Source organism: Helicobacter sp. T3_23-1059 (assembly GCF_053654515.1).
On the sequence record NZ_JBSIUV010000001.1, the window covers coordinates 1 to 57,671 of the forward strand.

At 39.2% G+C, this 57,671-nt stretch carries 53 protein-coding genes and 5 pseudogenes (1 of these 58 running past the window's edge); 35 read left to right on the forward strand and 23 right to left on the reverse strand.

The genetic code is table 11. The annotated features are described in order from the left end of the window. Positions 1 to 458: pseudogene (locus ACWIX0_RS00005) on the reverse strand (hypothetical protein); the annotation flags it as partial. 133 nt (positions 459 to 591) lie between these two features. On the opposite strand from ACWIX0_RS00005, the gene ACWIX0_RS00010 reads away from it, so the two are divergent. Both ACWIX0_RS00010 and ACWIX0_RS00015 read left to right on the forward strand, forming a co-directional pair. Further along, entirely contained in the window at positions 592 to 921 is a 330-nt protein-coding gene (locus ACWIX0_RS00010; protein ID WP_454171060.1) for a GmrSD restriction endonuclease domain-containing protein, read from the forward strand. Between the two features lie 25 nt (positions 922 to 946). Continuing rightward, on the forward strand, positions 947 to 2,368 hold the full coding sequence (locus ACWIX0_RS00015; RefSeq protein WP_454170842.1) for an HNH endonuclease family protein: 1,422 nt from the start codon (positions 947 to 949) through the stop codon (positions 2,366 to 2,368). Between the two features lie 276 nt (positions 2,369 to 2,644). Here ACWIX0_RS00015 and ACWIX0_RS00020 read toward each other — a convergent pair whose 3' ends face one another. The 9 genes and pseudogenes from ACWIX0_RS00020 to rplU form a co-directional block, all read right to left on the reverse strand. Continuing rightward, complete coding sequence (locus tag ACWIX0_RS00020; protein ID WP_454170844.1) at positions 2,645 to 3,484, reverse strand: acyloxyacyl hydrolase; 840 nt, start codon at positions 3,482 to 3,484, stop codon at positions 2,645 to 2,647. Positions 3,485 to 3,815: 331 nt separating this feature from the next. Then, on the reverse strand, positions 3,816 to 4,238 hold the full coding sequence (locus ACWIX0_RS00025; RefSeq protein ID WP_454170845.1) for a tetratricopeptide repeat protein: 423 nt from the start codon (positions 4,236 to 4,238) through the stop codon (positions 3,816 to 3,818). 27 nt (positions 4,239 to 4,265) lie between these two features. Continuing rightward, a complete protein-coding gene (locus tag ACWIX0_RS00030; RefSeq protein WP_454170847.1) occupies positions 4,266 to 4,502 on the reverse strand; it encodes a hypothetical protein in 237 nt (78 codons plus the stop codon). Between the two features lie 25 nt (positions 4,503 to 4,527). Then, the gene (locus tag ACWIX0_RS00035) at positions 4,528 to 5,124 is read right to left on the reverse strand and encodes a hypothetical protein (RefSeq protein WP_454170849.1); all 597 of its coding nucleotides are present in this window, start codon (positions 5,122 to 5,124) and stop codon (positions 4,528 to 4,530) included. Continuing rightward, the gene (locus ACWIX0_RS00040) at positions 5,121 to 5,507 is read right to left on the reverse strand and encodes a hypothetical protein (protein WP_454170851.1); all 387 of its coding nucleotides are present in this window, start codon (positions 5,505 to 5,507) and stop codon (positions 5,121 to 5,123) included. The genes ACWIX0_RS00035 and ACWIX0_RS00040 overlap by 4 nt, the downstream gene beginning before the upstream one ends. Positions 5,508 to 5,683: 176 nt before the next feature. Beyond that, the gene (gene obgE, locus ACWIX0_RS00045) at positions 5,684 to 7,060 is read right to left on the reverse strand and encodes a GTPase ObgE (RefSeq protein WP_454170853.1); all 1,377 of its coding nucleotides are present in this window, start codon (positions 7,058 to 7,060) and stop codon (positions 5,684 to 5,686) included. 89 nt (positions 7,061 to 7,149) lie between these two features. Next, positions 7,150 to 7,647 (reverse strand): DUF2059 domain-containing protein, encoded by a 498-nt coding sequence (locus tag ACWIX0_RS00050; RefSeq protein ID WP_454170855.1) that lies wholly within the window; start codon positions 7,645 to 7,647, stop codon positions 7,150 to 7,152. 141 nt (positions 7,648 to 7,788) lie between these two features. Then, a pseudogene (gene rpmA, locus ACWIX0_RS00055) lies at positions 7,789 to 8,043 on the reverse strand (50S ribosomal protein L27); the annotation flags it as partial. 283 nt (positions 8,044 to 8,326) lie between these two features. After that, positions 8,327 to 8,647, reverse strand: coding sequence for a 50S ribosomal protein L21 (gene rplU, locus ACWIX0_RS00060; protein ID WP_454170856.1), 321 nt, complete (start codon positions 8,645 to 8,647; stop codon positions 8,327 to 8,329). Between the two features lie 276 nt (positions 8,648 to 8,923). Here rplU and ACWIX0_RS00065 point away from each other — a divergent pair, with 276 nt between their 5' ends. From ACWIX0_RS00065 to ACWIX0_RS00080, 4 genes and pseudogenes are all read left to right on the forward strand, one after another. Further along, positions 8,924 to 10,021 carry an NAD(P)-dependent alcohol dehydrogenase gene (locus tag ACWIX0_RS00065; RefSeq protein ID WP_454170858.1) on the forward strand — a complete coding sequence of 366 codons (1,098 nt, stop codon included), beginning with the start codon at positions 8,924 to 8,926 and terminating at the stop codon, positions 10,019 to 10,021. 61 nt (positions 10,022 to 10,082) lie between these two features. Continuing rightward, the gene (locus tag ACWIX0_RS00070) at positions 10,083 to 10,343 is read left to right on the forward strand and encodes a hypothetical protein (RefSeq protein WP_454170860.1); all 261 of its coding nucleotides are present in this window, start codon (positions 10,083 to 10,085) and stop codon (positions 10,341 to 10,343) included. A 294-nt stretch (positions 10,344 to 10,637) separates the two neighbouring features. Beyond that, positions 10,638 to 10,685: pseudogene (locus tag ACWIX0_RS00075) on the forward strand (hypothetical protein); the annotation flags it as partial. A gap of 22 nt (positions 10,686 to 10,707) precedes the next feature. Beyond that, positions 10,708 to 11,820: a beta-1,4-N-acetylgalactosamyltransferase gene (locus tag ACWIX0_RS00080; protein ID WP_454170861.1), complete on the forward strand. Its 1,113-nt coding sequence runs from the start codon at positions 10,708 to 10,710 to the stop codon at positions 11,818 to 11,820. A gap of 206 nt (positions 11,821 to 12,026) precedes the next feature. Here ACWIX0_RS00080 and gltS read toward each other — a convergent pair whose 3' ends face one another. After that, positions 12,027 to 13,268, reverse strand: coding sequence for a sodium/glutamate symporter (gltS, locus tag ACWIX0_RS00085; protein WP_454170863.1), 1,242 nt, complete (start codon positions 13,266 to 13,268; stop codon positions 12,027 to 12,029). Between the two features lie 216 nt (positions 13,269 to 13,484). Between gltS and ACWIX0_RS00090 the strand changes: the two genes are divergently transcribed. From ACWIX0_RS00090 to ACWIX0_RS00105, 4 genes are all read left to right on the forward strand, one after another. After that, positions 13,485 to 14,750: an agmatine deiminase family protein gene (locus ACWIX0_RS00090; protein ID WP_454170865.1), complete on the forward strand. Its 1,266-nt coding sequence runs from the start codon at positions 13,485 to 13,487 to the stop codon at positions 14,748 to 14,750. 44 nt (positions 14,751 to 14,794) lie between these two features. Further along, positions 14,795 to 17,701: a Kae1-like domain-containing protein gene (locus tag ACWIX0_RS00095; protein ID WP_454170866.1), complete on the forward strand. Its 2,907-nt coding sequence runs from the start codon at positions 14,795 to 14,797 to the stop codon at positions 17,699 to 17,701. Between the two features lie 730 nt (positions 17,702 to 18,431). Continuing rightward, positions 18,432 to 19,601 carry a hydrogenase expression/formation protein HypE gene (gene hypE / locus ACWIX0_RS00100; RefSeq protein ID WP_454170868.1) on the forward strand — a complete coding sequence of 390 codons (1,170 nt, stop codon included), beginning with the start codon at positions 18,432 to 18,434 and terminating at the stop codon, positions 19,599 to 19,601. Between the two features lie 132 nt (positions 19,602 to 19,733). Further along, positions 19,734 to 19,883 (forward strand): hypothetical protein, encoded by a 150-nt coding sequence (locus tag ACWIX0_RS00105; protein WP_454170870.1) that lies wholly within the window; start codon positions 19,734 to 19,736, stop codon positions 19,881 to 19,883. A gap of 343 nt (positions 19,884 to 20,226) precedes the next feature. Here ACWIX0_RS00105 and ubiE read toward each other — a convergent pair whose 3' ends face one another. The 6 genes from ubiE to ACWIX0_RS00135 form a co-directional block, all read right to left on the reverse strand. After that, complete coding sequence (gene ubiE, locus ACWIX0_RS00110; protein ID WP_454170871.1) at positions 20,227 to 21,411, reverse strand: bifunctional demethylmenaquinone methyltransferase/2-methoxy-6-polyprenyl-1,4-benzoquinol methylase UbiE; 1,185 nt, start codon at positions 21,409 to 21,411, stop codon at positions 20,227 to 20,229. After that, entirely contained in the window at positions 21,408 to 22,841 is a 1,434-nt protein-coding gene (gene argH / locus ACWIX0_RS00115) for an argininosuccinate lyase (RefSeq protein WP_454170873.1), read from the reverse strand. The genes ubiE and argH overlap by 4 nt, the downstream gene beginning before the upstream one ends. 44 nt (positions 22,842 to 22,885) lie before the next feature. After that, positions 22,886 to 23,341, reverse strand: coding sequence for a protoporphyrinogen oxidase HemJ (hemJ, locus tag ACWIX0_RS00120; RefSeq protein ID WP_454170874.1), 456 nt, complete (start codon positions 23,339 to 23,341; stop codon positions 22,886 to 22,888). 166 nt (positions 23,342 to 23,507) lie between these two features. Next, positions 23,508 to 23,711, reverse strand: coding sequence for a hypothetical protein (locus tag ACWIX0_RS00125; RefSeq protein WP_454170876.1), 204 nt, complete (start codon positions 23,709 to 23,711; stop codon positions 23,508 to 23,510). 9 nt (positions 23,712 to 23,720) lie between these two features. Further along, positions 23,721 to 24,968: a DUF7488 domain-containing protein gene (locus tag ACWIX0_RS00130; RefSeq protein ID WP_454170878.1), complete on the reverse strand. Its 1,248-nt coding sequence runs from the start codon at positions 24,966 to 24,968 to the stop codon at positions 23,721 to 23,723. Continuing rightward, positions 24,965 to 26,242, reverse strand: coding sequence for a tetratricopeptide repeat protein (locus ACWIX0_RS00135; protein ID WP_454170879.1), 1,278 nt, complete (start codon positions 26,240 to 26,242; stop codon positions 24,965 to 24,967). The genes ACWIX0_RS00130 and ACWIX0_RS00135 overlap by 4 nt, the downstream gene beginning before the upstream one ends. Positions 26,243 to 26,720: 478 nt before the next feature. On the opposite strand from ACWIX0_RS00135, the gene ACWIX0_RS00140 reads away from it, so the two are divergent. From ACWIX0_RS00140 to ACWIX0_RS00160, 5 genes are all read left to right on the forward strand, one after another. After that, positions 26,721 to 28,091, forward strand: a complete 1,371-nt coding sequence (locus ACWIX0_RS00140) for a hypothetical protein (RefSeq protein ID WP_454170881.1) — start codon at positions 26,721 to 26,723, stop codon at positions 28,089 to 28,091. Position 28,092: 1 nt separating this feature from the next. Continuing rightward, entirely contained in the window at positions 28,093 to 31,323 is a 3,231-nt protein-coding gene (locus tag ACWIX0_RS00145; RefSeq protein WP_454170883.1) for a hypothetical protein, read from the forward strand. Next, positions 31,313 to 31,543 carry a hypothetical protein gene (locus ACWIX0_RS00150; RefSeq protein ID WP_454170885.1) on the forward strand — a complete coding sequence of 77 codons (231 nt, stop codon included), beginning with the start codon at positions 31,313 to 31,315 and terminating at the stop codon, positions 31,541 to 31,543. The genes ACWIX0_RS00145 and ACWIX0_RS00150 overlap by 11 nt, the downstream gene beginning before the upstream one ends. 129 nt (positions 31,544 to 31,672) lie before the next feature. Then, positions 31,673 to 32,026: a hypothetical protein gene (locus tag ACWIX0_RS00155; RefSeq protein WP_454170886.1), complete on the forward strand. Its 354-nt coding sequence runs from the start codon at positions 31,673 to 31,675 to the stop codon at positions 32,024 to 32,026. Continuing rightward, positions 32,004 to 32,135 carry a hypothetical protein gene (locus ACWIX0_RS00160; protein ID WP_454170888.1) on the forward strand — a complete coding sequence of 44 codons (132 nt, stop codon included), beginning with the start codon at positions 32,004 to 32,006 and terminating at the stop codon, positions 32,133 to 32,135. Before ACWIX0_RS00155 ends, ACWIX0_RS00160 begins: the two co-directional genes overlap by 23 nt. Before the next feature lie 622 nt (positions 32,136 to 32,757). Here ACWIX0_RS00160 and ACWIX0_RS00165 read toward each other — a convergent pair. Continuing rightward, on the reverse strand, positions 32,758 to 32,928 hold the full coding sequence (locus ACWIX0_RS00165; protein WP_454170890.1) for a hypothetical protein: 171 nt from the start codon (positions 32,926 to 32,928) through the stop codon (positions 32,758 to 32,760). Positions 32,929 to 33,037: 109 nt separating this feature from the next. Between ACWIX0_RS00165 and ACWIX0_RS00170 the strand changes: the two genes are divergently transcribed. Beyond that, positions 33,038 to 33,313 carry a hypothetical protein gene (locus ACWIX0_RS00170; protein ID WP_454170892.1) on the forward strand — a complete coding sequence of 92 codons (276 nt, stop codon included), beginning with the start codon at positions 33,038 to 33,040 and terminating at the stop codon, positions 33,311 to 33,313. A 15-nt stretch (positions 33,314 to 33,328) separates the two neighbouring features. On the opposite strand, the gene ACWIX0_RS00175 is transcribed toward ACWIX0_RS00170, so the two are convergent. Next, positions 33,329 to 34,615 carry a hypothetical protein gene (locus ACWIX0_RS00175; RefSeq protein WP_454170894.1) on the reverse strand — a complete coding sequence of 429 codons (1,287 nt, stop codon included), beginning with the start codon at positions 34,613 to 34,615 and terminating at the stop codon, positions 33,329 to 33,331. Continuing rightward, positions 34,616 to 35,656, reverse strand: coding sequence for a tRNA dihydrouridine synthase (locus tag ACWIX0_RS00180; RefSeq protein WP_454171062.1), 1,041 nt, complete (start codon positions 35,654 to 35,656; stop codon positions 34,616 to 34,618). 353 nt (positions 35,657 to 36,009) lie between these two features. Here ACWIX0_RS00180 and ACWIX0_RS00185 point away from each other — a divergent pair, with 353 nt between their 5' ends. The 7 genes from ACWIX0_RS00185 (at position 36,010) to ACWIX0_RS00215 (ending at position 44,209) form a co-directional block, all read left to right on the forward strand. Beyond that, a complete protein-coding gene (locus ACWIX0_RS00185) occupies positions 36,010 to 36,858 on the forward strand; it encodes a cysteine ABC transporter substrate-binding protein (RefSeq protein ID WP_454170896.1) in 849 nt (282 codons plus the stop codon). 61 nt (positions 36,859 to 36,919) lie between these two features. Then, positions 36,920 to 38,101 (forward strand): trans-sulfuration enzyme family protein, encoded by a 1,182-nt coding sequence (locus tag ACWIX0_RS00190; RefSeq protein WP_454170898.1) that lies wholly within the window; start codon positions 36,920 to 36,922, stop codon positions 38,099 to 38,101. A 120-nt stretch (positions 38,102 to 38,221) separates the two neighbouring features. Beyond that, a complete protein-coding gene (locus ACWIX0_RS00195) occupies positions 38,222 to 39,142 on the forward strand; it encodes a PLP-dependent cysteine synthase family protein (protein ID WP_454170900.1) in 921 nt (306 codons plus the stop codon). Positions 39,143 to 39,336: 194 nt separating this feature from the next. Continuing rightward, positions 39,337 to 40,515, forward strand: a complete 1,179-nt coding sequence (locus ACWIX0_RS00200) for a metallophosphoesterase (RefSeq protein WP_454170902.1) — start codon at positions 39,337 to 39,339, stop codon at positions 40,513 to 40,515. A 202-nt stretch (positions 40,516 to 40,717) separates the two neighbouring features. After that, positions 40,718 to 41,725 carry an alpha/beta fold hydrolase gene (locus tag ACWIX0_RS00205; RefSeq protein WP_454170903.1) on the forward strand — a complete coding sequence of 336 codons (1,008 nt, stop codon included), beginning with the start codon at positions 40,718 to 40,720 and terminating at the stop codon, positions 41,723 to 41,725. 146 nt (positions 41,726 to 41,871) lie between these two features. After that, positions 41,872 to 43,083, forward strand: coding sequence for a glucosyltransferase domain-containing protein (locus ACWIX0_RS00210; RefSeq protein WP_454170905.1), 1,212 nt, complete (start codon positions 41,872 to 41,874; stop codon positions 43,081 to 43,083). Between the two features lie 31 nt (positions 43,084 to 43,114). Next, positions 43,115 to 44,209: a hypothetical protein gene (locus ACWIX0_RS00215; RefSeq protein WP_454170907.1), complete on the forward strand. Its 1,095-nt coding sequence runs from the start codon at positions 43,115 to 43,117 to the stop codon at positions 44,207 to 44,209. Positions 44,210 to 44,283: 74 nt separating this feature from the next. Here the strand turns inward: ACWIX0_RS00215 and ACWIX0_RS00220 are convergent, their stop codons facing one another. Both ACWIX0_RS00220 and rpmB read right to left on the reverse strand, forming a co-directional pair. Beyond that, a complete protein-coding gene (locus tag ACWIX0_RS00220) occupies positions 44,284 to 45,411 on the reverse strand; it encodes a potassium channel family protein (RefSeq protein ID WP_454170909.1) in 1,128 nt (375 codons plus the stop codon). Positions 45,412 to 45,709: 298 nt separating this feature from the next. Continuing rightward, complete coding sequence (gene rpmB / locus ACWIX0_RS00225; protein WP_454170911.1) at positions 45,710 to 45,901, reverse strand: 50S ribosomal protein L28; 192 nt, start codon at positions 45,899 to 45,901, stop codon at positions 45,710 to 45,712. 329 nt (positions 45,902 to 46,230) lie between these two features. Between rpmB and hemW the strand changes: the two genes are divergently transcribed. The 5 genes and pseudogenes from hemW to bioD form a co-directional block, all read left to right on the forward strand. Continuing rightward, positions 46,231 to 47,697, forward strand: coding sequence for a radical SAM family heme chaperone HemW (gene hemW / locus ACWIX0_RS00230; RefSeq protein WP_454170913.1), 1,467 nt, complete (start codon positions 46,231 to 46,233; stop codon positions 47,695 to 47,697). A gap of 164 nt (positions 47,698 to 47,861) precedes the next feature. Then, positions 47,862 to 48,743, forward strand: coding sequence for an ABC transporter substrate-binding protein (locus ACWIX0_RS00235; protein WP_454170915.1), 882 nt, complete (start codon positions 47,862 to 47,864; stop codon positions 48,741 to 48,743). 155 nt (positions 48,744 to 48,898) lie between these two features. Then, entirely contained in the window at positions 48,899 to 49,591 is a 693-nt protein-coding gene (locus ACWIX0_RS00240; protein ID WP_454170917.1) for a uroporphyrinogen-III synthase, read from the forward strand. A 159-nt stretch (positions 49,592 to 49,750) separates the two neighbouring features. After that, positions 49,751 to 49,939, forward strand: a pseudogene (locus ACWIX0_RS00245) (AAA family ATPase); the annotation flags it as partial. Positions 49,940 to 50,065: 126 nt separating this feature from the next. Continuing rightward, a pseudogene (gene bioD / locus ACWIX0_RS00250) lies at positions 50,066 to 50,689 on the forward strand (ATP-dependent dethiobiotin synthetase BioD); the annotation flags it as partial. A 69-nt stretch (positions 50,690 to 50,758) separates the two neighbouring features. On the opposite strand, the gene ACWIX0_RS00255 reads toward bioD, so the two are convergent. Next, entirely contained in the window at positions 50,759 to 52,285 is a 1,527-nt protein-coding gene (locus ACWIX0_RS00255; RefSeq protein WP_454170919.1) for a hypothetical protein, read from the reverse strand. A gap of 262 nt (positions 52,286 to 52,547) precedes the next feature. On the opposite strand from ACWIX0_RS00255, the gene ACWIX0_RS00260 reads away from it, so the two are divergent. From ACWIX0_RS00260 to pyrC, 7 genes are all read left to right on the forward strand, one after another. Beyond that, on the forward strand, positions 52,548 to 52,829 hold the full coding sequence (locus tag ACWIX0_RS00260) for a FeoA family protein (protein ID WP_454170921.1): 282 nt from the start codon (positions 52,548 to 52,550) through the stop codon (positions 52,827 to 52,829). Positions 52,830 to 52,900: 71 nt separating this feature from the next. After that, on the forward strand, positions 52,901 to 53,605 hold the full coding sequence (nth, locus tag ACWIX0_RS00265; protein WP_454170923.1) for an endonuclease III: 705 nt from the start codon (positions 52,901 to 52,903) through the stop codon (positions 53,603 to 53,605). Between the two features lie 215 nt (positions 53,606 to 53,820). Beyond that, entirely contained in the window at positions 53,821 to 54,234 is a 414-nt protein-coding gene (locus ACWIX0_RS00270) for a chemotaxis protein CheX (RefSeq protein WP_454170925.1), read from the forward strand. 37 nt (positions 54,235 to 54,271) lie between these two features. Next, on the forward strand, positions 54,272 to 54,637 hold the full coding sequence (gene fliN, locus ACWIX0_RS00275) for a flagellar motor switch protein FliN (protein WP_454170927.1): 366 nt from the start codon (positions 54,272 to 54,274) through the stop codon (positions 54,635 to 54,637). Between the two features lie 66 nt (positions 54,638 to 54,703). Beyond that, positions 54,704 to 55,975, forward strand: a complete 1,272-nt coding sequence (locus ACWIX0_RS00280) for a hypothetical protein (RefSeq protein WP_454170929.1) — start codon at positions 54,704 to 54,706, stop codon at positions 55,973 to 55,975. Positions 55,976 to 56,053: 78 nt separating this feature from the next. Next, positions 56,054 to 56,821 (forward strand): energy transducer TonB, encoded by a 768-nt coding sequence (locus ACWIX0_RS00285; protein ID WP_454170931.1) that lies wholly within the window; start codon positions 56,054 to 56,056, stop codon positions 56,819 to 56,821. A gap of 68 nt (positions 56,822 to 56,889) precedes the next feature. Continuing rightward, positions 56,890 to 57,671: the 5' portion of a dihydroorotase gene (gene pyrC, locus ACWIX0_RS00290; RefSeq protein WP_454170932.1), read on the forward strand. 409 nt of this gene lie beyond the right edge of the window; the window shows 782 of its 1,191 coding nt (coding positions 1–782); it begins with the start codon at positions 56,890 to 56,892; the stop codon falls past the right edge of the window.

Consider the following 57,671-nt stretch of genomic DNA (forward strand, 5'->3'; position numbering starts at 1 on the left):
CTCGTATTATAGGCAAAAGATCATCTGCAGAGCAATGCTTTACAATTTGAGTATCAACACAATTATTTCGTTTTAACATACCTTTTGCTTGCAGTTGTAAGCAAAATAAAGCAAAAACACAGGCTTTTTCTTACCTGCCACACACCATCTTTTTCCTCTCACTCTTTTAGCACCCAAAATCCATATTAAAAGGTTGCTTTCATCAACTTCAATTTCACCATTTAATTTGGATTTTTTCTCACATTCTTTTGCGATTAAAATGCGGATTTGATTGATGATTTTATTGACACTTTGACGAGAAATGTTGCTTAATTTTGCAATTTTAATAGCTCCAATATCAAGACTTCTTGCAAAGCTACGAGTGTAAGCGAAGTAGAAATATATTTAATAATCTCTCTTGTTTTTGCCTCTGAAATTCTTGAACGAATGATATACTTGTTTTTCATCGCTGACATCATAACTTAAGACTCCTTTGTTTGAGATTAAGTTGGATTGAGCCAATACAATAGAAAATTACATAAAATTTGGTGCAAATAATTTTGGCAATTTATCTGCGGACAATAAACGCAATCAAAACTTCGATTAAAACCAATCAAAAAAGACAAAGAGGCATTAGAATTTGTAATGAATGATAAGTGGAATGAGTTTAATGGCAAATCAAAAATCATAGATAATTATCAATTTTTTTTAAGAGAAGTGGAGCGATTAACTAAAGAGGGGATTTTGCCCGAGCAAATTTGCGCTGCTTTTAATTATTTGAATGTGGTAGCTATAGAGCTAGAGTCAGATAAAGGCGATGATGACCCACAAGCTGTGTTTGAGAGCATAAATGCTACGGGATTGCATTTGGAGGGCGTTGATTTAATACGCAATTTTTTGATGATGAATCAAAATTCTAGCAATCAAGAAAAAGCTGTTTGATAACTATTGGGCAAAGATTGAAAATATGCTAGAAGAAGAAAAAATCATATCAGATTTTGTTGAAGTGTATTTGAGGCTTTATTTTGAGCGCGCACCACTAAAAGAGAGCGGTAAGGTGTATGAATATTTTAAACTACTTGCAAATAGAGAGGCAATGGGCAATAAAATCGGCTTTCATAAAGATAAAGAAGCCTTGATGAGCGACCTTGTCAAATATGCCAAAATCTACAAAATAATAATCGATGAGCAAGGTGGATATTTATTGCACGACCCATATCAAAACGCAAAAGAAAAAAGCAAGATTCTTTCAAAAATCGCATTTATGCGCAAGCTGGATTTAGCCGTTGCATATCCATTTGTAATGAGGCTCATTGATGATTTTCAAAATAGCAAATTAGATTTTGTAAATTTGTATGAAATGCTAAATGTGGTTACAAGCTATATTGTGCGTAGGAGAATTTGCGGTGTGGATAAAAGCACAAATTATACTCTAGAGGAGTTATATCGTAGGCTAAGTGAGACTTTTTCGCAGGATTTAAAAAACAAAGAACAAGATTTTGTCCAAACTTATTTTTTAAGCGCGGAATTATTGAAGCAGAATTTAGGGGCTAGAAATGATAAAAATCTATTCCCAAATAATGAATTTTTAAAAACGCGTTTTTTACAATGTAACGCATATAAAAAAGTGTTTTTGATTATATTTTTGGAAATAGAAAAACTAACAAACAAAGAAGCACCTAATGAGTGTGATTTGACACTAGAGCATTTTTATCCAAAATCGCCCACAAAACATTGGAGAGAGCTAGTAGGCGAGGAGGCAAATGAGATAGAAAAAGACTATATCCACACTTTTGGGAATCTAACTCTTATCAATAAAAAAACAAACTCTAAAATGGGTAATAAAAAGTTTGAGGACAAAATCCGCATATTAGAGGAAGATAGTGGGCTGCATATCAATAGGCAATTTAATAGCTTTGACTCGTGGGGGATAAAAGAGATTTTAGAGCGTGCGGAGTGGCTATATGAGAGGTTTATACAACTAGAATCTTTTAAAGACTTAGACGCCTCATATCGAAGCCTTGCAAAAGAGGTTATCACGCTTAATTCAGATTGGAATTTTTTGCAACCTTTTGGGATAACTTTCCCTGATGAGAGTAGTAAAAAAATTTCAAGCATAAGGGAGATTGCACACTGCGTGATTGAGTGGATACTTGCAAATTATGCAAGCGAATTTGTGGAATTTATCTCAAGGGATTGTCCAAAATGTATTTCTGCTGAAGCAAAGGATTTTGCAGAGAGTGCAAATATAGTGGAGTATAATTTTGGAGATTTTATGTTTTATTCGCACGCAAGTGGGATAGGCATACAAGCAAATATCCAAAAAATAGTCGAGGGTGTAGGGCTAGATTTAGATGATTTTGAGATTGATGGGATATATCGCAGATGACAAAACTTTGGTTTAAGTTGTCTTAAATCGCACAAATCGCAAAAAGGATAAAAATGATTAAAAAAATGCAACTATATCTAGGATTTTTTATGCAGAATGCTTTATAGATAATCTAAAAAATAGCACTATGATATTTTCCAATAGATTTTAGTTTTTTGAAATGCAAAAAATCTGTTTATGGTTTTGAAAAAGAAGTAAGGTTTATTTTAGATTTTCGACATAAAAAAACAAAACTAAAATTAGCCCCCCAAATATCCGCGCTTACATTTTTTGCAACTAAAACACATATCCGCTTGTGATTCCAAAGAAATTATGCCCGCTGTTTGGGAGGCTTAAAGTGCCATTGCTAAAATGTTTGACAAAGATTTCAATGCTAAAATGTTGCCACAGATAACCCACAAATACGCGCTCCCCAAATGTGAAATTTGAGCCTACGCGTGATTCGCCTTTGTTTTTGATATATGCGCCGATGCCAAGCCCTGTGTAAAGATTGCCATTTTTACTTACAAAAAGCGGGAGCAAAATATCCTCGCTAATCCCTGCAAATGCAAGATTTAGCGCATTTAAACTTGTTTTATCAAAGCCATTTCCAAAGCCAAAAAATCCGCCTAATTCGAGATTTAGTCGCCCGTGAATGCGAAAAAAGCGATTTGGTTGAGAGTAGATAAATTCGACTTGATAGAGATTTTCAAAGCCCTTGCTTCGCACACTTGCGCCAAACTCTAACCGAATCGCATTTTGTTTGTCGCCAAATGCTGGATTTGTGGCAAAAAATTGCGCTAATGTTTTTTGTGGTGTAGAATCTAAACTTGCCAAACTTGCTGTTGAATCTAATTTAGATTCTGCGGAATGCGCTAGATTGTGAGGGGGGGGGATAATAGAATCTTTTGTGCTATCTATGATATTTTGCGTGGATTTTTTGCTAGATTCTGCGATTTGTAGATTAGATTCTAGTGTAGATTTTGGTATAGATTGTGCGCTTAGCGTGCTTATAAAAAATGGTGCAAAAATCGTTCTAATGAGTGTTTGCCACCCTTTGTGCTTTTTTGCGGATAATAAAAAATAAAATAAGCGAGATTTTGCGCACAAAAGGGAGCGTAAGGAATATGTCTGCATAGGTTGCCTTTGCTGTGAAATCAAAAAATTTAATGCTAAAAAATGCTAAATCCAAAGAATTATTCTTTGTAAAAACTTTGCAAAAATGTTTTGTGAATCGTGCAAAAAAAATGAAATTGTAGCAAAAATTTGAGTAATTTTGCGTGAATCATAAGTGTTTAAATCTAACTTAAGTGAATTGTTTTTTAGCTTTTTTGCCAAGATTTTATGCAAAATTTGCTTTTGCAATTTTTTGCATTATGTATAGATTCCATTTTTTTTTAAGTGAGGTATAAAAACTCTTTTTTGATTATTTTTTTTGCAAGCAACTTCAAAATATTTTTTTCATTTCTTAGAAATTATTGTATATATCACAACCTGCTTGATTCCCTAAATCACAGGCTTTGTCAAAATATGATTTTGCACTTTGAATATCTTGTCTCACACCATCGCCATAGCGTAACAAAATCCCAACTTTATTGCACGCATATTGAGAATCATCTAGTCCTATCTCACAAGCCTTTTTAGAATAATCAAAAGCTTTTTTGTGATTTTGCTCTACACCTTTGCCCGCACCAAAAATACCTATTCCTTTAAGATAAATTTCATCTAATATACTGCAAGCAAAGACTTGCCATTCTTTGTTTTTGGTTTGGTTGCATTTTGTATCTAATATTGCAAGAGCCTCCATATTACCGCCACGATAATGCAAATATTCAAAATAGTTGTATGGATTCTCATTTCCTAAGCTAATGGATTTTTTACAATATTCCATTGCTTGATTATACTCACCCGCTTGTGCTTAGACAATCCCTACGGAATTGCACGATTTAGGACACCAGCCATCAATCCCTATACTTTGGCAGGACTCTACACATTCTTGCAGGCTAGAGATGTTGCTGCTTGTGATGAGTGTTTGGCATACTTCTTTATTTGCATTTTCTACGCACTCGTGTGTAAGTTTAGAGTCATTTGCATAGCTTAGACTTGCTAACATTGTGCTTAGTAGCATTATGGTAAGTATTTTTGATATATTCATTGTCTATCCTTTTTGTTTGAATTTTTTAATCGCAAAGATAAAATGAAGCCCCTCTACGTAAAACTTTTCCAGCACTTGTGGTGGTAGTGATTGTGCCTGTTTGGGCTCTGCCCATTCCACCTTGAGCGGCGACTTTAGTATCTGCACCACTTATGGTTGTTGTAGTTGGGTCGGTATGCTCAATATAAGTGATATAGTAGTTTGCACCCACTTTTTGTGCGAGCCTTTCAGGGTCTTTTACATCATCTGTTTTGAAATATTCATATTCATCGTGCGAAATCCCATACGCATCGATACTTGTGCTAGATTTATATGTAAATCCATCTTCCCCTATAAAATGGCTTTGTCCTATGAGAATACAACCATAAAAATTTACAAGTTCAGAGTGAAATTTCTCCGCTAGATTTCTGCTTAAGCCCGATTTTGCAATTATTTCTTTAGGAAAATCCCCTTTAGATTTTAAGGCTTTGACTTCTTGTTCTTTCATAGCGGGAGTATAAAACTTATTGTATAAATTAAGGTGATGAGGTCTCTCATAAGTAGTATAACAACCACACAACATAATACCCGCTAATAGCACTCCACAATACAGACTTGATTTTTTTATAAGTTGTCGTTTCATTTTTGCTCCTTATTGGCTAATATTTGAGAGTTAAACTTTTTATATTGCTCTATGGCACTATGGCAGTCGCTAATAAAACTTGATTTGTCTTCAAAAAATCTTTTACCATACTCAAAGATTTTGTCTATATCCTCATTTGCACCATAAAAGCAAAATAAATCAAAATCTTTTGTATTGGATTTTTCAGTTATTTTTTTGCTAAATCTCTCAAGGTTAGAAATATAGCTACTTACGGAGTGTTCTTTATCTTTAGTATTTTTACGAAACTCTATCCCATCAGCACTACGCAAAAATTCCTTAAAAGATTCTTTTTGGTTTTCTACTTTTTCGTAGTCAATGGTATGTGGTATCAGTATATCAATACTCGCGTTGTGCTTTGCCATTGCGATTTTTCATTTGTTTTTGGGTAACGCAAAATCGCAATTCCACCCCCCCCACAACTTAAAGTTTGCTTAAAAATCAGTAATTAAAAATCAAAAAATATGTCTTGGCAAGGTTTTAAAATTAGTATTAAGGCTTGTTAAGTTTTTGTAAGATTTGAGAGAGATTTTGCGGAGTTTTAATTTTTGTGCGTGTTTGATTGTGGATTTTGCAATGCGCTACAAAGCGCGCTAACAAGCGCATTGAGATTGTGCCTTGTAACCGCAGAAATGGGCAAAATAAACGCAGGTTTGGCAAAATCTGCATTAGTAAAATCCGCGTTGCTAAAAGCTAGCCCAAAATTGTTCGCGCTAGATTTTGTGTTTTGCGCTTGCTTTTGCGACTTATTTTGCGGATTTTGTGTTTCATTTCGCGCTAGATTTTGTGGGTTTGGCAGAGCGTCAATTTTGCTAAGCACGATTCCATAGGGGCGCGTGGCGAGCGTGCTTGAGTAGGATTCTAGCTCGCGCCTTAAGTTTGCAAACTGCGCCTCCACGCTTAATCCTCCATCAAATTCCGCCCGTGTGCAATCAAGCACAAAAAGCAAAAATTTCGTGCGCTCAATGTGTCGCAAAAACTGCAAGCCCAGCCCCTTGCCCTCGCTCGCCCCATCGATAATACCCGGAATGTCAGCCATTACAAAAGAATCTAACTCTGTCGCGTTGTCTTTTTTCTCGCGTTGTCTTTGTGGCAAAAATTGTGGATTGCTTCTGGCGTTTCGCTCTATAGACTTTAGTGTCTTATCCACGCTCACGCCCTCGCAAAACCCCAATTTTTCCTCACAAATACTTCCGCGACTTGCGTTGAAATCTACTCTATTTGCGTGTGGTGTGAAATCCGTATCTACAAAATCTACGCTCCTACGCGAACATTCAAAAAATTCACCAACCTCCACCACGCCCAAATGTGGCGTAATCGTGGTAAATTCATAATTTGCCACTTCGGGTTTAGCGTTTGAAAGCACCGATATGAGCGTAGATTTACCGACATTTGGGTAGCCCACCAGCCCCACATCAGCGATAAGTTTTAGTTCTAGCTTTATGTGGCGTGATTGCCCTGCTATGCCTTTTTGAGCGTAGGTTGGGGCTTGGTTTGTCGCGGTTTTAAAATGTGCATTGCCTAAGCCTCCTTTGCCACCTTTGAGCGCGACAAATTGCGCGTTTTCGCCTTTAGTCGCATTGCTAAAATCCTTGTCAAAATCACACAAAACCTCCCCGCTCTCAAAATCGCTAATCTGCGTGCCAAGCGGGACTTTGATGATACAATGCGCCCCACTTTTTCCCGCGCACCGCTTAGGCTTGCCAGCCTCACCATTGTGTGCTTTATGGTGCTTTTTACCTCGAAAGTTTGCCAGCGTATGGGCGTTATTATCCACTTCAAAGATGACATTACCACCCCTGCCACCATCGCCACCATCAGGTCCGCCTTGTATGACAAATTTTTCGCGCCGAAAGCTCACGCACCCAGCCCCGCCATTGCCCGAAGTGATAAAAATATCTACGCTATCAACAAACATTTAAAATCCTGTGCCGTGATAAAGATTTTGCATTGTGCTTTTTGATTTTGCTCGTTTTTTCGCTTGCTTGCGCGTCTAGATTCTAAAATCTATTGTTGCAAAATCGCTTGAAATTTTTGTTGGAAGATTGGGAGGTGCTTTTGGAGGATTTGTATCATTAGCGGGGTTAAGTCTTCATTTACCGTTGCGACTTGCATTTTGGCGAGCTTACGCCCAAGCGGTGTTTGGTAAAATTTGATAAGCTCTTCTAAGTCGCTAAGAGAGAGATATTTTTTGTAAATGTTTGGGAGGACGGCGAGCATATCATTATATGCGCCACTCATATATTCGTTGTAGGCTTGGGCGATTTGGGTTTTTTGTGCCTTGCTAAGTTTGTTGCCATACTCCGCATAGAGCGCGTTTAGGGCTTGTTTGTCGTTAAGCATTTGGTTTAGCGCGGCATTAGCCTGCGAGACATTGAGAAATCGCATTAGCGCGTCTTGGTATTCATCGGCTACAAGCGCGTTTGCGCTAAGCCCCGCAAACAACACAGCACATACAAATGCGCGAAAGAGACAAATAACACTTAAGATTTTACGCTTTTTCATTATGCGTTGGCGCGAGTTTTACGCCTTTGTCGCTTTTGCGCTTGATTTTGCCACACTCTTTGTCGCTGGCTTTTTGGCTGGAGTGGCTTTTGTGCCTTGTGCTGTCTTGGTGGTCTGCGTGCTTTGGGCTAGCTTTGCTTGGCTTTGGGCTATCACAGAGACTTTTTTGCGAAGTTTTGATTTTTGGCTAAATTTCACCACGCCATCAATAAGCGCGAAAATCGTATGGTCTTTGCCAATGCCGACATTATCGCCTGCGTGGATTTTTGTCCCTCGTTGGCGGACTATGATATTGCCCGCTCGCACAAATTGTGAGCCAAATTTCTTAATCCCTAGTCGGCGTCCTGCTGAGTCGCGGTTGTTTTGGGTGCTGCCTTGTCCTTTTTTGTGTGCCATTTTTGCTCCTTATGTTATAGTTTTGGTTGCTTGCGCTTGACTTTGCGCGATAAATCGCAGATTCTGCGCGTAGAGCTTCGGTTATATACGCTCTAGTATGTGCCCTCGCTCTACGCTTGAAAGCTACGATTTCTCATCGCAAATCCTTCGCGCACTTGCATTTGCTTTGACAAAAATTCGTTTGTCTTATTTATCTTTTTTGTGTGCTTTGGTTGCACTTTTTGCATTTGTGCTTTTAAAATTTAAATCCCACAAATGCACCACTTCATAGAATCTAAGGATTTTATCCCGCGATTGCTACGATTCTCACTCGCGTAAAATCTCGCCGAAATCCGCGCTTTGTCTTGCTGTCTTTGCGTCTGCGCTTCTTAAAGGCGATGATTTTCTTGCCTCTGCCCTCGTTTATGACTTCTGCTTGCACTTTCGCGCCCTTTAGCAAAGGCGTGCCAATGCTTAGCTCCTTGCCATTATGCAGGGCTAGCACTTCGTCAAATTCTAGCTTGTCTTTTGGCTCTTTGCCAAGTTTGTCAAGTAGCAAAATATCGCCCTGCGCGACTTTATACTGCTTGCCACCATTTTTAAATATCGCATAATTTTCGCTCATCGCGTATCCTTAAATTTGAAATAAAAAAACGCACATTTTACCTCAAAAATATTTAATTTAAGCTTTATTTAATCAAAAATTATGTGTATTTATTTGCATTTTGATTTTACTAGATTTTGATAAGGGCTATGTTTTTGCTAGGTTTTATTAAAAATTTTTGCAAAAATTTCACAAAAACCCTTGACTTAGAGTTGCTATCAGGTTTTATAATTGCGTTTTTAGATTTCTACACAACTTAGAATCTAAAAAAATATTTAAATTTTTAAAGGAGCAACAATGTTATTAGAATCTAATCTCACCGAAGCAAAAGAAGGCAAGCGCATAAGCGCAAAAGGTTTCGCTGTAGCGCATAAAAGCGATAGTTTTAAACCCTTTGATTTCTCGCGCCACGCGCTAGGGCAGGGCGATATTTTGATAGAGATTCTCTATGCGGGAATCTGCCACAGCGACATACACTCCGCACGAAGCGAGTGGAGAGAGGGGATTTATCCAATGGTGCCAGGGCACGAAATCGCAGGGCGCGTGGTTGCCGTAGGGCGCGGGGTGCAAAAATTCAAAGTCGGCGATTACGCAGGGGTAGGCTGTATGGTAAATGCGTGCGGAGAATGCGAAGCGTGCAAGCAATCCCAAGAGCAGTTTTGTATGAGCGGTGCGGTTTTTACTTATGATTGTATCGATAGATTCCACGACAATGCGCCTACTTTTGGCGGATATAGCAATAATATCGTAGTAAGCGAGGATTTCGCCGTTACCGTGCCAAAAGACGCGCCGCTAGATAAAGTCGCGCCATTGCTTTGCGCGGGGATTACGACTTATTCGCCACTGAAATTTAGCAAAGTAAGCAAGGGCAAAAAAGTCGGCGTAGCTGGATTTGGCGGACTTGGCGTGATGGCGTTAAAATACGCGATTGAAATGGGCGCGGAAGTAAGCGTCTTTGCACGAAACAAAAATAAAGAGCAAGACGCGCTAAAAATGGGCGCAAAGGCACTCTACACGACTGACAATCTCGCGCAAGTCAAAGAGCGATTTGACTTAATCATCTCTACGATTCCTACAAAATACGAGCCTATGGAATATGTGAATCTTTTGGCGTATGGCGGGGAATTTTGCGTGGTGGGGCTACCGCCAAGTGAGGTAATGCCAAACATTAGCCTCTCTTCGCTTGTCTTTGCGGGGCATAAGCGCGTGTATGGCTCAGTAATCGGCGGAATGAAAGAAACGCAAGAAATGCTAGATTTTAGCCTAAAGCACGGCATTTACCCCGAGACTGAAATCATTAACGCGAGTGAAAGCGCAATCGATGAGGCGTATGAGAAACTTACCACAGGAAAGGCTAGTTTTAGGTATGTGATTGATATGGGGACATTGAAATAAAGTCGCTAGTGGGGCAATTTGTATTTGGGTATGCAATTTCGCAGATTTTGGGATTTTCGGGGTGTCGCAGACCCAAAGTCTAGTCTCCACCCCAAAAATCCCAAAAAACTACAAAAGCCACACCGCAACTACTTCGATTGTGATTCGCGCTTCGCACGAATTTAAAAAAACCCACAAAATCACGCTCTACGCCGTCATTGCGAGGCGAATCGCAGATTCGCGCAAAGCAATCTACAAATCAAAAGCGAATCGCCACCATTTCGTCATTGCGAGGGCTTTTTACAAAAGCCCGAAGCAATCCACGCTTTTATCATCATACTGAGCGAAAAGCATATCTTGTAGCGAAGTATCCAAAACGCGCTAATCCAAAAAACAAAACGCCGTGTGATTTGGATTATTCGCTACACTCACTGCGTTCGTTCCACTCGCAATGACAAAATGTTAAACTTTTGTTATTGCGAGAATCTGCGTAGCAGATTCGTGGCAATCAAAATCACACAAACGCCACAAATCATTTTAGATTCACACAAATTCTATAAATTTTTGATATAACTACATTTTTATTTCCTAAAAAGGACACGCAATGTTTGAATACGCATTTTTTCTAACCAAACGAATGGTTTTGCAATTTTTATGCAATTTCATTCCATTTGGCAAAACTCGCAGAAAAGCTAGAAACGCGGTGTTTGATAAATATTGTGGTGATAGAATCATCACGCTTAATAAAATCGATTCGCATTTACCACACGAAGTTTTGGCGCAAATCAACGCACACACTAACGAATATTTCATCACTAAAAACCGCGCTATTCCTAATAAATGCCGACAAACGAGAGAGAGAGAGAGAGAGGAATCTACTAGATAAAATCCACAGCGATAAAAATAACGCACAAGATTCGCTCCGCACAAACTCCGCTTACTGCACAAATCTAGCTAAAAATCCACACAAGATTTTAGCCCAAAAGACGCATTTTGGCTACTTTGATTTTGATAAAAAAGCGCAAAATCCCAAATCCCCGCTAAATCCTTGGGCTTTTATAAGAGTTTGCAACGAAGCTATCACGCTAAAATCCTGCCTAGAATCTATCCTCCCAGCCATTCAACGAGGCGTAATCGCTTATAATGACTGCACGGATGGTAGTGAGGAAATCATACTAGATTTTTGCGCAAAATATCCTAGCTTTATCCCTGCAAAATACCCGCACCACATTGAGATTCACGCCCCAAAGGCGCAAGAAAATATGCTACATAATTACTATAATTTCGCGCTGTCATTTATCCCTAAAAAAGAGTGGCTTATCAAAATCGACTGCGACCATATCTATGACGCAAAGAAGCTGTATAAGGCGTTTTACTTGCCAAAAAAGCGTTATGAAAGGCTTGTGCAATCGCGAATCAATGTATGTATAAAAGATAGGCAAATTTTTGTTATCAATGATAAAAATGGTGTTGATGGATTTTTCTCTATCGGCGCGGATTATGTTATGCTATTTAATAAAGGTTTGCATTTTAATGTGTGGTTTCCCGATAAAGAGCGCAAACGATTTTTGGAAGTCTTGCACTATCGCCCAGCTAGACTATCTTATCAAATCGAAATGACAAATTACCATTTTCCGCTGATTAAAAATTCTCGCGCTAGTGGCAATGAAAATGCGATTAAAAATGCTTTTAGCTTAGAGCAAGTTTGCAAAAGCGATTTAGTTGGCACACGAATCGACCCTGAAATGCTTGATGAAAATAAAATCTTAGAGATTTATGATAATTTTGATTGGAGCAAAGCAGACTACAAAAAGCCGTAAAACTAAGCCCTAACTAGCCATTGCTATGCGGATTTGCTAAAACCGCGGGGCAATTCATTTTTTAGTTTTTGTCAAATGTTTTTTTGAATCGCTTTACTTTTTTGGTAATTGTGCAAATCTAGTTTTTATATTCGCGCGTTTTGATACCTCACGCTATGCGTTTAATACGGCATTTTTTTTGCGATTTAACTAAAAATATGCAAAATCTATCCGTTGATAAATGCGCTAAGTGTGCCTTGAATCACGATAGCGTTGATAATGTCGATAAAAAATGCACCTGTCAAAGGCACGATGATAAAAGCGATATGGCTAGCCCCATAGTGTGAAGTAACCGTTTGCATATTTACCATAGCCGTAGGTGTCGCACCAAGCCCAAATCCACAATGCCCCGCCGCCAAAACTGCTGCGTCATAGTCCCTACCGCAAAATCTAAATGTAACAAATATCGCATACAACGCCATAGTAATTGATTGTATAGACAAAATCACAAGCATAGGCAATGCGAGTGCTACTAGCTCCCAAAGATTTATACTCATCATCGCAAATGCCAAAAATAGCGAGAGGCTAACATTGCCAATGACAGAGACTTCCCTATCAAAAACTTGATGGATTTTAAGCGCGCTTAAAAGATTTCGCAAAACTACGCCACAAAATAAACAATACACAAAAGTCGGCAAATTTAGCCCTTGACTCTCTCCAAAATAACTGCGCTCAAAACCCTTTAGCATTGTGCCTATCAGCAGGCAAATCGCAATTAGGGCTAGTGATTCTACAAAACTTGTAGAAGTGATAAGTCTCTCTTTTGTCGGGGCTTCAAATCCGCTTAGGATTTCTTCTTGTTCGCGTGCTTTTGGGACTTTTAGTTTGTATCGTTTGACTAAAAATCTAGCCACAGGTCCACCGATAATCCCACCCATAATAAGCCCAAAAGTCGCGCACGCCATCGCCACTTCCGTAGCCGCGCTAAAATGATAAGGTGCGGCTTTAAAAATATCAGCCCACGCAGCTCCCGTGCCGTGTCCGCCACTCATTGTGATTGAGCCTCCAAGCAAGCCGATAAGCGGATTTACACCCATAAGATATGCCGTGCCTATGCCAATGATATTTTGCAAAAACAACAACCCGCACACAAATACTAAAAAAATCACAAGTAATTTTCCGCCTTTTTTTAGCGAAGCAAAATCCGCACTTAGCCCCACAGAAGTAAAAAACGCAAGCATTAGCGGGTCTTTTAGTGAGCTATCAAATCTAAATTCTATTTGCATAAATTTATAAAGCAAAAAAATCAAAATCGCTGCAATTAGCCCACCTACGACAGGTTCAGGGATATTATAATCACGCAAAAACTTTATCCTAGCGATGATAAATCGCCCCAAAATCAGCACTGCTACCATAACCACAAGCGTGGAGTAAAAATCAAAGCTAAAAATATTGATAGTAGAATCCATATTGCCACCTTTCTTAACACAATGTATGAAAAATTTAGATTTTAACACACGCAAGGTAAATGCTTTGAGGGATTTGGTTTGTGGCATACAAAGTAGCCCCAAAGACAAAGCCCAAAAATAAAGCAAACACAAAGCAAAAATAAAGCAAACACAAAGCGAGTAGATTTAAAATGTTATAATGGTGGGATTAAAAGATTTTCTAAAAAAGGAGCGTTTATGCTAAATGCTAAGCAAAATAAGCAAAATCCGCTAAGTAACTCACAACATAAATCACAAAACACCACGCAACAAATACAACAAACAACACAAAAAATATCACAAAATGCAGAAAAAAACCATAATATAGGCAACTTGCAAAGCGCAAAAACGCTACGATTAAAAGCAGAATGGGAAAAGCAAGATTCTATTTTGCTTTCATTCCCGCACGCAAAGAGTGATTGGGCGAGCAAGATTACAGAGGCTAGGGAATGTTTTGTGGATATTATTTGCGCGATTAGCGAGTTTGAAAAAATCATTATTTGCGTGGATATACACGATTTTGATGGCTTTTTGTATTTGCAAAAAGCATTTGGCACTTTTTCTAGTCAAATAAGTCGCGATGATTTTGAAAAGTTAGCTTTTAAAACATTTGATTTGAGCGAAAAAATAACCCTTGTATTTGTAAGGACAAATGATACTTGGGCGCGAGATTTTGGAGTCATCACGCTAGAATCACACTTTAGACAAACGCATTTGGAGCAAACGCATTTTGGACAAAAATGTTCAGAGCAAACGCAACTTATAGATTTTGTATTCAATGGTTGGGGAGAAAAATACAGTGCGGAATTTGACAACCAAATCAACCAAAATCTTGCAAAAGCAGGGGTTTTTACTTCGCCATTAACCTCGCTAGATTTTGTGCTAGAGGGCGGGAGTATCGATACCGATGGCATAGGGACGATTATTACTACAAGTGCTTGTTTGCTAGAAAAGCACAGAAATCCACATTTAAGCAAGGCACAAATAGAATCTAAATTAAAAGAATACTTGGGGGCTAGTCGCGTGCTGTGGGTGGATTTTGGGTATTTGCGTGGCGATGATACAGATAGTCATATCGATATGCTTGCAAGGTTTATAGATTCTAGCACGATTGCATACATTGGCTGTGATGATAGGGCTGATGAGCATTATGAGGAGTTAGCAAAAATGCAAGCACAGCTAGAATCCTTTCGACAGGAAAATGGCGAGCCTTATAATCTTGTGCGATTGCCATTTGTCCGTGCGATTTATGATGAAAATAATGAGCGATTGCCCGCTAGCTATGCAAATTTTTTGTTTGTAAATGGAGGGCTATTAGTCCCGATATATGATGATGAAAATGACAAAAAAGCCCTAGACATTTTAGCAAATGCACTGCCACATTTACGCGTGGTGGGGGTAAATGCTCGCACTCTTATTAAATGGCACGGAAGTTTGCATTGCATAAGTATGCAGCTGTATTAGGGATATTTTATGCAAATCTACCAAAATCTAAAAAAGCGTAAAAAATGCTAAAAATCCATTGCAAAGGAATCACTCAAGGTGTAGGATTTCGCCCCTTTGTGTGCAATCTAGCAAAGGATTTGGGGTTGCGCGGGGCAGTGATAAATGTCGGTGGCGATGGGATAATCTACCTTGATATAGACTATGTTTGGGATAATTTTTTATCAGGCGAGGTGTTTGAAAACACAAAAAAAATAAACCACATTGCGCATAAAAAATTTGTGCGTTTTTATGCGTTGCATTTAGAAAATCTATGGTTCAAAGATTTTGGTTTTTGCAATGCAAAAAAATGCGCAAACAGCGCGAAAAAATCAACAAAACGCGCAAACAATGATTTTAGTGTATTTTTTAGCGCGTTTTTTTCCTCATTGCCTCCAAATGCCAAAATCTACTCCATACGCATTTCATACATTTGTGCGACAACATACGACAAAATCATAAAATCAAAAACACACCAAAATCAAACACATAATGCAGGATTTTTTATCTTAGATTCTAGCCCCGCTTTTTTATCGCTAGATTCTCATATCCCGCAGGATTTAGCCATTTGCAAACATTGTCTAAGCGATATTTTTTCGCCCAAATCGCGTCATTTTTTTTATCATCTTATTTCTTGCACAAATTGTGGCGGGCGATACTCACTCATCAAATCTATGCCTTATGACAGGGCAAATACCGCAATGAGCGCGTATCAAATGTGTAAGCAATGCGCAAAAGATTATGCGAATACAAAAAGTAGATTTTACCACGCACAGCCGATTTCGTGCAATGATTGTGCCGTGCCTTTGAGGCTATATAAAAATAAAAAAATTGTGGCAGAAAAAAACAAAGCTATCAACAAAGTAGCCAAACTTTTAGAATCTGGCAAAATCATTTGCATAAAGGGGCTTGGAGGATTTGCGCTCATCTGTGATAGCACAAATCTAACCGCTATAAAAAAACTACGAGAGAGAAAAAATCGCCCTTATAAACCATTTGCCATAATGACAAAAGACATAGCCACCGCACAAAAAATAGCTTTTCTAAACAGCGCGGAATCTAGCGCATTATGCGACAAAAGCGCACCTATCATTTTAGCTAGGCAGCGCAAAAAAAACACTTTAGATTTAGCTTTGGAGCAAATCGCACCAAAACTATCTACCATTGGAATCTTGCTTGCAAATACGGCTTTGCACCATATTTTATTTCGCGTTTTTGCAAAGCCTATCATTTACACAAGCGCAAATCTAAAAGGCGAGCCAATTATCACAAATATTAAGCAAGCACAAGAAAAGCTAGAATTTGTTGCGGATTATTTTTTAGATTTTGAGAGGGAGATTTATAATGGGGTTGATGATAGTATTTTGCGATTTATCGCGGGGGAAATGCGACCTATTCGCCTAGCTAGAGGCAAGACGCCGTATAATTTTTTTTTATCAAATATATTGCCAAATACGCTAGATTTGCACTCAAAATCTAAATCACAAAATCTGCAAAAATCGCAAAATCAACTTTTGCAAAATCTGCAAAATCCACATTCTCACACTTCGCATTCTAAGCAAAATCCACAAAATATAAAAAAAAACCAACTTCAAAAAATAAATATTCTAGCTTATGGGGCGCAGGATAAAACCACCCTTTGCTATGCAAGCAAAGAGGCTTCTAGCCATAATGCAAATGTGATGCTAAGCCCATATATCGGGGATTTATCTAGCATAGCCACGCAGGAAAAATACCTTAGCGTTATGGAGTTTTTTTCGCGCATTTATGATTTTGCTCCTAGCGTGCTTGTGAGCGACTTTCACCCGCGATATGAAAGTGTGAGATTTGCTAAACAAATGCAAGAAAAACTAGCACAAAAAAGCGAAACTAAACATTTGCAAATCTATCATCATCACGCCCATTTATGTGCGATTTTAGGCGAGGTGGCGACTAGCGCAGATGATGAGATTTTGGGGATAATCTGGGATGGGAGTGGGCTAGGGGAAAATGGCGAGATTTGGGGGGGTGAGTTTTTGTTTGGCGGATTTAGGGAAGTGCGTAGGGTAGGGCATTTTCAAGAGTTTAGTCTCTATGGTGGGGAAGTGGCGATAAAAGAGATTTGGCGCGTGGGATATGCTTTAAGCAAACTATGTGGCAATGAAAAAATGCAGGCAAAATATGAAACATATTTTCAAAACAACGAGCTATTAAAAAACGCATTGCAAAAAGGGATAAATTCGCATAAAACAACTTCGGTTGGCAGGCTATTTGACGGGGTGGCTAGCTTAATGGGGATTTTGCAAAGCACAAGCTATGAGGGGCAAAGTGGTGCGCTAATAGAGGATCTTTATTATCAAAGTTTTGGTTTGCAAGATTCTAGCTTGGGAGATTCTAGTTTGCAAGATTTTCATTTAGTAGATTCTCATTTGGTGGATTTTAGCGGGGATTTTATGCCTTATCCATTTGAGATAAAAAATGGCGTAGTAATGCTAAAATCGTTTATAAATGGCATTTGTGAGGATATATGTTTGGGCGTGGATTTGCGCTTCATTGCTAGGAAATTTATCCGCACGCTTAGTGCTATCGCGCTAGATTTTGCGCTAGATTTTATACGCCTTCAAGCATTTGCCACAAAACCTAGCGAGATAAAATCTAGCACGCTACAATCTAGCACACCAAAATCTAGCGAGGATTCTAGTAAAAATGTGGATTTTAGTGCGAAATCTAGCGTGGATTTTAGCGCGAACGATAATGCAAAATCTAGCCTAGATTTTGCAAAAAAAATCAAAGTGTGCTTTAGTGGCGGGGTGTTTCAAAACAAGGCATTGTGCGAGGAAATCCACGAGGCATTTTTAAGAGAAAATATCGCGCATTTTTTTCACTCGCGCGTGCCGACAAATGATAGCGGGATTAGCTTTGGGCAGGCATTATTTGGGCTTTATAATAGCTAGATTTTTCATAGGCTAGATTGTAGCGGAATAGATTTTGTGGCATTAGATTTTGCATAGATTAGTTTTTGTAGTGTTAGATTTTTGGGCATTAGATTTTGCGCAGGCTAGGTTTGTGCGATTTTTAAATCGCTTTTTAGATTGATTTTACGCTAGATTTGCAAAATCAAAACCCAACCAAACAAAACCACAAAAAGCCACAAAACCCCAAAAACAATTCTAAAAAAACCAAAATCACCCCAAAATATCTCCCAAATCTACCAAAAAACTAAATGCCCCCAAACCCCATCAAAATCCTTCCCACAATCTACACAAAATCAACCACCCAAAAAGCCAAAATCTACTCCAAAATCCCCCCCACGCAAAGTAACCAAATTTAGAGCATTAGATGATGAATGTTTGATATTCTTGCTAGATTTTGATAAAATGCAAAATCTGCATTGTGTAAGTCAAAGTGTAAGTCAAAATTTTTGGTGCAAGTTGTAGCATTTGGGATAAGTCAAAGTTTTTTGTCGCTTTACATATTTTGGTGCAATTTATAGATTTTGGAGCGCAATTTTAGAGTTTTTTGCAAAAGTATCAAGCGTGTATCAAAATCCAGCAAGCAAAATAATCAAAAATCTAGCGAGAAAAAACCTAAATCAACAAAAAATCCACGACAATCAAAATAGCCAAAATCAACCAACATTAAAAACATTAAAAAAAACACCAAAATCACAAAAAAGGAATCTAAATGCAAAAAGATTTTGCAAAAAATCCACCAAAAACAGCAAATGATTTTCACGCCCGAGGGGCAAAAAAATATCCGCATTTGACTATACCGCTTTCAGCGGGCAGTGGCGGTGCAGCTAGCGATGAGCTAGTAAGCAAAGTTTTTTTGCCACATTTGGGGAGGTTTTTTGTGAGTGAGGGGGAGGACGCAGGCGTTTTTAGCGTTGGTGGTTTGGATATGCAGGGTAGCAAACAAAGTAGTAAAAATGGCAATGAAAATGGCGTAGATTTTGCGCTTAGCACCGATAGCTTTGTCATTTCGCCGATTTTTTTTAATGGCGGGGATATAGGCAAACTAAGCGTATGCGGAAGTAGCAATGATGTGGCGATGATGGGGGCAAAGCCAGAATTTATCTCATTTGGATTTATGATAGAGGAGGGGCTGGCATTAAGCGAGCTAGAAAAAGTGGTGGAAAGCATAGGGCGCGAGCTAGAGCGCACGGATTTACAAATCCTAAGTGCTGATACCAAAGTCCTGCCAAAAGGCTCGCTAGATAAATTATTTATCAACACCACTTGCATAGGCAGGGTATTGCAAAAAGGCATTTCTAGCAAAGCATTGCAAAAGGGGGATAAAATAATCCTCTCAGCCCCCATAGGAGCGCACGGAGCGAGTATATTTGCTAGCAGGGAGGGGATAGGATTGCATTCACATTTGCAAAGCGATTGCGCACAGCTTTTTCCTATGCTAGAGCCGATTTTTCGCGGGGATTTTGGGATTCACGCGCTTAGAGATGCCACGCGTGGCGGGCTATCAGCCCTGCTAAATGAGTGGGCTAAGGCTTCAGATGCAAGTATCGAAATAGAGGAAGAAGCAATACGCATAGATGATGAGGTGCGCGGGGTGTGTGAGATACTAGGGCTAGAGGCGTATATGCTAGCAAATGAGGGGGTGTGCGCTATGAGTGTAAAATCTAGCGAGGCGGATAAAATCTGTGAGATTTTGCGCTCACATACGCTAGGCAAAAATGCCACAATCATAGGCGAAGTAACAAAAACGAGCGACAAAAAAAGTGCAAACGATCGCGACAAATCTGTATTGTCAAGCGCACGCGTAGTGCTAAAAAACAAATGGGGCTCAAAGCGGTATATGGAATACCCTCAAGGCGAGCTACTCCCTAGAATCTGCTAGTCTTGGTTATTTTGTGCTTTTTGTATTTGCGCTTGTTATGCTTAGCTTTTGCACCATTTTTGTCATACTTAAGCATTGGCGAAATATCTCTATTTTTATTGAGATTTTGAGATACTTCGCTTACGCTTAAGTATGACAATTTGTAGTGTGGATTGCCACGCGGATTTTGTCAAATCCGCTCGCAATGACGGAAGTGGAATTATTGCTTACAATGACGAGATATGTCGGTTACTTTGCAACTTAAGTTTGACAAAGAAACCCTCCCATAACCACTCGTGCTAAGGGAGAGGGACAAGAGGTTTGCGACTTTACAATGGAAGGGGAAAATAATGCTGTCATTGCGAGAATCTGCGATTTTTCTACAAAGTTGCGGATTTGTGGCGATCGATAAAACATAAATTACCAAAAGTATTGTCTTTGTGGTGTATGGTTTTGTAAAGGTTATGTTGCTTGGATTATTGCACTTGTGAGATTATCCACTTGATTTATCAAAGCAAAATCAAATCAAATAACATAAAATAAAATCACATAAAACACAAAACAATCACGCTAACCTAAAAACACAAAATCAAATCACACCAACCCAAAAATACCAAACAATAACGAGCGACAAAAATAGCTAAACTTAAGATTTTACCCCTAAGATAAGATGAGAAATATTTGCGCTATATCCTTTGATTTGGATTCCCTCAAAGCCTAACTTACCCAAATCATCTGCCAATTTTTGCGGGCTTACAAAGCTATCCATAGAATCTGGCAAATATTTATACGCCTCAAAATTGCGCGAAATAGCCCATCCGATAAAAGGCAAAATAATGCGCGTATAGATTCCTACAAATCTATCTAGCAAGCTAGGGTTTGGCTTTTTGAAAAAATCTAGCACCACTAGCACGCCCCTAGGTTTTAGCACGCGAGCAAATTCGCTCAATGCCTTGTTATATTCAAGCACATTGCGCAAACCATACGAAATCGAGAGTATATCTATGCTACTATTTTTTAGCGTGCTTAAATCTTTTGCTTCGCCTATTTTAAGTAGGATTTTGGTTTTTGAGGTTTTATCTAGTTTGTTTTTTATTTTGTTTTGGGCGATTTTTAGCATTTGCTTTGATGGGTCTATGCCGATTAGAGAATCTAGCGCGATACTTGCTTTTTTTGCTTCTTTTTGCCATTGCAATAGCATATCGCCCGTGCCACAGGCGATGTCTGCTATCATAAGTTTGCTTTGTTTTTTGGGCGTGGATTTTGCTGTATTTTGTTTGTTTGCAAAAGCCTTATATGCCCTCCTGCACGCATCGATTCGCCACGAAATATCTATGCCTAAAGATAGCAGATGATTTGCCTTGTCATAGTCTTTGGCGATTGAGTCAAACATTGATATGATTTGCTTTTGTTTGGCTAGATTTTGCGCAGTCGTTTTTTTGGTGCTAGTTTTTTTTGTGGTGGCTTGCTTTGTAGCAGATTTTTTGGCAGTGGTTTTTTTGGTGGCTAGATTTTTTTGCGCACTTGCTTTTGTAGAGGTTTTTGCAGGGGTTGTGGATTTTGCATTGTTGCTAGATTTTATCTTGCGAGTGGAAGCTACGGATTTGTTTTTTGGTTCGTTTGCGCTTAGGGTGCTATCCAAACTCATAAGCGATAAAAAGTTAGAATCTGTTGCGTTTTTTATTATCGCTGTATTTGGCATTTTGGGTGTTTTGGTTTTTTTGGGGCTAGATTTTGTGCGTGCTTTTGGGGTAGTTTTTACGCTAGTTTTTGCGCTAGATTTTATGTTGGATTTTGCATTAGATTTTGTAGGATTTTTGCTTAGATTCATATTTGTCCTTTGTATTTGTATGTTTCTTTTTGGGTGCTTTGTAGCCACGATTTGAGCGTGGCTATTTGGGCTTTTGTCTGTGATGGAGAGCTACCTCCTAGTGTGTCGCGTGAGTGCATAGAGCGCGTAAGCTCTAGCGTGTCTTTGACTTGCTTTATGTCTTTTATGTTGGCATTTTTTAGCAGATTTTCTAGCTCATTTTGACTTAGCTCGCTTATGTCTATACCTTTAGATTCTGCGTAGGCTACGATATTTCCCGTGATATGATGTGCCTCTCTAAATGGCAAAGCACACTCGCGCACCAAAAAATCTGCTAAATCCGTAGCACTTAAATGCCCCACCTTGCAAGCATTTGCCATTTTTGTCGTGTCAAATTCCGCGCTTTTTAACGCTTCGCGCAAAATCTTTAGACTTATTAGCGCATTATCCACGCTATCAAATACCGCTTCTTTGTCCTCTTGGGTGTCTTTGTTGTAGGCAAGAGGGAGGGATTTCATCACCACAAGAAGCGAGATTAGATTCCCATACGCCCTGCCACTTTTTCCGCGCAGTAGCTCTGGGACATCGGGGTTTTTTTTCTGCGGCATTATCGAGCTTCCTGTGGCGTATTCATCGCTAAGTCTTAGCCACCCAAACTCCGCACTACTCCATAGCACCATCTCTTCTGCTATGCGCGAGATGTGCATACTAAGCATCGCAATGCCATATAGCAAATCTAGCGCGAAATCCCTATCACTCACAGAATCCATAGCATTTAGCGTAGGCGCGCTAAACCCTAGCTCGCTAGCTAAAAATTCTCTATCGTTTTTATATGGCGTGCCTGCTAATGCCCCACTGCCAAGAGGCATAAAATCAGCAGCTTTATACGCGCTATCTAGCCTCTCTATATCGCGCTTTAGGCTTGCTACCCACGCGACTATGTGAAATCCTAGATTTACCACTTGGGCGTGTTGTAGATGTGTCATACCTGCCAAAAGCGTCTGCGTGTGGCGTGAAGCTATCTCTAAAAGAGCATTGATTAGGGCTAAAATCTCATCTTTTATCGCTCGATTTGCATCTAGCACAAACATTCTAAAATCTAGGGCGACTTGGTCGTTGCGAGAGCGGGCGGTGTGGAGTTTTTTGCCTACTTCGCCGATTTGGTTTATGAGGGCTTTTTCGATACTCATATGAATATCCTCATCAGCGATTTCAAAGCAAAATCTGCCCTGTGCTATTTGCGTAGCGATAGATTCTAGCCCCTGTATGATTTGCTCGCACTCATCTTTGCTTAAGACACCGATTTTGCAAAGCATTTTTGCGTGTGCTTTTGAGCCCAAAATATCATAGCTCCAAAGCCTTTTATCAAATGTGATAGAGGCGTTAAACTCCTCCAAAAGCGCGCTAGAATCAGCACTAAAACGGCCTCCCCATAGTTTTTGTTTGCTCATTTTTACTCCTTAAATCTCTTAATTTACAAATACAAACTACAAACCTAAAACTTAATAACCGCACAAAGCACGATGACTATCATCAAAAGTGTGGGGATTTCATTAAAAACACGGAAAAATTTTCCGCTAAATCTTGCTTCATCTTTTCGCATCTTGCCTACCAAAATCCCACAAACAAAATGATAGCAAAGTAGCAAAACTACAAACAATAGCTTTATGTGAAACCAAATGCCGCTTTTAAATAATTCAGGGGCTAAAAATATCATAAATGCACCGCTAAGCACACTAGCAAGCATAGCAGGACGCATAATATAGGCAAAAAGGCGGTATTCTTGGAGTTTTACCACCGATACAAAATCTGCATTTGTGGCATTTTCTGCGTGATATACAAAAAGTCTAGGCAGGTAAAAAAGCCCCGCCATCCAGCAAATAATGCTAATAATATGCACCGCCTTAATAATGCTGTAATATTCGATTAACGCTTGATATGATTCTAACATTTTACTTCTCCCTTGTTGTGGTGTTGTGGTGTTGTGGTGTTGTGTTTTAATGCGTGTTTTTAATGTGTTTGGCTTATTTTTCAATGCCTTAAATTTTATGGATTGCTACGCTTGTTTTTCTCACTTGCAATGACAAAAAAAAATGCCTTTTTGAAAACCCTTTACTTTACGAAATTGTAGGATTTTGCCTTTTGTCTCCCCTCCCTTGCGAAATTGTAGGATTTTGCCTTTTGTTCCCCTCCCTTGCGGAGGGGCTAGGGGGTGGGTTTTTTGTCATACTGCCGACATTTATCATACAAAAGTCTTTGTAAGAAACCAAAACTTCCAAACGATTTTGCAAACGATTTTGCAAATCCCAAAATCTATCCAAACCAAACCCCTAGCGCATTTGCGAGCGCACAAAGGCTTCTACGCCTTCATGCAGTATAAGTAGCTCAATCTTGCCATTTAGCCACGCCCTCATTAGCAATTCTCGCAAATGCCAAAATCCATCGCCCCTTTTTATCGGCACTTTATCAATCCACAAAAGCTGATCCCCCTCGCTTAAAAGAGAGAGATTAAATGGCAATGGCGTTTTCATAGAGCGAATCACAAGATTTTCATCTAGCCACACGCCAAACCGCTCCAAAAATGTATCGCTAAGCAATCCCCCGCCCTGCCTATGCAAGACTTTGACTTCTAGGGTTTGAGGCTTGCCATAGCGCATTATAGACACTTTTGCAGTAGAGTTTGGGCTTAGATTTGCCACTTTCCATTCAAAATCCACGCTAGATTTTACACTTTCGCCATTTATGGATATAATCCTATCTTTTGGCAAAAAAGGATTATTTGGGAAAAATATATCAACTTGCTCTACGATAATAGATTTTGGGGATTTTGGGTTTGTGGTTTGGCTAGATTTTGGATTAGCAGGATTTTGCAAGGCTAGGTTTTGGGATTGGCTAGATTCGATGATGCGCACGCCTATGTCGCCATAGATTCCGCCCTTTTGGGACAAAAATCTATCAATCAATGCTTTTGGCACGAAATAATTATCATAGGCATAAAATCCATATATTTGAAAACAAACATTGCTAATAACCGAATCTTTTGGCAATGGCTTTGAAAATCTAGCTAAATCAAAAATCCCCCTGCCAGAGCTTACCACCACGCCAACCACCGCAGAGCTAGCATTTACCCCCGCTAAAGATAGCGAGTTTGCATAGCTATCTATGGGTTTTATATTGTAGCTTAGAGGGGTTTTGCCAGAGAAAAGATATAGCCCTAAAAATATATCTTTTTTGATGATTTTGGAGGAGTGAAGGGGGGTTTTTGAGTAGGCTAGCAAGTAGGGCTTACCACCGTGCGTAATCGAAAAAACCCGCTTAGAATCAATGCTAGCACTAGCCTGCTTGTAGAAATTTTGACACGGCGCATAGCTCATCGCATTTGCGCTATCTACCAAGCTAAGCAGGCAGATTCCACACGCGCAAAAGCACAAAGCAAGCGACTTTGTGCGACACTTTGCAAGCCATTTTGCGCGATAGTTTGCGAGGCATTTCGCGCACGCAAAATCCACAAAACGCGCAACCCCCACGCAGACACGCCCAATCGCACTACCCATATCGCAACTTGCCCCAAATATCATTTTTTGTTATTCCCTCGCCTATCTAGTTGCGTATGATTTTTGTCCCACATATCTTTATTTACGCACCCTAGCTGTGCGCCCATTTCACACGCCCTCTCATAAAACTTCTTTGCCACTTCAAAGTTTTGCTCCACTCCATCGCCTTTGTCATAGAGATTGCCTAGATTATTGCACGCCATAGCGTCTTTGTAATCACACGCGATTTGGTATAGCTCAAACGCCTTTGTCGCATTGCGATTTTCCTCATCATTGTCATAAAGATAGCCTAGATTGTAGCAGGCTTTTGGGCTTTTCATATCGCACGCCTTTTGATAGTATATATAGGCTTTTTGCACATCTTTTAGTTTTGGCTCATTTTCGTAGAGATAGCCTAGATTATTACACGCTACAAGGCTTTGCAAATCGCACGCTATTTTGTAATATTCCAACGCTTTTTGCGCGCTTTTTCTCACTCCCAAGCCCTCATCATACATTAGCCCCATATTGTTGCAGGCTTCGGCGTGTTTGGCATTGCACGCGATTTGATATAGCCCAAACGCCTTTTTAAAGTTTTGCTTTACGCTAAACCCCCTATCATACATTGTCCCTAGATTAAAGCAGCTCCTAGCCTCGCCTTGATTGCAAGAGGACTCATATAGCCCAAACGCCTTTGCATAGTCTTGCTCCACGCCACCATTTCCTTTTTCATAAAATGTCCCTAGAGAACCACAGCTTTTTGGATTCCCCAAATCACAGGCTTCTTTGTAGTATTGCAATGCTTTTTCATACTCCTCTTGCCCTCCCAAATCCTTGCTACTATATAGCACGCCTAGATTATGACAGGCATTAGATTTTACTTTGTCATTTCCTTTTTCACACGCCATAGCATAGTGCGTCTTAGCATTAGCAAAATCCCTGCCAATCTCCAAAAAAGTGCCAAAGTTATAGCACGCATCATACTGCCCCTTATCACAGCCTAGTTGAAAGTTTTGCCTTGCTAAAGCGGGGTTATTTTGTGCCTGATATAGCAGAGCTAGAAACGAATACGCCTCCACATCACCTAGCTCAATCGCTTTTTTATAATACGCGATAGCCCTATCCACATCGCCCTGTATTTCGTAGTTGTGCGCCTTACTAGCACAAGTATCTTTATCACAATCATCGACTATGATATTTGCATTTGCGCTTAGCACGCCAAGCGCGATTATTGATAGCCACTTTTTTAGCCCTGCCAAGCATATCTTTGCCACCACGCAGGATTTTAGATTTTCTTTCATCGCCATTTTTGCATTCATCGCCACTTCTCCTATCATTTGGTATGAAACTTAAACGGTTTTTTTGCTTTTTGTCGCTAGATTTTGACTAGATTTTGTTTCCATTTGTTGTTTATTTGTTTTTCGTTTGCTTTTATGGCACAAATAATGCTATCTCAAAAACGCGACTAAAAATAAGCAAAAATCTTAAGTTTCTTAAAACTAAAATTATAGGGATTTTGTGGTTAGATTTTCATAAATTCCACAAAAGTTTTGCGAGTTTTTAAGATTTTTTTGGATTTTTGCCATTTTTTGTGTGATTTTTTTGAGATTTTTTGGCGTTTTTTTTTTTTTTGTTATTTCTTTATTTTCATTTAAGGTTTATTTATTTACAATACATTAACTTATTTATGTGTCCCTGCGATTTTAGTCGCAAAGGCTACAAAATAAGTGCATTTTGGTGTAATCCTTAGCGATTTGTAATCCTAAGAAGTGAAAGTTTCACATTTAAGGAGTGAAAATGAAATCCTCAAACACAAAATCTAAAATCTTAGCCAAACAAGAAAAATCAATCATCATTGCGAGCGAGCAACGCGAGCGCGGCAATCCGCAATCTGCAAAATGCAACACAAACAACATTTGTCATACTGAGGGCGTAGCCCGAAGTATCCAAAATGAAATAGATTGCCACGCGGATTTTGTCAAATCCGATCGCGATGACAGCAATATTTGTCATACTGAGCGTAGCGAAGTATCTCTAAAAAACATAGATTGCCACGAATTAGATTCTGCAAAAATACAGAATCTAATTGCTCGCAATAATACCCACCCCCAAACCCCCTCCGCAAGGGAGGGGGCTTATTTTGGATTGCCACGCGTTGCAAGCAACGCTCGCAATGACGGCATTATTTCCACCTCCATTGCGGAGTTGCAAACCTCTTATTCCCCCTCCCTTGCGGAGGGGGCTAGGGGGTGGGTATCTTTAGATTCCACCGCCGTCATTGTAAGCAATGACAAAAAAAATCCGTCATTGCGAGCGTTGCAACGCAACGCGTGGCAATCCACGACAAAAAACGCTACAAATGATTCTAGCGTTGCAGATTTTGCAAAAGCAGATATTGCAAATACAGATTCTAGCGTTACAAGCCTTGCAAAAGCAAAATCTAATAATGCAAATTTTGCTAGCGCAAAATCTACCCACCCCCAAACCCCCTCCGCAAGGGAGGGGGCTTTAAGAAGTGTTGCCACTCTTTCAAGGGATGGGGTTTTTATATCCAACGCTACTACCAATATTTGTCATACTGAGCGTAGCGAAGTATCTCTAAAAAACATAGATTGCCACGATTTTGCAACTTTTAACAAAGCCGCAAATTCTCGCAATGGCGGCATTATTTTCCCTTCCCTTGCGGATTTGCAAACCTCTTATTCCCCCTCCCTTGCGGAGGGGGCTAGGGGGTGGGTATCTTTAGATTCCACCGCCGTCATTGTAAGCAATGACAAAAAAAATCCGTCATTGCGAGCGTTGCAACGCAACGCGTGGCAATCCACGACAAAAAACGCTACAAATGATTCTAGCATTGCAAATTTTAGCAAGGTAGATATTGTAAATACAGATTCTAACGTTGCAAGTCTTGCAAATGCAAAATCTAATAATGCAAATTTTGCTAGCGCAAAATCTACCCACCCCCAAACCCCCTCCGCAAGGGAGGGGGCTTCTTCCGCAAGGGAGAGGGCTTTAAAAAACATTGCCAACGCTACAAATTGTCATACTGAGGCTTTAGCCGAAGTATCTCAAAATGCGCAAATCAATAGAGATATTTCAGGCTTCGCCCTCAATATGACAAAAGGGAATGATATGACAAAGAAAAACAATACGACAAAGGGGATATAATATGACAAAAAATCCAAATACACAAAGCAGGAGTGAAAATATGAAACAGCGGACAACACAAAAAAAGCCAAAGGAAAACAAAAAGAAAAACAATGCAACAAAGGAGTATAATATGGCAAAGGAAAAGAAAATGACAAAGAGCAACAAAAACACGCCAAACGAAAGTCAAAATCCAAAAAACAGGAGTGAAAATATGACAAACAATGCCAAAAATACGCCAATACAAACAACAAAAATCCAAACCACCAAAATCCAAGCCACCAAGCCTAAAAAGCTAGCATTGTCCCTAGCCACAGCGACACTCATAGCAGGATTTAGCCTAGATAGCCTAGTCGCAGGCTGCACAGGGACAAATCAAGCAAACCATAGTAGCATCACTTGCTCAGGCTCTATGAATGTAAGCGATATGTGGAATCCATATCTCTCCATCGGTAGCACTACCTACAATATCAACAACCTCACAGCAAATGGTGGAAACAAGACTTTATCATTTCGAGCATCTATGACTTCGACTGCGGGCGGTGGTAGCAACTATCTAAATATCAACAGCACCAACGCAAACACTTCTAGCTTGACCGTATCCTTTGACACGGGGAACTACAGCCGAGTAAGCGTAAGCAACACAAGGCTAGGTAGCCTAACCGTAGGAGGCAGCAGAAGCTCTAATAGCATAAACATAAATAGTAGCTCAAATATCAGCACGCTTACCATATCCTCTAGCAACTCAAACACAAATGTATCTAGCTCCACCATAGGCACACTAAATGTAAATAATTGGGTAGGCACGCTAAATATCAACAATAGCTCGGTGTCTAGTATCAACAATAATGGTAGTATAAGCAATCTAAACTTGCAAAATAGCGCAAGAGTAACCAACCTAACCAACAATGCCAACAAAACTATCTCAAATCTAACTATCACAAATAGCTCCATAACAGGCAAGCTAGATAATAAGGGGACAATCAATACGCTAAGAGCCACAAATAGCACCATAAGCAACCTCACAAATAGCGGGACAATCAATACGCTAAACCTAAATAGCACCATAAGCAACCTCACAAATAGCGGGACAATCAATACGCTAAACCTAAATAGCACCATAAGCAACCTCACAAATAGCGGGACAATCAATACGCTAAACCTAAATAGCTCCTCGATAAATAGCCTATCAAATACAAAGACAATAGGCAATCTAACACTTGATAACTCTAGTATCAATAGTTTTAGCAACACAGGAACTATCACAGGGAATCTAACCCTACAAAATGGCTCTAAAATCAATGGCGCAGTAAATGTAGGAACTATCACAGGGAATCTATCTATAATAGGGAAAAGTTCCATAGGTTCTATCACGGGTGGGACTATCAGTGGGAATCTAGTGCTAGGAAATGATAGAGATAGAGGAGTATTTAGCCCTTCTTTAGAAAGCTTTGATATTAAAGCAAGTGTGAGCGGATATTTAGCCGTATATAGTGCTTCACTTAAGTTAGATTCTGCAGGAAGCGATTGGAATAGCAGCCAAAACGGAGAACATATCGCGGTAGCAAAAGCAGAAAAAGGAGCGCACATAGCCGATGGCGCTATCTATATCAACATAGGAAAAGCACCTAAACCAGAAAGAGATAGCGACAACTATGAGACAAAAAACCTTGTAGTAGCTACTGATGGCACCATCTCAAATGCCAATGATCTGAAGTTTAAGCACATATATACAACCAATGAGCTAACCTCAGGACCGGGCTCAAAGCTAATCCCTCTAGATGAAAATAATCAATCTCTAGAAAACGCTAGCAGAGCATTGCAACAAGAAGCGACAAAATTTCGACTTGAAGCAGATGTGCCATCTAGCTTTGGTGCTGCAATGTATCGTTCTTTGACAATGGGAAATATACGGCGCAATATAATGACGCAAAATATCCTAGATACGATGACGACAAAGACATTTCGTAGTGATAAGTTTTACAACCAAGAAGTAGAACTCCGCCTTTTGCAATACGAGATGAGCAGGATAACCAATCGTAGCTCTAAATTTAACAAACTAAAGCGCAAAAACGAGAAAAAGCTCGATAGAGTGCGCGAAAAAATGGCAAAGCTAACCCTAGAGCAAAGCAAAGGACAAGACATAGACAAAGGCTATAATAACTTCGAGCTACTTGACCAGCTAGATGTGGCGTTTATCCCTTATAGTGGCAAGCGCGATTGGAGGCTTTTTGCGCTTCCTTATGCTAGCCACACTTATGGCTACCTAGCGAGCAATCAAACCCAAGAATACGCAGTGGGCGGAATCTTTGGAGTGCAAAGAAATTTACGCAAAAACGGAATCTTTGGCGGATATATGGGCTATGAGTTTTCAAATTCGGGGATAAATATCGTAGGTGCTTCTACGACACTGCAAACAAATTCACTTCAAGCGGGGATAAATTATTTTAAAACTTACGCCATTGCAAAAAAAGTCGCAGAGGGATTCCTCAAAGTAAATGTGCGCGGTGGGGTGGATTTACCACAATTTAGATTTGATACTTCATTTACAAATTCTAAGATTGAAGTGGATAAAAGCAAGACAAAATCTCTCATACCTTTGATGTATAATGTCGGCGCAGAGATAAGTGGAGGCGTAACTTTTTATCAATTTAAGCGAAATAGCTATATAGCACCTACTATTGGGCTAAGCTATGATTTTTTATCGATGACGCCACTAAAGTTTGATAAGCCATTTGGTGCTAGCGAAGCTTACAACGCTATTTATTGGCATTTGCCTCAAGCAAGTCTAGGCGTGCGCTACTACAAAGTGGTGGGCAATAAATTTCGCTTTAACACCAAACTAGGTGTGAAATACAACTTTCTAAGTTATCAAAAGGCTTCATTTAAGCTAGGACAATTTGATAATAGCAATACAATTTCCCTGCCTAAAGTATATGGAAACCTAGCGTTTGACTTTATATGGAGCGTAAAGAAAAACCACGAAATAAGTCTAGGCTATGATGGGCTTTTCTTTGCTTCTAGTTTTGCCAAAAAATATGGCGAAGCTACGCAGGATTGGTTTAATGGCGTAACGACTACGATAAACCTAAAATACGCCTATTGGTTTGGAGGCACAGACTACAAAACCGACAAAGACGGAAATGTAGTCGGTAGCAACAAATCCAAAAAAACCAAAAAATCCAAATCCAAAAAACCAAAGAAAAGCAAAGAAAAGAAATCTAAGAAAAAAATCGTCTATATTGACGGGTAATGCCCTATCGTCATTGCCACGCACTACATTTTTCATACTGAGGCTTTTGAAAAAAGCCGAAGTATCTCGTCATTGCGAGCGTGGCTTACGCCACGCGTGGCAATCTATAATATCCCCCTCCCTTGCGGTGCATTTTGCCTTTTCCCCCTCCATTGCAGAGTTGCAAACTCTTAGTCCCCCTCCCTTGCGGAGGGGGCTAGGGGGTGGGTTGTCATACTGAGGTTTCGCAAGAAACCGAAGTATCTCTATTTTTGTTATATTGAGCGTTTGGCGAAATATCTCTATTTTATTGCGTATTTTGAGATACTTCGCTCACTTCGTTTGCTCAGTATGACAAGCATTGCCGTCATTGCGAGCCGTGCTTGCACGGCGTGGCAATCCAAATCCCCAATCCATTGCGGATTTGCAAACTTCTTATTCCCCCTCCCTTGCGGAGGGGGCTAGGGGGTGGGTATCTTTAGATTCCACCGCCGTCATTGCGAGCGGATTTGACAAAATCCGCGTGGCAATCTATGATTTTTTGAGATACTTCGTTTTACTTAGTCCGACAAATTTTTGGATTGCCATGCTCACTCCGTTTGCTCGCAATGACGGAGTTTTTTTGTCATTGCTTACAATGACGGCACTGAAATCTAAAAAAACCCACCCCCAAACCCCCTCCGCAATGGAGGGGGCTTATTTTGGATTGCCACGCAAAATCTAACGATTTTGCTCGCAATGACGGCATTGTTTCCCCCTCCCTTGCGGAGGGGGCTAGGGGGTGGGTATTCTTAGACTTTACCTCTGTCATTGTAGATTTTTTGTCATTGTGAGCAAAAACGCGAGTAAAAAATGAATGTAGGCAAATTTTTGCGTGGCAATCTATGGTTTTAGAGATATTTCGCGCTCACGCCCTGAATATGCCAAAAATAACAAACCCACCCCCTAACCCCCTCCGCAATGGAGTAGGCTTTTAAAGCCAACGCTACCACCAATATTTGTCATACTGAGCGTAGCGAAGTATCTCTAAAAAACATAGATTGCCACGAATTTGCAACTTTTAACAAAGTCGCAAATTCTCGCAATGACGGCAGTGTAAAATCTCTCAATAAGAGAATTTATCCCTCCATTGCGGATTTACAAACCTCTTTTTCCCCCTCCCTTGCGGAGGGGGCTAGGGGGTGGGTATCTTGTCGGACTAAGCAAACCGAAGCATCTCAAAATCTAACAAACATTTGTCATACTGAGGTTTCGTAAGAAACCGAAGTATCTCTATTTTTCATTTAATGTTTGAGATACTTCACTCACTTCACTCGCTCAAGTAATGACAAAGAAAATTTTGTCATTGTGGGCAAACATTCCACTGCCGTCATTGCGAGCGGATTTGCAAAATCCGCGTGGCAATCTACTCATTATATTTTGTCATACTGAGGTTTCGTAAGAAACCGAAGTATCTCAAAGTGTAGCTTCTTTATAAAATCTAAAAATGCAAATAGAGATATTTCGCTTACGCTCAATATGACAATGTAGTTTTTTCCCCCTCCCTTGCGGAGTTGCAAACCTATTATTCCCCTCCCTTGCGGAGGGGGCTAGGGGGTGGGTATTCTTAGACTTTACCTCTGTCATTGTAGATTTTTTGTCATTGTGAGCAAAAATGCGAGTAAAAAATGAATGTAGGCAAATTTTTGCGTAGCAATCTATAATTTTTGAGATATTTCGCGCTCACGCCCTGAATATGCCAAAAATAACAAACCCACCCCCAAACCCCCTCCGCAAGGGAGGGGGAATTATGGATTTCCACGCGGATTTTTATAAATCCGCTCGCAATGACAAGTTGTTATTTGTTAAATTTAGACTTTCTATTTTTGTCATATTGAGGGACAAGCCCGAAGCATTCTCACAAAACAACATTTGCAAAAAACGAAAAATTTTGCACCATAATGCGATTTTTGTGCAAAAGTTTGGATATTTTGGCTTCTGCAAAATATTAGTATTGCAAAGTTATAAATAGCGAATACGACAAAAATCAAAAACTTAATGCAAAGTTTAAAAACCACTCATTTTCGCGAGATAGGACATATTTTTGGCGAAAAAGTGTTTCACTTTTTGTGTCATTTTCGCGCACCGAATTAGCGTTGCTGGCACAAACTGCCGCAGTCGAGCCTGTCGTGCATAGCCCATTATACCCATACCAACGCTCTGTGGCGATGGAGTAAAAATTATGCTTATAGCCTAGATTTGCACGCAAAAATCGCGTGATATATACTGAAATCCCATAGCGCAAAAATCCCCCACTCCCCGAAGCAAAAAACGAATCATCTAAATTGCTAGCTTTGCCACCTTTATATTCGGCATTGTTGGCTGAGGCTAGCTCGTTTTTAAATGATTTGTTTTTATTGTCCCCTTGAGTGTATCGCCCAAACTCTATCCCCCCGCCAAAAAACACTCCCACGCGTAAATATGCTAAGCGATTTTTCCACCACGATTTATCCGCACCTACCGATTTTCTTAGCCAATAATCAATCGGTGCATTTAGCATAATATCTGCCCCAACCCCAAATGTCATAAAAGTCCCGTTATTTGCTAGCGTGCCTTGCAGGGAATCGCTAGGTTGCGGGGTTTTATCAAAAGTAAATTTATCTGTTTTGATATTATTTGCATCACTAGAATCAATAATTTCAATTCCACTACTTGGGATATTATTTGTGCTTGTATCGCGTGTGCTAGAGCCTGCGATTAGATTTCCTAGTCCGCCATTTTTGGAGCTAAATTCTCCAAAAAGTCGCACGCCCAAAATATCAAACTTATCAAAAAAATGCTCTACGCCTATTTCTAGGGTGTAGCCTTTGGCTAGATTGCCTTGATATGCTGCGCTTGTGGTGTCGCCACGACAGAGTTGATTTGGGCAGGTGGGGACTTCTTTGCTCATAGAGTTTGTGTTGCTTGTGTGCGTGGTGCTTCCTCCTAGTATCCCGCTACTTACATAGATATGGAGCAAATCCCCGATAAGATTTCGCTTTTTTGTAGTTGTCTCATCACTACTTTCATTTGGAGCAGAATCCACAAGCCTATTGATAGAATCCTGTGCTAGCGCGTCTTTTAGGATTTCTTTTTCTTTTTCTTCTTTTTGATTTTCTAAGTCATTAGATTTTGTGAGATTTTTGCGCATAGTGCGTTTGGGTTTTTTTAGCTTGAAATATTTTGCGTCATTTATTCGCGCTTTTCTTGCTTCTTTGTTTGTGGTGGCACATTGTGCGGGGGACATAATGCACGCGATATATGCAAAAATCAATACCAAACAAATTTTTTTCATTTACACACTTTTTTGATTTAGTTTTATGATTTGTGGCAATGGCGAAACAATCAAAGAGCTGTCAAAAAATTCTTCTATCGCTTCGCGCATAGATTTTGGATTAGTCATATTATTTACCACATTTCTAAACGCGCTTGCCCCCTCCTCTCCTTTGGCATAGGCGTGCAGATTTTTGCGAAACATTATCGCCCCACGCTCGCCATAAAAATCAATCATTGAATCAAAATGCTCTAGCACGATTTCGCGCTTTATGACTTTTGGTAGCTCTTGGTTTTCGTATTTTTCGCTAGATTTTGCGCTAAATGTGCTAGATTTTAGATTTTGCTTTATCTGCCAAAAAATCCACGGAGATTTTAGCGCGGCACGGCCTATCATCACTCCATTTGCGCCTGTAAAATCTAGCACTTCAATAGCTTTGCTTGGGCTATCTATCTCGCCATTTGCAATGAGTGGGTGAGATAAAATCTGCTTCATACTCGCTAAAGCGTTATAATCAATGCGCTCTTTTTTATACGCATCGGTTTTTGTGCGTGCGTGGGCTACGACAAAATCTACATTTGCGTCATTTAGTGCGTTTGCAATCTCTAATGGAATCTTTTTGTCAAACCCTAATCGCACTTTTACGCTTGTATATGTCGCATTTGTCTTTTCTTTGATGAGATTTAGGCATTTTACTAATAAATCTAAATCTTTTAAAAGTCCGCTCCCATTGCCGTGATTTGCGACTTTTGGAGCTGGGCAACCACAATTAAAATCTAGTATATCAATGTGGTTTTGGTGCGTTTGATTTTGTGCGTTTAGCACTTCTATTGCTTTTGTGATGATGTCTGGTTTTGAGCCTGCGATTTGGACAGAGAAAGGCGTCTCATTTGGGGATTTTGAAATCATTTTTAGCGTTTTTGCGCTACTAAAAGCTAGGGCGTGAGAGCTTATCATCTCGCTAACGGTAATATCCACACCAAAACGCTTTACAACCTTGCGAAATGGCAAATCTGTATAGCCTGCAAGGGGGGCTAAAAATAGTAGATTTTCAAATATGATTTTGGGATTTTTTGGTGTGATTTGTGTTGTTTGCGTGATTTGGCACATACGCGTTTCCTTATAATTTTTATAAAATTCATATTTTTAGATATGGATTAGAAGCAAAATCTATGTCATTTTTTTTAATAATGTCTTTGTGTGATAAAAATTTAGAATCCAAGATTCTAGCACAAAATGCAAAAGACTTAACAATTTTATGACATAATCGCAGACTTAATTTCGCGCTTTTTTCTTTGCAAATAATTGCAAGAATATATGCAAAAAAAGCGCGATTTTAGCAAGCGTTTGCGCGAAAAAAACTCGCGTGAAAAAACTCGCATTTAATGCAAAAAACTTCGTAAAAAAGGATACAAATGAAAAATGTGCTAAAAAACATAAAACAAGTAAAAAAAGTGTTGGCTTTATTTGCGCTATCTTTAGGGATATTAGGGATTTTTAGCCTAAGTGGTTGTAGCGATGAAAATCGCAACTTAGAATCCATAAAGGCAAAAAATGAGCTAATAATAGGCGTTTTTGGTGATAAACCACCTTTTGGCTACATAAATGAGCAAGGACAAAATGTAGGTTTTGATGTATATATCGCAAAAAGGCTTGCACAGGAGCTTTTGGGTAGTCAAGATGGCGTAAAATTTATGCTAGTGGAGGCTGCAAATAGGGCTGAGTTTTTGCGCTCAAACAAAGTTGATATAATGATGGCAAACTACACAAAAACACCTGAGAGGGAGCAACAAGTAGATTTTGCTATGCCATATATGAAAGTCGCATTAGGCGTGGTAAGCGAGGGAGGCAAAATCATTGATGTTTCTCAACTAGCAGGCAAAGTTCTAATCGTAAATAAAGGCACGACAGCAGATTTTTATTTCACAAAAAATCACCCTGAAATAAAGCTACTAAAATTTGAGCAAAATACCGAGACTTTTGCTGCGCTAAAAGATGGCAGAGGAGATGCGCTCGCACACGATAATACTTTGCTTTTTGCGTGGGCAAAGCAAAATCCAAACTACCAAGTAGGCATAAAAAAATTAGGGCAAGATGATGTCATCGCCCCTGCAGTAAAAAAAGGCAATAAAGAACTGCTAGAATGGATAAATACCACTATGGAAAATCTAACAAAAGAGGGATTTTTTAGCGAAGCGTATAATCAAACGCTTGCCCCTGTATTTAGCGAGGATATAAAATCTAGCGATGTGGTGTTTGAATAAAAAATGACAAGGCTATGATTTTTTGTAGAGACACAATAAACACCGCAAGCAAGGGACAAAAATGACAAAAAACCTCCACCAAGACACACTACTAATCCACGCGGGAGAATGCGTAGATTCTGCCACAGGGGCGGTAAATTTTCCTATCTACCAAACTTCCACTTACGCACAAGAATCACTAGGCAAACACAAAGGCTATGAATACTCCCGCACGGGCAATCCAACTAGAGCAGCCCTAGAGCGACTTATAGCAGAGCTAGAGGGCGCAGGGCTAGGCAAAAAAACTTATGGATTTGGCTTTGCTTCTGGTATGGCGGCAAGTAGTTGTGTGTTTAGTCTTTTTAAAAACGGGGATAAGATTTTAATCTCAAGCAATGTCTATGGCGGGACTTTCCGCGTGCTAGATAAGGTGTTTAGTCAATTTGGGCTAGGCTATGAAATAATAGATATGCGCGATGAAAGCGCGCTAGAATCTGCTATCAAAAAAAGCAAAGATTCTATCAAAGCCTTATTTTTAGAAACCCCTGCAAATCCGCTAATGACCGTTACTTCCATAGAATCCGTAGCTAAAATCGCAAAAAAACACAATATGTTGTTAATCGTGGATAACACATTTATGACGCCATATTTGCAAAAGCCTTTGTGCTTTGGAGCGGATATTGTGGTGCATTCTGCGACTAAATATCTAGGAGGACATAGCGATATAGTCGCAGGCTGCGTGGTGGTGGGTGATAAAGATTTGGCTAGTCAAATTGGATTTTTGCAAAATGCTATCGGTGCGGTGCTAGCACCATTTGATAGTTTTTTACTCATTCGAGGGATAAAGACTTTGGGCGTTAGGATGCAAAGACATTGTGAAAATGCCCTAAAAATCGCGCAATTTTTAGAATCAAATTCCGCGATAGAAAGAGTGTATTATCCCCTGCTAGATTCAAATAATGCAAAATCTATCCAGCAATCTCAAGCAAATGGGGGCGGAGGAATGATAAGTTTTGAGCTAAAAGATGGGTATGATTTTAGGGTATTTGTGCAATCTTGCGCGCTTATACCATTAGCAGAATCACTAGGTGGCGTAGAATCCTTACTTTGCCATCCATCTAGTATGACGCACGCTTCGATTCCAAAAGAGATTAGGGAGAGTGTGGGGATTAGGGATAGTTTGGTGCGATTATCTGTGGGCATAGAAAATGTCGATGATTTAATCATAGACTTAACAAACGCGCTTCAAAAAAGCAAAATCTAACCAAAATCTAGCAAAGCAAAATCTAAAAAAAGATTTTGCTAATATTGCTTAAAAATCTAAAAAAAATCTATGCAAAAAGCATAGAAAATCTAAAATCAAAAAAACATAAAAGGACATAAAATGCTGATACACTCCATCACGCAAGCAGTGCGAGATACGCCACTTTTGGAGTTGGGACATTTGGGCGTGCCAAATGGAAATAAAATCTATGGCAAATGTGAGTATGCAAACCCAGCAGGCGGGCTAAAAGACCGCACAGGAATCTATATGATAGAGCAAGCCCAAAAAAACGGAATCTTGCACGAAAATACCGTAATCATCGAAGCCACAGCGGGCAACACAGGGCTAGGATTAGCCTTAGCGACTTTGCATACGCCATATCGATTGATTTTGGTTATCCCTAAGCATTTTTCCAAACAAAAGCAATCTCTTATCCGCGCACTTGGCGCAGAAGTGATAAACACGCCCGAAGAACAAGGCATACAAGGTGCGCTTGATAAGGCAGAAGAATTGCTAAAAGAGATTCCAAACGCGCTATCTTTAGGGCAGTTTGAAAACGCAGATAACCCACAGGCGCATTATTGCCACACGGCAAGAGAGATTTATACCGAGCTAAATGGAAAGATTGATTATTTTATCGCAGGTGCAGGAAGCGGAGGTAGCTTTAGCGGAATCGCAAAATACCTAAAAGAGCAAAATCCTAAAATCCAAACGATACTATGCGACCCGCTAGGCTCACATATTGGTGGCTATGGCAAAGAAGATGAGGGGGTATGCTCTCATATCGAGGGAATTGGCAATAAAATAACGCCTAAAACAATGGATAGCACTCTAGTAGATAAAGTGCTAAAAATCAGCGATAAAGAGGCAATAGAGGGGGTAAAAATGCTATCTCTAAAAGAAGGCGTGCTAGCGGGAATCTCATCTGGCGCGTGCCTTATGGCTGCCCTAAAGCTAGCAAATCAAATCAAAGATTCTCATATTGTTACTATATTTGCCGATAGATTGGAGAGATACATTGATGAGAGAGGCATTTTTTAGCATTGCTACAAAGATGATTTTTTTTTAAATGGTTTTTTTTGACTTGCAAATGTGGCTTAAAAGAACCTTTGATAGAAGTGGATTGGATAAGCAGATTTTGGCATCATTGATTAAAGCAATATTCTAAACTAATATTTTGCAAAATCCTTTGGCAATAACGCAACAATAAAAAAACAAAAATTTAAGGAGAACAAATGCAAGACACGCCAGAATTTGCCCAAATGCAAACCATCTTTTTCCCGCTTATTGCTAGCGGGGTTTTTGTGCTGATGCACATTGTGATTTATTTTTTGCTCGTGCGCTCTATCTCGCATAGGCTGTGGCTATCTCGCGTATATTCGTGCATTTTGTGGGGAAATATGCTTTTTTGTATCGGCTATATGTGGATGCGCTCATTTTTAGTCGCTCCTAAATGGCTATTTTTTGTCGTTTCGATTTCGGTGGGTGTGGCGTTTTCTTTTCTTATCGCCGCGCTTATCGCGCTATGTATCAATATCACGCTTTTTATCTTGCGCAAGCCCCAGCAGCTCACTACCAAAGTCAAGCGCACGATTTTAGTCCTTTGCTTTGTGTATAGCGGATACGCGCTATATCACGGATTAGAGCAGCCTATCATTAAGCGGGCTAGTTTGGAGCTAGAGGGGCTAGAGGATTCTCTACGAGTAGCGCAAATAAGCGATGTGCATATCGGTGGGCTGATAGATACCACTCGCGCTACGCAAATCGTGCATTTGCTAAATGATGAAAATCCAGATATTATCGTTATCACGGGGGATTTTGTCGATACTAAGCTAGAAAATGCGATAGAGAGCTTAGAAATCTTTAAGGCATTGCGTGCGAAGTATGGCGTGTATTATGTGCTTGGCAATCACGAGTATTTATATGATATTGAAGCGATACTTGCTAAGCTAAAAAGCATAAATATCACTCCTCTCATCAACGAAACAATGATAATTTGGCACAAAAGCTATACCAACAAAAATCGTAAAAAACCTTTTGTTAATTTATCAGGTGTTACGGATTTGATGGGGAATCGTATGGGGATTTTTCGCCCCGATTTTCCTGCTGCATTAGCACATAGGGAGGTAGATATTCCCACGATTTTTCTAACCCACCAACCAAAAGCGATTGAATACCTAAATAAACACCAACTTGCAAGCATTGATTTTATTTTTAGCGGGCATACGCACGGCGGACAGATTTTCCCTTTTTCTCTAGCTGTGCTTGCCCAGCAACCATATCTCAAAGGACTGCACAAAATCGATGGTGGCGGATATATCTATGTAAGCGAGGGGAGCGGATTTTGGGGACCGCCTATGAGGGCTTTTAGCGATAGTGAAATCGCTGTGTTTGATTTTATCCCTCCTAAATGAGATTTTTTATGTGAGTTTTGAAGCTAAAAGATTTTTGATAAGAGGTTTTTTTGAGTTAAGGCACATATTTAGCACAATAAGATACAATGTTTGATTTTATTGTGCTATCCATTTGTCTAAATAAAATGTTTATTTGAAGTAGATTTTGTGATATATCAAAATCTAAAATCCCACAAAAAGCACCAACGCACAAAGGAAGCAAATGCAAGAATTTAGCACCGCGCCTAAAAATAGCCTAAAATCCCACACTACAAACGAAGTCAAAATCACTCACTCACTTACATTTAAAAGCGATTTTGGCGAAGTAAGCTATGATTTGTATGAGCCTGTGTTTGCGCAAAATCCACAAGTCCCCATCTATCTTGCCCAAATCGCGCACGGAATGGTGGAGCATAAGGGGCGATATGAATGGATAGCAAAAGAGCTAGCAAAAAATGGCTTTATAGTCGCAATAAGCGACCATAGAGGACACGGAGAGAGTGTAAATGGCGATAATATCACGCTAGGCTGTATGGGGGAGGATGGTTTCCAAAAATCTGCGTATGATTTGTATAAACTCACTTGCTTGCTAAAAGAGCAATATAAGCCCGATAAAGTGCTACTTTTGGGGCATTCTATGGGTTCTTTGCTATCGCGCCGTTATCTTATGCTATATGGCGATACTTTGGACGCGCTGATTTTGTCTGGCTCGCCTAGTGTGAGTGAGGGGCAAAAAGAGCTAAAATGGGGCATAAGACTTGCAAAATTATTTTGCTTTTTTAATGCGGGGCAGTTTGGTGGCAAAGTCATAACCAAAATCCTTTTTGGTGGATTTAATAAAAAATTTGCAAAGCAGGGGGACAAAACAGGGGTAGGCTGGCTATGTAGTGATGAAAAAGTGGCAGAAAAATATCGCGCTGATGAAAAATGCAATTTTCATTTTGATGCGCAGAGTTTTTTATATCTTTTTTCTGGTATGCAGGAAGTCTATGGCGCGTATCCATTCCCGCAAAAACCGCATTTGCCGATACTTTTTGTAAGCGGTAGCGATGATGCAAGCGGGGAGTTTGGGCTAGGGGTGCAAAGGGCTAGGAAGCATTTGTGCGCGCAAGGCTTTGATGATGTAGAGATTTTGTTATACAAAGGTGCTAGACACGAAGTGCTAAATGAAAATCTAAAACCACAAGTGCTAGAAGACATACTTTTATGGCTAAGCGTAAAGGGATTTTAGTTTTGCCGTGAGTTTTGCTGTGATTGTTTTTTTTTGTATAATGCGTGGTTTTTGTTTTGATTAAAATTTATCCTAAGATTTTGCAAAATTTTAGGATAAAAATTTTGGGCAACATTTATCTAAAAAAAATGATAAGGAAAAGAGAAATGACAAAATGGCAGGAATGGCAAGAAATATGTAGGATTCCAAAATGGGCAAAAATTTCTTTGGTAGTGTTTAGTGCTTTGGTGATTATGCTTTTGGCAGGCGCATTTGCTTTGCAAAAGTGGGCAGGTTCGCAAGTGGAGAGCGCGAGTCTAGTGTTTAGCAAGGTGGATAAAAATAAAAGCGCGGAGTTAGAATCTAAAATCGAATCTAGCGCAGAATCTAAAAGCGAATCTAATGCCAAATCGCAAATCTACACCCAAATCTACGCTTACGAAGCGCGGGTGCATTTTACGCGTTTAGATTTTTTGCTTCGTTCAGGCAGTATTTCGCGCATTGATTTGCAAAGCATAGTGTGGGCAAATGGTATTGATTCAAGCGCGATTAAAAGCGTTGAGACGCACAATCGCCGACTAAATTTCACCACCACGCAAAATCTTGCGTTAAATTCTGGTGCAAATCTTGGGACGATGAGTTTTAAGATGGATTTTAGTCCATTGCCAAAAGGGATTGCGAAATATTATGTTTTGATTATGATTTTTGCGAGTGTAGTGCTGTTTTTCTATAATGTTTTCAAAAATGAAATAGCTAGATTTTTAAATATGCTAAATAAAGATTCGCTCCCACAAGCACTTTGGAGTGGCTACAAAAATATCAACCCTTTGTATCGCCACACATTTTGGATAGTCTTTATCGCGTGTAATGTGGTGTTTGGGTTTCATACGATTCATTTTCTTTGGGGTAATCACGATTGGTGGGGTGTGATGTTTTATAATGATATTTGGAGTCAGGTGTATGAAGGTAGATATACTAATGGAATTATTAGTGGATTTATTCAAAGCAAACAATTACTCCCCATCCTAAATAATGCTATATCATTTGCTTTTCTTGCGTTTGCTAGCGTGTGGTTATGTATTTATCTAAATATTCAGCGCAAATTATGGATTTGGGTAAGTATCGGGCTTTTGCTTACTTTGCAACCTTTCACTTTAGCAAAAATGTATTATGCTTATCAAATCACGGGTGATTTTTTTGCCGTAGCCATAGGCTTTTTGGGCTTTATCCTAGCTAAAAAAGCAGGTGAAACTAGCCCAAATCATTTAAATAATAGTGGCGTGAGCAACTCTCTCTCTCTCTCTCTCTCTCGTAGCCGCGTAAAATCTTACGCCCTTTGCTTTTTATCTATTATCTGCATTCATTGGGGGCATTGCTAGTTTTCAATCATTTATCGATACCGCGCTTATTTTGCTTTGCGGTGGGATTATAGCCATTATCATCGAAAATAAGGGCGATTTAAAAACCGCAATTTATAAATCTCGATTCGTCATTGTTTCTATTATATTATCAGCACTTTCTTATAAAATCGTGTTTGATATTTTAAAAAAGCTAGACATAATCCAAAATTCATACAATAATCAGCTAACACCACTTGCAAAAATGCCTGAGCATATTTTGTTAGCCATAAAACTCGGCTTTGGCAATTTGGTAAATTACAATGTCGCTTTTATGCCTTTGTCTATGACGATTTTATTTGCTTTGTTTTTAGTGGCTTTTTTGGTTTTTCTTTGGCAAGCAAATTTAAACAAAAGCACAAAGTTTAGCATTATGATTTTGCTGTGCGGTGCGATTGTTGCAAGTCAAATGCACATTATGATTTCAAATTATATTATATTTGCGCCAAGAGTTGAGTATTATGGTTTAATGTTTTTGCGCGTGTTGATTGTTGCCCTTGCGTTTAAATTTTGCGTTGATTTTATCCGTGCTCAAAAAATAGCTCAAAATTTGCTTTTCATACTCTCAACTATTTTGATTTGGGTTTGCATAGTGCAGGATTTATACGCCCAAAGGGTGCAAAAACTCGCCTTTGACGCTGAAATAAAACTGCTTAACCGCGTGATTGCTAGGATAGAACAAAATGAAAATTTTAGCTATAAAAACAAATATTGTTCGATACGATTTGGAGATACCCCAAATTTTAGTGAAAGATTTTATAGCGGAAAAAGAAAGAATAATGCAGACTTGATAGAGCGTGTATTGCTTGGCTATATGAAAAGTTTTAATTTCCTTATGTTAAGTAAAGTTTTTGATGGTTGCAATTTTCATGCAGGCGACTATAATCCCGATACTATTAGAATACACAAAATAAAAGAACAAAAAATTCAACAATTCAATTCTCTCATTTCTCGCCTACACAAAGCAGGGATTTTGGATACATTAGAGCCATACCCACACAAAAATTCTGTCGTAGTATTTGGGGATATTATTGTCTTTGTGGCTAGTAAAGGCAATTTAGATGAGATTCACGCAATGGCAAAAGATATGCAAAACAATGACAAATAATGACTTCTTTTTAAATTTTTTAAGATAAATTTAATAAAATACTTTTTATTCAAAAAACCAAAAAACGCAAAATCTTAAATAAAATCTAGCTCTTTTGGTTTTTTGCTTTGCATTATGACTTTTTTGATGTCGCTTATCGCGCTTGGAGTGCCTATCATCAGCAGTTTGCATTCGCTTGTGATGACGACATCTTCATCAGGCATAGTGAAATATTTGCCATCTTTTTGGGTAACGCCTACGATAAAGACTTTTGCGATTTCGTTGAAATGTCCATCTTTTAGCTTGCGAAGCACTAGCCAGCTATATCGCGGGACAAATACTTCTTCTAAATCTAGCCCCGTGTTGTTTTTGTAGGCAAATCTCTCTAATAGATTTTGCATATCAGGGCGCAATACCATAGCACTTATGCGCTGTGCCATTAGCTTTGGTGCGGAGATGACAATATCTGAGCCTAGTTTTTGGAGCTTGTCTTGCTGCTCCTCGCTGTGTGCGCTAGAAATGATATATAGAGGCTTTCTATTTAGCTCTTGGGCAAAAAGTTTTGATGACACGATAAGCGCGATATTATCAGATAGATTTTTAGAAAATGTAACAATCCCTCGCGCAGCGGATAGATGAGTTTTTAGCATCGAGATATTGGACTGCGGGTCGCCAACGATATAGTATGGGTATCTATGTAGCATCGCTTGGGCTTCAAAATCATCGCTACTATCAACGACTACAAAAGGAATATGCGCTTCTCTAAATTGTTTGCTTAGCTCTATGGTGTATTCATTGTGATAGCATACGACATAGTGGTTTCTTAGCCTTGCGATATTGTTTATCATTTTTCGCTCCTTTAGGATTTTGGTTAGCGTGCCTGCATTTACAATCCCTACGATAAATGCCACACTAAAAGTGATAATCCCCGCCCCACATAGCATCAAAAACGCCGTAAAAAGTATCGCTAAGGGCGTGAAATTTCGCTCATTTAGCGCGCCAAATCCTGTGTTTGTAAAAGTATAAGAGGATTGAAAAAACGCCTGCACAATCGAATAATCCTCTAATAAAAAATATCCAATCGTCCCCACAAGGATAAACACTTGTATCAGCACCAAAGGCAACCTAAAGGCTTTGAATTGCTCATAAAGCTGTGGGGATAAATCTATATCGGGCTTGTTTGAGTTGCCCCATTTGATAAGTTTTTTGATTCTATTTAGCAAGCTAGAATCCTCGCTTTATTTATTTGTCCTGTTTGTGTGAAGCGTCATTTTTGTGTTTTTATGGATTTAGTTTTTAGGGTTTTATATGAAGTGTGGATAAATTTTGTTTATTTAAAAATTGTTTGCTAGATTTTGGCTTGGAATCCACATAGCCCTAAAATAGGATTTATATGGATTTCAAGCAAGTAGATAAACTTTTTAAGATTTTTCATTTTGGCTATTTTTGCTAGATTTTGCCATTTGCTTACGCAAAAAGCACAATGGATTTAGAAAATCTTAGAATCTAAAAAGTTAGATTCTAAGCGTTGTGCTTTCTCATCGTGCGAAGCGTAGAGGCTGCCACTCGCAATCTTAGGCTTGTGCCATCATCTAGCTTTATGCGGATACTTCGTAGATTTGGCAAGCTACGCTTTTTTGTTTTGTTGTTTGCGTGGCTTACATTATTTCCTACCATTGGTCCTTTTCCTGTAAAAAAACATTTTCGTGCCATTTATGCTCCTTTTTATTGTAGATTTTGCGTTTGTTTGGTGGGTTTTGGATTTTGCCAAATGCCATTTATGCTATTCAAACAACGCATACAAAGAAGCGCATTTTAGCAAATTTTTTTTACATTCGCGCTTAAACACGCTTTAATAAAGCAAAAATCTAAATAGTGTTTTGGCTACTTTTTAGCTACAATGCTTTTTTGAAAGCGATTTGTTTTATATTTTGCTTGCATTTTGCTTTTTGTATTTTATGTCCAAATTTGTATTCAACATTTTTGCATATTTGCATAAAAAGTAAGCAAGATTAAAAGATTAAAAGGTGTCTAGCAAAAAGATGATTTTATATATTCATATTCCATTTTGTGAGAGTAAATGTGGGTATTGTGCATTTAGCTCGGTAGTGCTAAAGCCAAACGATTTAGCGAGATTAAAAAAACAATACATAGACGCGCTGATTTTGGATATTTCTTATTCATTGCGAGCGTATCGGCAATATCTAGCGCAAAAATCTAGCAAATCGCATAAGGATTTTTTTAGCATTTTTAGCAGTGTAGATTCTCAAATGCTAGATTTTGGTGATTTTGTCTATGAGGGAGAATCTAGCCGCGTTGTTTTGGATTCTATCTATATCGGTGGAGGCACGCCAAATACGCTAAATGAAAGCGATTATGAGAGAATCTTTGGAGTGATTTTTGATAATGCGAGTTTGAGTAAAAACGCCCAAATCACTATCGAGGCAAATCCAAACTTGCTAAATAAACATTGGTGTAAATCCCTGCGCTCTTTTGGTGTGAATCGCATCAGTATGGGGGTGCAAAGTTTTGATAATAAAAAATTAAAATTTTTAGAGAGAGCGCATACTAGCAAGGATATTTTCAAGGCTTTGGAGTTAGCTAGCATTTTCAGAGATTCTAGCATTGATTTAATCTATGGTACGCCACTAGATTCTAAATCTTTGCTAAAAAGCGAGGTGGCAGAGGCTATGAGATTGCCTATTTCGCATATTTCAGCTTATTGTCTTATGCAAGAAAATGGCGCAAAAAATGCGACAAAATATGCCAAACTAGAATCTAAAATGAAAGATTCTAGTCCAAATCTAGCCCAAAATCAATCCAAAAACCCTGCGCTAGAATCTATGAAGCTAGATTCTAGGGATTTTGATTTTTGTGGTGATGATGGGCTAAAATCTAGTCAAATGGGCGAAATCGTGCGAAATGAGCTAGCAAAATATAATTTTTGTCAATATGAAGCTTCTAGTTTTGCAAAAAATATCGCAGGGCAAATCAGCACCAAAAGCGCGCATAATCTTAGCTATTGGCGTGGGGAAGAATACCTTGCTTGTGGGCTTTTGGCAGTGGGTAGGGTAGGGCAGTGCCGATATAGCGGGGAGGATACTTTATCTAGCTATATTGCTTCGCCTTTATCCAAACAATGCGAGTGGCTAAGCGTGGAGGATTTGGCATTTGAGCGGGTATTTTTGGGGCTTAGGAGTGAGGTTGGGATTTTGCTAAGTATTGGTTTGGAGAAGCAGATTTTAAAGGCTTTGGAGGCAAAATCTAGTCGCATAAATCCTTTTTTGCTAAAAAACAATGCAAACAATCAGCAAAATCTGCAATGTCAAAAAATAATCCCAAATGATAAATTAGAGCAAGATATAACAAACGCGCTAGAAAATCTTATCAACCCTAAGCGAATTGCCATTCTAATAAATGAGGAAAAATGCGACTTAAAAGGGCAAAATCTAATTGCTAGTGATTATTTTTTAGCCGATGAAATCGCGCTATATATCACAAGTCATTAAGGGATATTTTTTATAAACTTTGCTATAATTTTGTTTTATTTGCAAATAAACGCAGAGCCAAAATCTAGCAAAGACGCAAAATCTACGCAAAAGCGCATTGCAAGAAAATATTTGTAAGCAAATGCAAAAACTTGCACTACAAAAACTGCAAAAAAGGAGTTACAATGAGATTTTCTACCAATAGTTACCCTAGCCACAATATCCCGCTAAGCACAGATACGCACGCAAATACACGCACTTCAAGTCCTAGCAAACACTTTTTTTACAATATATGTTTATTTCAAAAGCCGTTGTTTTTTTGCGCGTTGTTTTTATCGCTATTGTTTCAAGGCTGTAAAGATAGCAATATCACTATGGCTACGGCTGCGGAGTTTAGACCTTTTGAGTATGTCGAAAACAGCGAAATAAAAGGCATAGATATTGACATAGCAAAAGAAATCGCTAAACGGCTAGACAAAAAATTAGAAATCAAAAATATGAAGTTTGATTCTGTCATATCTGCGGTAAATAGCGGTGTTGTGGATATTGCTATTAGTAGTATTACGATAAATTCTGTGCGAGAAAAAATCATAGATTTTAGCGCACCATATTATGAGGCTAGCCAAATGGTGGTAATCAAAAACAATGATCCTCGCTTTGTGAATGTTAGCTCCAAAGAAGAGTTGCTAGATAAAATCAACTCCATAAAAGGGCTAAAAATCGCCGTAGCTGTAAGCACGACAGGCTCTTCTTATGTGATGGGGGATAAGGAGTTAGGATTTAGCGGGTTTGATAATGCTACACCAAAAGCCTACACAAATAGCACGCTAGCACTAAAAGCACTCATTTACAATCAAGCAGATATTATGATAATCGATGAAATGCCCGCCACTATGCTTACAAGGGCAAATCCTACCACTAGCCTTTTGCCTTTTAGACTTACTGAAGAGTATTATGGCATAGCGATAAACAAGCAAAAATCAAAGCTAAAAGAATCTATCCAAAAAACCCTAGATGAAATGAAAAAAGACGGGACGCTAGAGGCAATCATTAGCAAGTATTTATAATTTTTTGGCGTTTTTTGGGATTTTTTGGAGTTAGATTTTGGTATTTTGCAACATAAAATCTTAAAAAATCAACACCCAAAAATCCAAAAAAATCCAAAATCAACAATACAAAAATGTTGTTTGCAAATATTTGCAAACCTGCAAAAAGGGCGTAAATGCGTGAGATTGTGCTAGTGAATTCTAAGCCATTTAAAGACATAAAGACGCTTGTGGTAAATGAAATCATATATTTTCCTTTGCATAACGCCCTAATCGAAGCGCGTATAAATCCATCAAACCCCGATATAGAGGCATTGATTTTCACTTCCAAGCACGCAATCAAATCCCTTGCAAAAGAGATAGATTCTCGCCCGCAGATGAGTAGATTTTATCAAATCCCTAGCTTTGTCATCGGCGCAGGAAGCGCACAAAGCCTGCAACAATACAATTTCAACCTTGAATATGTCTCGCCAGATTCTCACGGGGAAGTTTTTGCAAATGAGCTAATCCAAAAACTAAAGGGCAAAAACGCGCTATATATCCGCGCAAAAAAAATCGTCTCGCGCCTAGATGAGAGGCTAAATGACGCAAAAGTCTCTCTCAAACAAGTCATCGCCTATGAAAATAAAACAAAGATTTTGCCACAAAATCTAAAGCCAGCACCTCGCTCGATTTTGATATTTACAGCCCCTAGCAATTATTATTCATTTGTGCAAAATTTTGGGTGGGATGGTAGCTATGTGGCAGTGGCTATTGGAATGACGACTTTTGGCGTGCTAGCAAAGGAAAGCACGCGCTATGTCGCACCGAAGCAAAATATTGAAAGTTGCGTGGAGTTTGCAAAAGGGCTAGCACAAATTTTTCCATAAATTTGACTAAAAATCTTTGCAATAAATCAAAATCTAAATAGCGCAAAAATAGTGCAAATTTTATAAACGGCGTTTGATAAACGCTACAAAAACACCGCAAAATCTATAAAAAACTAAAAAGCCAACATTTCTAAAATCTAAAAAATCCAAAGAGGCAAAATGGCACAAATCTATGTCGCAGGTATCCATACAGACGCTGGGAAAACTCACTTTAGCGCGGCTTTTTGCTATGCTTTTAGCAAGTATAGCTATTTCAAACTTATCCAAGCAGGCGAGCCAACGGACACTTTGCGCGTAAAAGAAATATTAGATTTTGCATTTGATTTTGAAGTAGATTTTGGCAAGAAAGATTTTAGTAAAACAGATTTTAGTAAAAAAGATTTTAGGGCGCGGGATTTTGATGATTTTGACACAACGAATTTTAAGGATTTTGCTAAAGTGGATTCTACATTGCAAAACGCAAAAATGCAAGACACAAAAGATTTTATACTTGCTAATAATCAAACAAAACTACATAAAGAGGGCATAAAGCTAGCCACCCCCGCTTCCCCACATATCGCAAAAATGCGTGAAAATCTGCAATATAATGGATTAGAAATCCCCCTGCCACATTTAAGCGAAAATCCACACTGCATTATCGAGCTAGCAGGGGGGGTATATACGCCACTTGATGAAAAGCATTGTATGATTGATTTTATGCGGGAAAATCCCCGTGAGTGCGTGCTTGTGGGGAGGTATTATTTGGGGTGCATAAATCATATTTTGCTAAGTTTGGAAGCTCTTAAAAACGCTAATATAAACGCGTTATGTGTCGTAATGAGCGGGAAAAAACACTTAGCAAAAACTAGAAATATCCCAGAATCTAAAACGCTCTCAAATCCCACAAAATGCCAAACAAAAAACACAAAATCTATCCAATCTAAAATATCGCAAAATCCACAAAACATAAGTGATAATGATTTGATAGATGATTTTGTGGCGAAATACGCAGGCGTGCCTATCGTGCATTTGCCCTCTTTTGAGAATCCAAAAGATTTTATTTTTTGTGCCAAAACGCTAAAAAGTGAAATGCTACAAAAAATAGATTTTAGGTTTTAGGTTTGCAAAATCTAGGGAAAAGATTTTGTTTATTTAGCGTTTTTGGTTTGGGAATAAAAACTTTTAAAATTATCTAGGCGTTAAAAAGCGATATTCTAAAAACGCTTTTCCATAGCTTGTATGCGTGGGTTTTACGCCATCTTTGTTATCGCGATTGTTTTGCTCCATATACACGCCTACTAGCCCCAAATGCAAACCCTTATAAATATTCCAATTCGCCCCGAGCGCGATTTGGAGCTGCTCTCCTCCTAAGATTCTAGCTTCGTTGCCTTTAGAATATCGCGCCGTTAGATTAAACGCCACAGGGTCGTATTTAAACGCCACAAATCCCCACGCAGAATCTGTATTTGCTTGAAACATATTTGTTTGATGAGTGCCATTATGCCAGCCACCCGCTGCGATTATGTTGTATAAAAATGGCGTTTCATCTTCCGCTTCAAAAAGATATAGATTCCCACCCATATGTGCTTGGAGGAAGTCATTTGCACCCGTGCGGGCATAACCAGCACCGATTTTGTATCCTAGTCTTCCGCGCTCATAAGCTATGTTTGGCTGAATGGTTAGCAAGTAAGTATTGCCTAGCTTTCTATCCTCATTTATAGAGCCGAGTGCCCAGCCTTTGCGTTGTGAAGAGAGGTAATTGCCGTGCGCTAAAATCTGCAACGAAAAAGGCGAGCTACCAAACCTAAAATCTTGTGAAATCTTGCCTCCAAGCATATAGAAAAAATCAGTAAGATAGTAGGCATAAATATCCCCCAAACGATACTCTCCAACTCCTAGCTTTGCCCCTAGCACAAGCTCATTTCCACCATAATAAAGCTCTTTAAACTCCACAAAATTGCTTGTTTCCTCTCGACTTGAGTGGGCGTATTCGTTTATCCACGCGCCATAGATTTCGCCGTATTTAAAATCATAGGCGATATGTGCGCCCTGCATATGCTCTCCTACCCAATCAACAATCGCATCAAACCTCCCTGCTTGAATGCTAAAACCACGATACTCATAGCGCAAAAATGCGTTGTTATTGTTCCAATCATTGCCGACTTCATCGCCTAAATGATTGCCGATGTATTCGTGGGCATTGTGCCTCAAAGCACCGCCTAGAAGCGAAGTCGCTCCCCAAATCCCTATGGTAGCGTTTAGCAAATGGTCGTTTTTGGCATAAAAATCATAAGAGAGATTTGCGCTAAAATGAAGCGTGAGATAAGAATCCCTCTCTTTGCCTAGTATGGAGGATTTGCCAAATGTGCCTATGTGTCCATAAAGCTGTGTGCGGTTTAGGATTTGGGTGATTATGGGGTGGCGTGGTTGTGTATTTTGTTGGAGTTGATTTTGTGTGATTGCACTTTGTGTGGCTTGTGTGGCGAGTGAGTCGTTTTCTAAATCATTTGAGTTTTTATCGTTAGAATCTAGCGAAGTCGTAGAATTTGTAGAATTTGTAGAAGTGTAGTTTGCGCTAGATTTTGCATTAGATTGTGGGACAGAATCTATGCTAGATTGCGAGCTAGAATCTAGTAAATTTGCATTTAGGCTAAAATGGCTTAAAGCTAAACATACGAACACACGCGGTATCAAAGCGAAGTTTTTAGCAGACATTTTTTATTTCCTTAATGTTACAAAAATATTACAAAATCCATTTTCGTTTTAGCATAAGATTTAGCACAATGTGAAAATGTTTATGAGTAATATTAGCGTTTTTATTTTAAATAAATGATAAAGATTATGATAAAAGTTAGTCATTTTTCGCGCTTATTTGAAAATAAATGCTAAAATCTACAACGCTTTTTTAGCTTTTTTGTTTAATGAAAACTAGCACAAAATCTAGCAAATGACATTTACTGACTAATAAGGAGCAACGATGACATATACGCTTGAAAATATCACCAATACATTAGAAATATGCGAGACTTGCACGCTAGATAAATGCAAGCCAAACCATTGCTACAAAATCTCTTCTATACATTTTCCAAGCAGCGCTATCAAAGAGAGGCTTGCTTCTTTTGGTGTCGTGCGCGGTGCGCTATGCACGATGCTATGTATCGCTCCCAATAAATCCACGCTATCCATACAAGTAAATCAAACCCTAGTCGCCCTGCGCGAAGAAGAAGCAAGACTAATTTGCGTAGAGCCTATTAGCTAGACATTATGCCCTTAACGCGCATTGCAACATTTGCATAAAACCTGCTAAAAAAACTTTAAAAAAGAGCAAAAATGTCATCACAACCAAAATCTAGCAAGCAACCAAAATCCAAAAAAACCCAAAAAAGCAAAGCAAAAAAACCAAATCCAAAATCTATCGCCACGATAAAATCTCGCTTTTTAGAGCATTATCCAAACGCAAAAACCGAGCTAGTTTATAAAAATGTATATGAACTTTTGGTATGCGTGATGCTCTCTGCCCAATGCACTGATAAACGCGTAAATATCGTAACCCCCGCACTTTTTGCCCGCTATCCAAATCCAAACGAGCTATCAGATGCAGACATAAACGAACTAAAAGAGTTAATAAAATCTGTTTCGTTTTTTAACAACAAAGCTACAAATCTAATCAAAATGGCAAAACAAGTGATGGGCGATTTTGGTGGGGAAATCCCAAGCACGCAAGAGGAGCTAAAATCCCTAGCAGGCGTAGGGCAAAAAACTGCCAATGTCGTGCTGATAGAAAGCAGGCAAGCAAATGTGATGGCAGTGGATACGCATTGTTTTCGCGTGGCACATAGACTAGGGCTAAGCCACGCAAAAAGCGCGATAGAAACAGAAGCGGATTTGACAAAGATTTTTAAGGACAATCTAGCCACGCTTCATCAAGCATTTGTGCTATTTGGGAGATATATTTGCAAAGCGATAAAACCGCTGTGTCAGCAGTGCTTTTTGCAAGAATTTTGCCTAAGCAAGAGCAACTTTAAGCCCGCATAAAATCTGCATAAAATCTAAATCATTTATTTCCAAAATGCAAGCCAACACATAGCCAAAATATACGCATAAAAGGCACAAATATTGCTAGATTTTGCATAATATTGTGTAATAGTGCTATAATACTTCATTTTGTATAGCTAAAGCCAATATTTATCACGCACTAGGCTAGCAAATGTGGCTTGTAGCATAGAAACACATAGCAAGGACGATACGCAATGGAAATCATAAAAGAGAGCTTTTTTGAAGTGATTAAAAACTCTATTGGAGTTTCCCCTGAAGAATCCATAATCCCCGTAAAGAGAGGGTTTTTAGCCTCGATAGATACTTTTAGCAAAGAGCGCGAACTAGAAGTATATCTCGTGTTTAACAAGCAATTTTTGCATACAATGTGTGAGAATTTTTTGGGCGAGGAAAATCCTAGTTTGGAGGCATTAGAAGATATGGCAAAAGAGCTTGCAAATCTCGTGGTAGGACACGCCAAAGTCATCGCACAATCCAAAAACCATAATTTTACTATTTCCACACCTCAATATCTTGGTGTGCGCGTGATAAAAAACTATAATCACGGCTTGCATTTTCGGCTAGATGGCGGGGGGCATTGCAGTATTTTCATAAGAAATAAAGACTAGATTTTAGCCAATACCAACACAAACACTAGGGGCAAAAATGGCAAAAGAGCAAAAATCTATCCTTGACAAAAAGCGCACTCACACTCCAGAGGAAATCGAGCTTGCGACATACCTTGAAGAGATGATGGAGGATTATGAGGGTTTGCTTGATATGGGGGTGGTTTTTACAGCGGATTTAGGCTCTACCAAAATCCCACTTGCTGAAATACTCAAATTTGAAAAAGGCTCAATCATTGATTTGCAAAAGCCAGCGGGGGAGAGTATCGATGTGTTTGTAAATGGCAGAATCGTAGGCAAAGGCGAAGTGATGGTATATGAGCGAAGCCTAGCCATTCGCTTAAATGAAATCTTAGATTCTAATGCGATAATTTATTATATCGCTCGCACAAATCCTTATGAATAGGGATTTAGATAGTAGCGATTTAGCGCAAAACCTAGCACAAAATCAACAATAACACAAAGGGAAAAAATGCTACTTAGCCTACCGCCAATCCTAAAAAAAAGCTTAAAAAAAGGCTTACAGCAAAATCTAAAACGATTGATTGCATTAGCTTTATTTTTGCCCTGCTTTGTGCTTGCTTCACTAGAATCCAAAAATCCCTCATCACATTCACAAAACCCCTCAAAAAACCCATCACAACATATTTCAAATGTCAAACAAATCCAATCTTTCCCAGATTCTAGCCAAGATAGGCTTGATGTGTTGCTTTTGCTAGATTCTAGCTTTAGGGGGGAGGTAGGCAGTGCGACTATCGCAGATGAGCGACTTAGCGTGATTTCTAGCGTGGGGCTAGGCTCTAAATGGAGCAAGACATTTGCAGATTCCCCCATTTCTAAGCTAGAGATTATCCCGCATAATAATAACCTCTACATAAACGCCAAAGGACGCAAACGCTACTACCTAAAGCCAAGTATTTCTAAAGATAAAAGCACGCTTAGGCTTAGCTTTTATGCGGCTGATTCTGCGATGCTAGATTCTTTGCTATCTACGCCTACCACGCTAAAAGCCTCGCCGATAGAAGAAGTGTTTAGCGATATAAAAAACATTTCTACAAAATTAGCCAACAAAGAAAATCCATTTGCCTACACTGCGGAAAATACCGCTTCTCAAAAAACAGATATAAGCCTAGATTCTGCCTTGCAACCAAAGCCAAATCCCCAAAATACTCAAAATGCCAAAAACGCGCAAAATGATAGTCTTTTTGATTGGGGTGCGATAGCACAGGGCGCAGAGTTTAATGCCAGCGATTACGCGCTATATCTAGCCGTATTTGCTTGCGTGATTGCGCTTTTGTTGTTTTTGCGCTACATTATCCGCAGGGGTGGCTCTGCAAATGCCTCGCTAAAAGTCGTATCCCAAAGCCAAATCGATAGCAAAAACAAAGTCGTAATCTTTGAAACAAAAGATTATTTTTATATGGTGCTTTTGGGCGAGAAAAATAATATTTTGATTGACAAAATCCCACGCGGTGGCACAAAACCGCTAACCGTTGGTTCTGTGCTAGATTCACTAGGAGAGCCAAAAAATCCTACTAGGCTAAAAACTCAGCCCATTTCAAAGCCCGCTACTAAGACGCCTTTGTCCGCGCAAACTGCCACAAAACAGCCTATGGCTAGGACGCAAGTTGCCACTCCTAAAGCCTTTCCTCCCAAACCATCTCCGTTAGAATCTTTGCCCATTGGCAATGAAAATTCGTTTAATCAAGATTTTTGGGACGCCCTAAAAAGTGGCAAAAGATAAAAGCAAAAAAAGATAGAAAAATGGCAAACGATAAAAGGCAACATAAAACTACCAAATAAGAATAAATGAGAATCGATTATGAGACAAGCAAATGCCCTTAGCGTAGAATATAACACCCAAGATAGATTTTGGTTATCTTTTCTTTTGTCTGTGATTTTGCACATAGCCATAGTGGCTATACTATGGTTTGTCAATGAGCAACTAAAAAAGCCCAAACTCCACAAAGTCGAGCTAGATAATATTTTGTTTCTAAAAAGAGGCGATAGTTTTGATAAAAATGATGATACTCCCGGCACGCCTCCGCCATCGATTGCAAGTCCAGAGAGTGCCCCTCCCACGCCACCAAGCGCAAGCCCAAATATGCAAGAGCATAACTTCAAAGAGCAACGACAAAGCAAAAGAGTCCCCCTGCCAAATGAAAAACAAGAATCCAAAAAAACTTACCAATCCCTAAACCAGCCAAACAAACCCCCAGCGCAATCCTCAAAAGGTAGAGATAGAATCACTTCGCGCGCGATTAGCGAGCTATATGGACGAGAATGGGGGGATTTAGGTAGTGTGGAGAAAGATTTTGTAACAAACAATTTACGCGAAATCGCTCGCATAACCCAAAGCTATTTAGAATATCCTCAAGCAGCGGGCTACTTAGGACAGCAGGGCGAAAATGCCGTAGAATTTTACCTGCTACCAAATGGCGATATACAGGGGCTTAAATTGCTTCGTAGCTCTAAATTCAAATTGCTTGATGAAAATTCTACAAAAACCATTCGCATAGCATTCAAAGACTACCCGCGCCCGCAAAAACCAACACTAATTCGTTTTCATATCACTTATCGATTGCATTAGATTGCAAGATTTTGTGTTTTTCACATTATCATTGCGACAACGCATAAAGCCACAAATAAGGAAAATGTATGCATCTCACACTTACAAATCCACTTGATATGCACTTGCATTTGCGTGATGGAGCGATGTTAAAATCTGTTCTTGGATTTAGCGCGAGTGAGTTTGTGGGAGCTGTGATAATGCCAAATCTAAATCCCCCCATAGATAGCCTAAAATCCGCGATTTTTTATAAAAAGCGGATTTTAGACGCGCTAGAATCACTAGCTAAAAATCCTAACACCTCGCAAGATTTATGCAAATCTTTTCAAAATTTTTCCCCACTTTTAGCCCTATATATCACGCAAAATCTTAGCCCAAATGAGCTAGAAAAATGCGCAAAAAATACCGATAAAAAGGGCAATAAAGCAGAATTTAGGATTTTAAAACTTTATCCAAAAGGTGCGACTACGGGGAGTGAGAGGGGCGTAAAATCTATTTTAAGCAAACAAATGCTAGATATTTTTAGCGTGGCACAGGATTTTGGATTTATCCTTTGTATCCACGGGGAGAGCGCAGGAGAGGCATTGGAGCGCGAATATGAGTTTGGAGAGATTTTTGCCTATATTGCTTCGCATTTTCCTAGATTAAAAATCATCATTGAGCATCTTAGCGATCATCGTTCATTGCCACTTTTAGATGAGTTTAGCAATATTTTTGCGACACTCACTATGCACCATATCACGCTAGATATAAACGCGCTTTTGGGAGGCACTTTGCAGCCTCATTATTTTTGCAAACCTGTGCTAAAGCGCGTAGTCGATAGAGAGGCTTTAGCACGCTACGCGCTAAGCGCAAATCCTAAAGTTAGCTT

Bases quoted from the DNA above. Each gene is read 5' to 3' on its own strand.
- argH (WP_454170873.1), bottom strand. From the start codon at position 22,841: ATGAGCAAACAAAAACTATGGGGAGGCCGTTTTAGTGCTGATTCTAGC.
- ACWIX0_RS00025 (WP_454170845.1), bottom strand. From the start codon at position 4,238: ATGGAATATTGTAAAAAATCCATTAGCTTAGGAAATGAGAATCCATAC.
- rplU (WP_454170856.1), bottom strand. From the start codon at position 8,647: ATGAGCGAAAATTATGCGATATTTAAAAATGGTGGCAAGCAGTATAAA.
- ACWIX0_RS00145 (WP_454170883.1), top strand. From the start codon at position 28,093: ATGACAAAAAATCCAAATACACAAAGCAGGAGTGAAAATATGAAACAG.
- ACWIX0_RS00065 (WP_454170858.1), top strand. From the start codon at position 8,924: ATGTTATTAGAATCTAATCTCACCGAAGCAAAAGAAGGCAAGCGCATA.
- ACWIX0_RS00235 (WP_454170915.1), top strand. From the start codon at position 47,862: ATGAGATTTTCTACCAATAGTTACCCTAGCCACAATATCCCGCTAAGC.
- ubiE (WP_454170871.1), bottom strand. From the start codon at position 21,411: ATGAATCTAAGCAAAAATCCTACAAAATCTAATGCAAAATCCAACATA.
- ACWIX0_RS00190 (WP_454170898.1), top strand. From the start codon at position 36,920: ATGACAAAAAACCTCCACCAAGACACACTACTAATCCACGCGGGAGAA.
- ACWIX0_RS00090 (WP_454170865.1), top strand. From the start codon at position 13,485: ATGCTAAATGCTAAGCAAAATAAGCAAAATCCGCTAAGTAACTCACAA.
- ACWIX0_RS00015 (WP_454170842.1), top strand. From the start codon at position 947: ATGCTAGAAGAAGAAAAAATCATATCAGATTTTGTTGAAGTGTATTTG.
- gltS (WP_454170863.1), bottom strand. From the start codon at position 13,268: ATGGATTCTACTATCAATATTTTTAGCTTTGATTTTTACTCCACGCTT.
- ACWIX0_RS00280 (WP_454170929.1), top strand. From the start codon at position 54,704: ATGCTACTTAGCCTACCGCCAATCCTAAAAAAAAGCTTAAAAAAAGGC.
- ACWIX0_RS00035 (WP_454170849.1), bottom strand. From the start codon at position 5,124: ATGAAACGACAACTTATAAAAAAATCAAGTCTGTATTGTGGAGTGCTA.
- ACWIX0_RS00260 (WP_454170921.1), top strand. From the start codon at position 52,548: ATGACATATACGCTTGAAAATATCACCAATACATTAGAAATATGCGAG.
- ACWIX0_RS00050 (WP_454170855.1), bottom strand. From the start codon at position 7,647: ATGAAAAAGCGTAAAATCTTAAGTGTTATTTGTCTCTTTCGCGCATTT.
- ACWIX0_RS00040 (WP_454170851.1), bottom strand. From the start codon at position 5,507: ATGGCAAAGCACAACGCGAGTATTGATATACTGATACCACATACCATT.
- ACWIX0_RS00195 (WP_454170900.1), top strand. From the start codon at position 38,222: ATGCTGATACACTCCATCACGCAAGCAGTGCGAGATACGCCACTTTTG.
- ACWIX0_RS00105 (WP_454170870.1), top strand. From the start codon at position 19,734: ATGACAATTTGTAGTGTGGATTGCCACGCGGATTTTGTCAAATCCGCT.
- fliN (WP_454170927.1), top strand. From the start codon at position 54,272: ATGGCAAAAGAGCAAAAATCTATCCTTGACAAAAAGCGCACTCACACT.
- ACWIX0_RS00240 (WP_454170917.1), top strand. From the start codon at position 48,899: ATGCGTGAGATTGTGCTAGTGAATTCTAAGCCATTTAAAGACATAAAG.
- ACWIX0_RS00095 (WP_454170866.1), top strand. From the start codon at position 14,795: ATGCTAAAAATCCATTGCAAAGGAATCACTCAAGGTGTAGGATTTCGC.
- hemW (WP_454170913.1), top strand. From the start codon at position 46,231: ATGATTTTATATATTCATATTCCATTTTGTGAGAGTAAATGTGGGTAT.
- ACWIX0_RS00255 (WP_454170919.1), bottom strand. From the start codon at position 52,285: ATGTCTGCTAAAAACTTCGCTTTGATACCGCGTGTGTTCGTATGTTTA.
- ACWIX0_RS00200 (WP_454170902.1), top strand. From the start codon at position 39,337: ATGCAAGACACGCCAGAATTTGCCCAAATGCAAACCATCTTTTTCCCG.
- ACWIX0_RS00030 (WP_454170847.1), bottom strand. From the start codon at position 4,502: ATGAATATATCAAAAATACTTACCATAATGCTACTAAGCACAATGTTA.
- ACWIX0_RS00130 (WP_454170878.1), bottom strand. From the start codon at position 24,968: ATGATATTTGGGGCAAGTTGCGATATGGGTAGTGCGATTGGGCGTGTC.
- obgE (WP_454170853.1), bottom strand. From the start codon at position 7,060: ATGTTTGTTGATAGCGTAGATATTTTTATCACTTCGGGCAATGGCGGG.
- ACWIX0_RS00165 (WP_454170890.1), bottom strand. From the start codon at position 32,928: ATGACAGAGGTAAAGTCTAAGAATACCCACCCCCTAGCCCCCTCCGCA.
- hemJ (WP_454170874.1), bottom strand. From the start codon at position 23,341: ATGTTAGAATCATATCAAGCGTTAATCGAATATTACAGCATTATTAAG.
- ACWIX0_RS00020 (WP_454170844.1), bottom strand. From the start codon at position 3,484: ATGCAGACATATTCCTTACGCTCCCTTTTGTGCGCAAAATCTCGCTTA.
- ACWIX0_RS00185 (WP_454170896.1), top strand. From the start codon at position 36,010: ATGAAAAATGTGCTAAAAAACATAAAACAAGTAAAAAAAGTGTTGGCT.
- ACWIX0_RS00270 (WP_454170925.1), top strand. From the start codon at position 53,821: ATGGAAATCATAAAAGAGAGCTTTTTTGAAGTGATTAAAAACTCTATT.
- nth (WP_454170923.1), top strand. From the start codon at position 52,901: ATGTCATCACAACCAAAATCTAGCAAGCAACCAAAATCCAAAAAAACC.
- ACWIX0_RS00205 (WP_454170903.1), top strand. From the start codon at position 40,718: ATGCAAGAATTTAGCACCGCGCCTAAAAATAGCCTAAAATCCCACACT.
- ACWIX0_RS00135 (WP_454170879.1), bottom strand. From the start codon at position 26,242: ATGAATGCAAAAATGGCGATGAAAGAAAATCTAAAATCCTGCGTGGTG.
- ACWIX0_RS00175 (WP_454170894.1), bottom strand. From the start codon at position 34,615: ATGAAAAAAATTTGTTTGGTATTGATTTTTGCATATATCGCGTGCATT.
- rpmB (WP_454170911.1), bottom strand. From the start codon at position 45,901: ATGGCACGAAAATGTTTTTTTACAGGAAAAGGACCAATGGTAGGAAAT.
- ACWIX0_RS00140 (WP_454170881.1), top strand. From the start codon at position 26,721: ATGAAATCCTCAAACACAAAATCTAAAATCTTAGCCAAACAAGAAAAA.
- hypE (WP_454170868.1), top strand. From the start codon at position 18,432: ATGCAAAAAGATTTTGCAAAAAATCCACCAAAAACAGCAAATGATTTT.
- ACWIX0_RS00210 (WP_454170905.1), top strand. From the start codon at position 41,872: ATGACAAAATGGCAGGAATGGCAAGAAATATGTAGGATTCCAAAATGG.
- ACWIX0_RS00170 (WP_454170892.1), top strand. From the start codon at position 33,038: ATGCCAAAAATAACAAACCCACCCCCAAACCCCCTCCGCAAGGGAGGG.
- ACWIX0_RS00285 (WP_454170931.1), top strand. From the start codon at position 56,054: ATGAGACAAGCAAATGCCCTTAGCGTAGAATATAACACCCAAGATAGA.